57 protein-coding genes, 1 tRNA gene and 2 pseudogenes (2 of these 60 cut by a window edge) are annotated in these 57,671 nt (G+C 32.2%); 48 read left to right on the forward strand and 12 right to left on the reverse strand.

The window, feature by feature from the left end; genetic code table 11:
• From sdhA to ecb, 7 genes are all read left to right on the forward strand, one after another.
• Window positions 1-1,476, forward strand: the 3' portion of a protein-coding gene (gene sdhA, locus JG553_RS02830; RefSeq protein WP_000818278.1) for a succinate dehydrogenase flavoprotein subunit. It extends 291 nt beyond the left edge of the window; the window shows 1,476 of its 1,767 coding nt (coding positions 292-1,767); its start codon lies beyond the left edge, outside the window; its stop codon occupies window positions 1,474-1,476.
• Complete coding sequence (gene sdhB / locus JG553_RS02835; RefSeq protein WP_000139712.1) at window positions 1,476-2,291, forward strand: succinate dehydrogenase iron-sulfur subunit; 816 nt, start codon at window positions 1,476-1,478, stop codon at window positions 2,289-2,291. The genes sdhA and sdhB overlap by 1 nt, the downstream gene beginning before the upstream one ends.
• A 235-nt stretch (window positions 2,292-2,526) precedes the next feature.
• On the forward strand, window positions 2,527-3,327 hold the full coding sequence (gene racE / locus JG553_RS02840; RefSeq protein WP_001039659.1) for a glutamate racemase: 801 nt from the start codon (window positions 2,527-2,529) through the stop codon (window positions 3,325-3,327).
• 11 nt (window positions 3,328-3,338) lie between these two features.
• Entirely contained in the window at window positions 3,339-3,926 is a 588-nt protein-coding gene (locus tag JG553_RS02845) for an XTP/dITP diphosphatase (RefSeq protein ID WP_000659317.1), read from the forward strand.
• The gene (locus JG553_RS02850; protein WP_000049484.1) at window positions 3,919-4,422 is read left to right on the forward strand and encodes a YfcE family phosphodiesterase; all 504 of its coding nucleotides are present in this window, start codon (window positions 3,919-3,921) and stop codon (window positions 4,420-4,422) included. The genes JG553_RS02845 and JG553_RS02850 overlap by 8 nt, the downstream gene beginning before the upstream one ends.
• Window positions 4,423-4,549: 127 nt before the next feature.
• Complete coding sequence (locus tag JG553_RS02855; RefSeq protein ID WP_001791787.1) at window positions 4,550-4,717, forward strand: hypothetical protein; 168 nt, start codon at window positions 4,550-4,552, stop codon at window positions 4,715-4,717.
• Window positions 4,718-4,910: 193 nt separating this feature from the next.
• Window positions 4,911-5,240 carry a complement convertase inhibitor Ecb gene (gene ecb, locus JG553_RS02860; protein WP_000739209.1) on the forward strand — a complete coding sequence of 110 codons (330 nt, stop codon included), beginning with the start codon at window positions 4,911-4,913 and terminating at the stop codon, window positions 5,238-5,240.
• 316 nt (window positions 5,241-5,556) lie between these two features.
• On the opposite strand, the gene JG553_RS02865 is transcribed toward ecb, so the two are convergent.
• Both JG553_RS02865 and JG553_RS02870 read right to left on the reverse strand, forming a co-directional pair.
• Entirely contained in the window at window positions 5,557-5,649 is a 93-nt protein-coding gene (locus tag JG553_RS02865; RefSeq protein ID WP_001791789.1) for a hypothetical protein, read from the reverse strand.
• Window positions 5,609-6,010, reverse strand: a complete 402-nt coding sequence (locus tag JG553_RS02870; RefSeq protein ID WP_000739563.1) for an FPRL1 inhibitory protein FLIPr — start codon at window positions 6,008-6,010, stop codon at window positions 5,609-5,611. Before JG553_RS02870 ends, JG553_RS02865 begins: the two co-directional genes overlap by 41 nt.
• A gap of 671 nt (window positions 6,011-6,681) precedes the next feature.
• Here JG553_RS02870 and JG553_RS02875 point away from each other — a divergent pair.
• The 3 genes from JG553_RS02875 (at window position 6,682) to scb (ending at window position 8,448) form a co-directional block, all read left to right on the forward strand.
• Window positions 6,682-7,188: an SA1002 family membrane protein gene (locus JG553_RS02875; RefSeq protein WP_000584398.1), complete on the forward strand. Its 507-nt coding sequence runs from the start codon at window positions 6,682-6,684 to the stop codon at window positions 7,186-7,188.
• 258 nt (window positions 7,189-7,446) lie between these two features.
• Window positions 7,447-7,944 (forward strand): complement convertase inhibitor Efb, encoded by a 498-nt coding sequence (efb, locus tag JG553_RS02880; RefSeq protein ID WP_000791587.1) that lies wholly within the window; start codon window positions 7,447-7,449, stop codon window positions 7,942-7,944.
• Between the two features lie 153 nt (window positions 7,945-8,097).
• Window positions 8,098-8,448: a complement inhibitor SCIN-B gene (gene scb / locus JG553_RS02885; RefSeq protein ID WP_000669537.1), complete on the forward strand. Its 351-nt coding sequence runs from the start codon at window positions 8,098-8,100 to the stop codon at window positions 8,446-8,448.
• Window positions 8,449-9,269: 821 nt separating this feature from the next.
• On the opposite strand, the gene JG553_RS02890 is transcribed toward scb, so the two are convergent.
• From JG553_RS02890 to hyl, 3 genes are all read right to left on the reverse strand, one after another.
• Entirely contained in the window at window positions 9,270-9,455 is a 186-nt protein-coding gene (locus tag JG553_RS02890) for a hypothetical protein (protein ID WP_001032814.1), read from the reverse strand.
• 621 nt (window positions 9,456-10,076) lie between these two features.
• Entirely contained in the window at window positions 10,077-10,310 is a 234-nt protein-coding gene (locus JG553_RS02895) for a hypothetical protein (protein WP_000231632.1), read from the reverse strand.
• 476 nt (window positions 10,311-10,786) lie between these two features.
• A complete protein-coding gene (gene hyl / locus JG553_RS02900; protein ID WP_000857483.1) occupies window positions 10,787-11,746 on the reverse strand; it encodes an alpha-hemolysin in 960 nt (319 codons plus the stop codon).
• Between the two features lie 672 nt (window positions 11,747-12,418).
• On the opposite strand from hyl, the gene JG553_RS02905 reads away from it, so the two are divergent.
• Both JG553_RS02905 and JG553_RS02910 read left to right on the forward strand, forming a co-directional pair.
• Window positions 12,419-12,565, forward strand: coding sequence for a hypothetical protein (locus tag JG553_RS02905; RefSeq protein WP_000765708.1), 147 nt, complete (start codon window positions 12,419-12,421; stop codon window positions 12,563-12,565).
• On the forward strand, window positions 12,522-12,746 hold the full coding sequence (locus JG553_RS02910) for a hypothetical protein (RefSeq protein ID WP_001802045.1): 225 nt from the start codon (window positions 12,522-12,524) through the stop codon (window positions 12,744-12,746). The genes JG553_RS02905 and JG553_RS02910 overlap by 44 nt, the downstream gene beginning before the upstream one ends.
• 443 nt (window positions 12,747-13,189) lie before the next feature.
• Here JG553_RS02910 and JG553_RS02915 read toward each other — a convergent pair whose 3' ends face one another.
• From JG553_RS02915 to JG553_RS02925, 3 genes are all read right to left on the reverse strand, one after another.
• Window positions 13,190-13,906, reverse strand: coding sequence for a superantigen-like protein SSL12 (locus tag JG553_RS02915; protein WP_000041896.1), 717 nt, complete (start codon window positions 13,904-13,906; stop codon window positions 13,190-13,192).
• A 107-nt stretch (window positions 13,907-14,013) separates the two neighbouring features.
• Window positions 14,014-14,739, reverse strand: coding sequence for a superantigen-like protein SSL13 (locus tag JG553_RS02920; RefSeq protein ID WP_001063559.1), 726 nt, complete (start codon window positions 14,737-14,739; stop codon window positions 14,014-14,016).
• Between the two features lie 94 nt (window positions 14,740-14,833).
• Window positions 14,834-15,559 (reverse strand): superantigen-like protein SSL14, encoded by a 726-nt coding sequence (locus JG553_RS02925; protein WP_000739523.1) that lies wholly within the window; start codon window positions 15,557-15,559, stop codon window positions 14,834-14,836.
• A 437-nt stretch (window positions 15,560-15,996) separates the two neighbouring features.
• On the opposite strand from JG553_RS02925, the gene argF reads away from it, so the two are divergent.
• From argF to elxI1, 4 genes are all read left to right on the forward strand, one after another.
• Window positions 15,997-16,998 carry an ornithine carbamoyltransferase gene (gene argF / locus JG553_RS02930; protein WP_000793605.1) on the forward strand — a complete coding sequence of 334 codons (1,002 nt, stop codon included), beginning with the start codon at window positions 15,997-15,999 and terminating at the stop codon, window positions 16,996-16,998.
• 22 nt (window positions 16,999-17,020) lie between these two features.
• Window positions 17,021-17,953 (forward strand): carbamate kinase, encoded by a 933-nt coding sequence (arcC, locus tag JG553_RS02935; protein ID WP_001074342.1) that lies wholly within the window; start codon window positions 17,021-17,023, stop codon window positions 17,951-17,953.
• 171 nt (window positions 17,954-18,124) lie between these two features.
• A complete protein-coding gene (locus JG553_RS02940; protein WP_000432077.1) occupies window positions 18,125-19,681 on the forward strand; it encodes a YfcC family protein in 1,557 nt (518 codons plus the stop codon).
• Between the two features lie 307 nt (window positions 19,682-19,988).
• Window positions 19,989-20,216: an epilancin biosynthesis-related protein ElxI1 gene (gene elxI1 / locus JG553_RS02945; protein WP_000149423.1), complete on the forward strand. Its 228-nt coding sequence runs from the start codon at window positions 19,989-19,991 to the stop codon at window positions 20,214-20,216.
• A gap of 304 nt (window positions 20,217-20,520) precedes the next feature.
• Here elxI1 and JG553_RS02950 read toward each other — a convergent pair whose 3' ends face one another.
• Window positions 20,521-21,468 carry a TDT family transporter gene (locus JG553_RS02950; RefSeq protein ID WP_001239285.1) on the reverse strand — a complete coding sequence of 316 codons (948 nt, stop codon included), beginning with the start codon at window positions 21,466-21,468 and terminating at the stop codon, window positions 20,521-20,523.
• Window positions 21,469-21,716: 248 nt separating this feature from the next.
• On the opposite strand from JG553_RS02950, the gene JG553_RS02955 reads away from it, so the two are divergent.
• Entirely contained in the window at window positions 21,717-21,905 is a 189-nt protein-coding gene (locus tag JG553_RS02955; protein ID WP_001245802.1) for a hypothetical protein, read from the forward strand.
• 474 nt (window positions 21,906-22,379) lie between these two features.
• Here the strand turns inward: JG553_RS02955 and JG553_RS02960 are convergent.
• Window positions 22,380-22,453: transfer RNA gene (locus JG553_RS02960), tRNA-Arg, on the reverse strand.
• Window positions 22,454-22,816: 363 nt separating this feature from the next.
• Here JG553_RS02960 and JG553_RS02965 point away from each other — a divergent pair.
• From JG553_RS02965 to JG553_RS02975, 3 genes are all read left to right on the forward strand, one after another.
• Window positions 22,817-22,951, forward strand: coding sequence for a beta-class phenol-soluble modulin (locus JG553_RS02965; protein ID WP_000398672.1), 135 nt, complete (start codon window positions 22,817-22,819; stop codon window positions 22,949-22,951).
• Window positions 22,952-23,007: 56 nt separating this feature from the next.
• Window positions 23,008-23,142: a beta-class phenol-soluble modulin gene (locus JG553_RS02970; RefSeq protein WP_000147103.1), complete on the forward strand. Its 135-nt coding sequence runs from the start codon at window positions 23,008-23,010 to the stop codon at window positions 23,140-23,142.
• Window positions 23,143-23,265: 123 nt separating this feature from the next.
• Window positions 23,266-23,961, forward strand: coding sequence for a YjjG family noncanonical pyrimidine nucleotidase (locus tag JG553_RS02975; protein WP_001788648.1), 696 nt, complete (start codon window positions 23,266-23,268; stop codon window positions 23,959-23,961).
• Between the two features lie 108 nt (window positions 23,962-24,069).
• On the opposite strand, the gene JG553_RS02980 is transcribed toward JG553_RS02975, so the two are convergent.
• Complete coding sequence (locus tag JG553_RS02980) at window positions 24,070-24,510, reverse strand: N-acetyltransferase (protein ID WP_001289711.1); 441 nt, start codon at window positions 24,508-24,510, stop codon at window positions 24,070-24,072.
• A 194-nt stretch (window positions 24,511-24,704) separates the two neighbouring features.
• Here JG553_RS02980 and bshC point away from each other — a divergent pair.
• The 18 genes and pseudogenes from bshC (at window position 24,705) to JG553_RS03070 (ending at window position 45,344) form a co-directional block, all read left to right on the forward strand.
• Window positions 24,705-26,326 (forward strand): annotated as a pseudogene (gene bshC, locus JG553_RS02985) (bacillithiol biosynthesis cysteine-adding enzyme BshC).
• A 143-nt stretch (window positions 26,327-26,469) separates the two neighbouring features.
• A complete protein-coding gene (mraZ, locus tag JG553_RS02990) occupies window positions 26,470-26,901 on the forward strand; it encodes a division/cell wall cluster transcriptional repressor MraZ (RefSeq protein ID WP_000480800.1) in 432 nt (143 codons plus the stop codon).
• A 15-nt stretch (window positions 26,902-26,916) separates the two neighbouring features.
• Window positions 26,917-27,852: a 16S rRNA (cytosine(1402)-N(4))-methyltransferase RsmH gene (rsmH, locus tag JG553_RS02995; RefSeq protein ID WP_000468384.1), complete on the forward strand. Its 936-nt coding sequence runs from the start codon at window positions 26,917-26,919 to the stop codon at window positions 27,850-27,852.
• 13 nt (window positions 27,853-27,865) lie between these two features.
• Complete coding sequence (gene ftsL, locus JG553_RS03000; RefSeq protein ID WP_000257598.1) at window positions 27,866-28,267, forward strand: cell division protein FtsL; 402 nt, start codon at window positions 27,866-27,868, stop codon at window positions 28,265-28,267.
• Window positions 28,248-30,482, forward strand: a complete 2,235-nt coding sequence (locus JG553_RS03005; RefSeq protein ID WP_001118663.1) for a penicillin-binding protein — start codon at window positions 28,248-28,250, stop codon at window positions 30,480-30,482. Before ftsL ends, JG553_RS03005 begins: the two co-directional genes overlap by 20 nt.
• Before the next feature lie 291 nt (window positions 30,483-30,773).
• The gene (gene mraY / locus JG553_RS03010) at window positions 30,774-31,739 is read left to right on the forward strand and encodes a phospho-N-acetylmuramoyl-pentapeptide-transferase (RefSeq protein WP_000578458.1); all 966 of its coding nucleotides are present in this window, start codon (window positions 30,774-30,776) and stop codon (window positions 31,737-31,739) included.
• A gap of 1 nt (window position 31,740) precedes the next feature.
• Window positions 31,741-33,090 carry a UDP-N-acetylmuramoyl-L-alanine--D-glutamate ligase gene (murD, locus tag JG553_RS03015; RefSeq protein ID WP_000935991.1) on the forward strand — a complete coding sequence of 450 codons (1,350 nt, stop codon included), beginning with the start codon at window positions 31,741-31,743 and terminating at the stop codon, window positions 33,088-33,090.
• Between the two features lie 15 nt (window positions 33,091-33,105).
• A complete protein-coding gene (locus JG553_RS03020; RefSeq protein WP_000342185.1) occupies window positions 33,106-34,425 on the forward strand; it encodes a cell division protein FtsQ/DivIB in 1,320 nt (439 codons plus the stop codon).
• 105 nt (window positions 34,426-34,530) lie between these two features.
• Window positions 34,531-35,943 carry a cell division protein FtsA gene (ftsA, locus tag JG553_RS03025; RefSeq protein ID WP_000391031.1) on the forward strand — a complete coding sequence of 471 codons (1,413 nt, stop codon included), beginning with the start codon at window positions 34,531-34,533 and terminating at the stop codon, window positions 35,941-35,943.
• A 32-nt stretch (window positions 35,944-35,975) separates the two neighbouring features.
• Complete coding sequence (gene ftsZ, locus JG553_RS03030) at window positions 35,976-37,148, forward strand: cell division protein FtsZ (RefSeq protein ID WP_000888997.1); 1,173 nt, start codon at window positions 35,976-35,978, stop codon at window positions 37,146-37,148.
• Between the two features lie 259 nt (window positions 37,149-37,407).
• Window positions 37,408-38,199 (forward strand): peptidoglycan editing factor PgeF, encoded by a 792-nt coding sequence (gene pgeF / locus JG553_RS03035; RefSeq protein ID WP_000999338.1) that lies wholly within the window; start codon window positions 37,408-37,410, stop codon window positions 38,197-38,199.
• Window positions 38,200-38,222: 23 nt separating this feature from the next.
• Window positions 38,223-38,891 carry a YggS family pyridoxal phosphate-dependent enzyme gene (locus tag JG553_RS03040; protein WP_001548498.1) on the forward strand — a complete coding sequence of 223 codons (669 nt, stop codon included), beginning with the start codon at window positions 38,223-38,225 and terminating at the stop codon, window positions 38,889-38,891.
• Complete coding sequence (locus tag JG553_RS03045) at window positions 38,888-39,451, forward strand: cell division protein SepF (protein ID WP_000018608.1); 564 nt, start codon at window positions 38,888-38,890, stop codon at window positions 39,449-39,451. The genes JG553_RS03040 and JG553_RS03045 overlap by 4 nt, the downstream gene beginning before the upstream one ends.
• 11 nt (window positions 39,452-39,462) lie before the next feature.
• On the forward strand, window positions 39,463-39,753 hold the full coding sequence (locus tag JG553_RS03050) for a YggT family protein (RefSeq protein ID WP_000354114.1): 291 nt from the start codon (window positions 39,463-39,465) through the stop codon (window positions 39,751-39,753).
• A gap of 109 nt (window positions 39,754-39,862) precedes the next feature.
• Window positions 39,863-40,642, forward strand: coding sequence for a YlmH family RNA-binding protein (locus JG553_RS03055; protein WP_001805409.1), 780 nt, complete (start codon window positions 39,863-39,865; stop codon window positions 40,640-40,642).
• A gap of 23 nt (window positions 40,643-40,665) precedes the next feature.
• The gene (locus JG553_RS03060; protein ID WP_001117064.1) at window positions 40,666-41,283 is read left to right on the forward strand and encodes a DivIVA domain-containing protein; all 618 of its coding nucleotides are present in this window, start codon (window positions 40,666-40,668) and stop codon (window positions 41,281-41,283) included.
• A 220-nt stretch (window positions 41,284-41,503) separates the two neighbouring features.
• Window positions 41,504-44,257: an isoleucine--tRNA ligase gene (gene ileS / locus JG553_RS03065; protein ID WP_000384691.1), complete on the forward strand. Its 2,754-nt coding sequence runs from the start codon at window positions 41,504-41,506 to the stop codon at window positions 44,255-44,257.
• 289 nt (window positions 44,258-44,546) lie between these two features.
• Window positions 44,547-45,344, forward strand: coding sequence for a VOC family protein (locus JG553_RS03070; protein WP_000274844.1), 798 nt, complete (start codon window positions 44,547-44,549; stop codon window positions 45,342-45,344).
• A 60-nt stretch (window positions 45,345-45,404) separates the two neighbouring features.
• Here the strand turns inward: JG553_RS03070 and JG553_RS03075 are convergent.
• A pseudogene (locus JG553_RS03075) lies at window positions 45,405-45,620 on the reverse strand (IS5/IS1182 family transposase); the annotation flags it as partial.
• A 547-nt stretch (window positions 45,621-46,167) separates the two neighbouring features.
• Between JG553_RS03075 and lspA the strand changes: the two are divergent.
• The 10 genes from lspA to pyrE form a co-directional block, all read left to right on the forward strand.
• A complete protein-coding gene (gene lspA, locus JG553_RS03080) occupies window positions 46,168-46,659 on the forward strand; it encodes a signal peptidase II (RefSeq protein ID WP_000549207.1) in 492 nt (163 codons plus the stop codon).
• Window positions 46,659-47,576: an RluA family pseudouridine synthase gene (locus JG553_RS03085; protein WP_000451294.1), complete on the forward strand. Its 918-nt coding sequence runs from the start codon at window positions 46,659-46,661 to the stop codon at window positions 47,574-47,576. Before lspA ends, JG553_RS03085 begins: the two co-directional genes overlap by 1 nt.
• A 399-nt stretch (window positions 47,577-47,975) precedes the next feature.
• Window positions 47,976-48,503, forward strand: coding sequence for a bifunctional pyr operon transcriptional regulator/uracil phosphoribosyltransferase PyrR (gene pyrR, locus JG553_RS03090; RefSeq protein WP_000003870.1), 528 nt, complete (start codon window positions 47,976-47,978; stop codon window positions 48,501-48,503).
• A gap of 217 nt (window positions 48,504-48,720) precedes the next feature.
• Window positions 48,721-50,028, forward strand: a complete 1,308-nt coding sequence (locus JG553_RS03095; protein WP_001178619.1) for a uracil-xanthine permease family protein — start codon at window positions 48,721-48,723, stop codon at window positions 50,026-50,028.
• 27 nt (window positions 50,029-50,055) lie between these two features.
• Complete coding sequence (locus tag JG553_RS03100; RefSeq protein ID WP_001016166.1) at window positions 50,056-50,937, forward strand: aspartate carbamoyltransferase catalytic subunit; 882 nt, start codon at window positions 50,056-50,058, stop codon at window positions 50,935-50,937.
• A gap of 17 nt (window positions 50,938-50,954) precedes the next feature.
• Window positions 50,955-52,229, forward strand: a complete 1,275-nt coding sequence (locus JG553_RS03105) for a dihydroorotase (RefSeq protein WP_000767028.1) — start codon at window positions 50,955-50,957, stop codon at window positions 52,227-52,229.
• 1 nt (window position 52,230) lies between these two features.
• On the forward strand, window positions 52,231-53,331 hold the full coding sequence (locus JG553_RS03110; RefSeq protein ID WP_001190913.1) for a carbamoyl phosphate synthase small subunit: 1,101 nt from the start codon (window positions 52,231-52,233) through the stop codon (window positions 53,329-53,331).
• Window positions 53,324-56,497: a carbamoyl-phosphate synthase large subunit gene (carB, locus tag JG553_RS03115; protein ID WP_001126264.1), complete on the forward strand. Its 3,174-nt coding sequence runs from the start codon at window positions 53,324-53,326 to the stop codon at window positions 56,495-56,497. Before JG553_RS03110 ends, carB begins: the two co-directional genes overlap by 8 nt.
• A 109-nt stretch (window positions 56,498-56,606) precedes the next feature.
• On the forward strand, window positions 56,607-57,299 hold the full coding sequence (gene pyrF / locus JG553_RS03120; protein WP_000654061.1) for an orotidine-5'-phosphate decarboxylase: 693 nt from the start codon (window positions 56,607-56,609) through the stop codon (window positions 57,297-57,299).
• Window positions 57,299-57,671: the 5' portion of an orotate phosphoribosyltransferase gene (gene pyrE, locus JG553_RS03125; protein WP_001040251.1), read on the forward strand. It continues 239 nt past the right edge of the window; 373 of the gene's 612 nt are visible here — the first part of the coding sequence; it begins with the start codon at window positions 57,299-57,301; the stop codon falls past the right edge of the window. The genes pyrF and pyrE overlap by 1 nt, the downstream gene beginning before the upstream one ends.

Here is a 57,671-nt window from a genome sequence, read left to right on the forward strand (position 1 = left end):
CGTATGGGCGTAATGTTCAATAGAACAAATGAAGGTCTATTAGATTTTAGACGTTTCGGTGGTACATTACATCACAGAACAGCATATGCAGGGGCAACAACTGGACAACAATTATTATATGCATTGGATGAACAAGTTCGTGCATATGAAGTAGATGGATTAGTTACGAAGTATGAAGGATGGGAATTCCTTGGCATAGTTAAAGGTGACGATGATAGTGCAAGAGGTATCGTTGCACAAAATATGACAACTGCTGAGATTGAAACATTTGGTTCAGATGCAGTTATTATGGCAACGGGTGGCCCTGGTATTATTTTCGGTAAAACAACAAACTCAATGATTAATACAGGATCAGCGGCTTCCATTGTTTACCAACAAGGCGCTATTTATGCTAATGGTGAGTTCATTCAAATTCATCCTACTGCAATCCCTGGTGATGATAAACTGCGACTAATGAGTGAATCAGCACGTGGTGAAGGTGGACGAATTTGGACATATAAAGATGGTAAGCCTTGGTACTTCTTAGAAGAGAAATATCCTGATTATGGTAACTTAGTACCTCGTGATATCGCAACGCGTGAAATTTTCGATGTATGTATTAACCAAAAATTAGGTATAAATGGCGAAAACATGGTATATCTTGATTTGTCACATAAAGATCCACATGAGTTAGATGTAAAACTAGGTGGTATCATTGAGATTTATGAAAAATTCACTGGTGATGACCCACGCAAAGTACCAATGAAGATTTTCCCAGCTGTTCACTATTCAATGGGTGGTCTATATGTAGATTATGATCAAATGACAAATATTAAAGGGTTATTTGCAGCTGGAGAATGTGACTTCTCTCAACATGGTGGTAACCGCTTAGGTGCCAATTCATTGTTATCAGCGATTTATGGTGGTACAGTAGCAGGTCCAAACGCGATTGATTATATTTCAAATATTGATCGATCATATACTGATATGGACGAAAGTATTTTTGAAAAGCGTAAAGCTGAAGAGCAAGAACGTTTTGATAAATTATTAGCTATGCGCGGTACAGAAAATGCATATAAATTACACCGTGAACTTGGTGAAATTATGACAGCAAATGTAACTGTTGTTCGTGAAAATGAAAAACTGTTAGAAACAGATAAAAAGATTGTTGAATTGATGAAACGTTATGAAGATATTGATATGGAAGATACTCAAACTTGGAGTAACCAAGCGGTATTCTTTACCCGTCAACTATGGAACATGTTAGTACTTGCACGTGTTATTACGATTGGTGCATATAACCGTAACGAATCACGCGGTGCCCATTATAAACCAGAATTCCCAGAGCGTAATGATGAAGAGTGGTTAAAAACGACAATGGCCTCATTCCAAGGCGCATTTGAAAAACCGCAGTTTACTTATGATGACGTCGATGTGAGTTTAATACCACCTCGTAAACGTGATTACACAAGTAAGTCTAAAGGGGGTAAAAAATAATGACTGAACAATCAGTGAAAAACACTCCACAACATGAAACACAATCTAAACCGAAACAAAAAACAGTAAAATTAATTATTAAACGACAAGATACAAGTGATTCTAAGCCTTATGAAGAAACATTTGAAATTCCATATCGTGAAAATTTAAACGTCATTGCTTGTTTAATGGAAATTAGACGTAACCCAGTTAATATTAAAGGTGAAAAAACAACACCTGTTGTCTGGGATATGAACTGCTTAGAAGAAGTATGTGGAGCATGTTCTATGGTTATCAATGGTCGTGCAAGACAATCTTGTTCTGCGATTGTTGATCAATTAGAACAACCTATTCGTTTAGAGCCAATGAATACTTTCCCAGTTATCCGTGACTTACAAGTTGATCGTTCTAGAATGTTCGATAACTTAAAACGTATGAAAGCATGGATCCCAATTGATGGAACGTATGATTTAGGTCCGGGACCACGTATGCCAGAGAAAAAACGTCAAACAGCTTATGAATTATCTAAATGTATGACATGTGGTGTATGTTTAGAGGTTTGTCCTAATGTTACTGAAAATAATAAATTCGTTGGTGCACAAGCAATCTCGCAAGTTCGTTTGTTTAATTTGCACCCAACAGGATCTATGACTAAAGATGAACGTTTAAATGCATTAATGGGTACTGGTGGCTTACAGCAGTGTGGTAATTCACAAAACTGTGTTAATGCTTGCCCTAAAGGTATTCCATTAACAACATCCATTGCAGCAATGAACAGAGAAACAACATTCCACATGTTTAAATCATTCTTTGGTTCAGACCATGAAGTAGAATAAAAATTAATCCCTTTTGAGTTAAAATGTTATGTTCCTTTCAAAATTAAATTGAATGGAGATACACAATAACTTGGAAGGGATTTTTTTAATAAGCAGATTACATGACAATATGATAGTGGGCTGATTTAAAATAAATATTATAATGACAAAAATGGTAAACACAGTGCATAATACTAAAATCCAATGCTTAGTTATGATAAACTAAAAATTAAATTAAAAGTAAGGATGACCGAATATGAATAAACCAATAGGTGTAATAGACTCTGGTGTCGGAGGTTTGACAGTAGCTAAAGAAATTATGCGTCAGTTGCCAAATGAGACGATTTATTACTTAGGTGATATTGGACGATGTCCATATGGGCCAAGACCAGGAGAACAAGTAAAACAATATACAGTTGAAATCGCTCGTAAATTAATGGAATTTGATATAAAAATGCTCGTGATTGCTTGTAATACAGCAACTGCTGTAGCTTTAGAATATTTACAAAAGACCTTATCAATCCCAGTGATTGGCGTAATTGAACCAGGTGCTAGAACAGCAATAATGACTACTAGAAATCAAAATGTATTAGTACTAGGAACGGAAGGCACAATTAAATCTGAAGCATATCGTACGCATATTAAACGTATCAATCCACATGTAGAGGTACATGGCGTTGCCTGTCCAGGTTTTGTGCCACTTGTAGAACAAATGAGATATAGTGATCCAACAATTACAAGCATTGTCATTCATCAAACACTGAAACGTTGGCGTAATAGTGAGTCTGATACTGTCATTTTAGGATGTACCCACTATCCATTGCTCTATAAACCTATCTATGATTATTTTGGTGGTAAAAAGACAGTGATTTCGTCTGGATTAGAAACGGCTCGTGAAGTTAGTGCATTGCTAACATTTAGTAATGAACATGCAAGTTATACTGAACATCCAGATCATCGATTTTTTGCAACAGGTGATCCTACTCACATTACTAACATTATCAAAGAGTGGTTAAATTTATCTGTCAATGTGGAACGTATATCAGTGAATGACTAGGAGGATTTTTAATGAAAGAGATTGTTATTGCATCGAATAATCAAGGGAAAATAAATGACTTTAAAGTAATATTTCCAGATTACCACGTAATAGGTATTTCAGAACTAATACCAGATTTTGATGTGGAAGAAACAGGATCAACATTTGAAGAAAATGCTATATTAAAATCAGAAGCTGCTGCAAAAGCATTGAATAAAACGGTCATAGCTGATGACAGTGGACTAGAAGTTTTTGCATTAAATGGTGAGCCAGGTATATACTCTGCACGTTATGCTGGTGAAAATAAAAGCGATGAAGCAAATATTGAAAAATTATTAAATAAGCTTGGTAATACAACTGATCGTCGTGCGCAATTTGTTTGTGTCATAAGTATGAGTGGCCCTGATATGGAAACAAAAGTATTTAAAGGTACTGTTTCAGGTGAAATTGCAGATGGAAAATATGGCGAAAATGGTTTCGGATATGATCCGATATTTTATGTACCGAAATTAGATAAAACCATGGCTCAACTTTCAAAAGAACAAAAAGGGCAAATTAGTCATAGACGAAATGCGATTAATTTACTTCAAGCTTTTCTTGAAGGTGATAAAAATGTCTAAATGGATTATTGTGAGTGATAACCATACTGAATCAGGCGTTTTATATCAAATTTATGAAATGCACCCAGATGCAGATGTATATTTACATTTAGGAGATTCAGAATTCGCGTATGATGATACGGAACTTAGCTTATTTAATAGAGTAAAAGGCAATTGTGATTTTTACCCAGAATTTGAAAATGAAGCGGTCGCAAAATATAATGACGTGAAAGCATTTTATACTCATGGACATTTATATCAAGTCAATCGAACAAGAGATTTATTAGCTGAAAAAGGACTTGAATTAGGTTGTTTGTTTGCATTTTATGGACATACACATGTGGCAAAATATGAGTATATTAATGGTGTTCATGTTATTAATCCTGGAAGTATATCTCAATCTAGAAGTTCAATGGAAGAAACATATGCTGAAGTTATTATTGATGATCAAACTTTACATGGCACCATCAATTTCAAAAATCGACATCACGAAACAATCAGTCATACTACTTTTTAAATAGAAGTAGCTATGGCTTTTTTTAGTTTATAGACTGATTTAACTAGGAGGTCGTGTCATCAATGTTTGTTTAAAAGTATTTCTGACAATTTTATAAGATAATTGGAATGAATAACACATTTATGTTATGAAAAGAATTGTAATTTTGGAGAATGTGATTGTTGATAACCCTATATGGTTGAATCATGTTGATTATTTGGTTAAAAGTGTATTATTAAAAAGTATAAAATTAAGATTCCAAGAAGTCAGGAAATTTGAAATTTTAGTTAAAATCATGAATCGTATACATATTTAAAAGGATTTCTAAAGTCATAAATTATATCAATAATTTGATGGTTAAAATATGGAGTAGCAAAATTCTTGAAATTCAGAAATGTAGTGACACAAATATTAATGTTTAGTTAATAAATAGTTAATGTAGTTTTTTGTATCTGTCTATTATTATAAATATATACAAAATAAATATTTGAGGATAGGTGTTATTAATTATGAAAAAGAATTTTATTGGGAAATCAATTTTAAGCATAGCTGCTATTAGTTTAACGGTATCAACGTTTGCCGGTGAATCTCATGCACAAACTAAAAACGTTGAAGCTGCTAAAAAATATGATCAGTATCAAACAAACTTTAAAAAACAAGTAAATAAAAAAGTTGTGGATGCACAAAAAGCTGTAAACTTTTTCAAACGTACAAGAACTGTTGCAACACACCGTAAAGCACAAAGAGCTGTTAATTTAATTCATTTCCAACACAGTTATGAAAAGAAAAAATTACAAAGACAAATCGATCTAGTTTTAAAATATAATACTTTAAAATAATTGATAGAAGCCATGCTATAGAGTGTGGCTTTTTGCTATATCCAAAGGTATAATTATTTTATAATATTGTGTTTATTTGAATGGTGAGCTTATTGGGATAAATAATATAAATAATTACTTAAAAGTGAATGCAATAGTTGTTTATGTTTTGAACAAGCGAGGTGGCTATTGTGAAAAGGAAATCGAATGTATTAACAATCATAAAAATTGTAACGGATATAGTGGCAACCGTGTTAATCATACGTGCTTTATTAAACAGTCGTAAAGATGCTAAATAAATTGGAAGTTACTTAAAATAAAAAAGCACGCCAATACGTTAGCATTGTTTTCTAACGTTTGGCGTACAACTATTTAATTCAGTATGTTTTTTAATACCAAGTAATCGAGTCGATTTCACCGTTTTTAACAACTTTAATATTTTTTCTGTTCTCTTCTAAAGGACGAGTTAAGTCAAAAGTATAGTAATCTCTAGGACCACCATCTTTAATTCTGACAACTGCTTTCTTCACATCACCTTGGCTTAATTTTTTAACAATAAGGTACAGATCATTAACAGTTTCAGCTTTGTAAGGAGTTAGATTTTTATCAGACTCTTTCATTAACTTATCAATACGTTCATCGTCCTTTTTAGCTTGATCTGCTAAATTTTTTGCGATTTCTAAACCTTTCCATTCATAACTAAAGAAAGCTTTAGCATCATTAGTTTGAGTTAAAAGACCTGCAGCGATTACTGTAGATGCGATAATAGTTTTTGTGATATTTTTTTTCATAATAAGTTCTCCCTGTAAAATAAATTTGTACTTACTAATGCGAGTACACTGCTATTTTACAAACGGTTTCATACATTTACCAGTTAACACTTCATTAATTAAAATTAAGTGCAAATTAATAAGGTTTAATGCAATCGAAAAAGAATAATGATGAATTTGATGGTATTATTTTTATTTGAGGTATTATTGAATTTGTTGATAGTATAATAATAGTAGTAAACGTCACTCAACTATGATTGAATAATTTTTATTGCTAAAACGATATTTACATTTCTCTACATTTTGTTTGCTAAGTTGGATAGACAAACACTCCAAATTGTTATACATATAGCTGTTTTGATATATATTTTTTATAAAACAAAGAAATGATTCATAGTAGAGAAGTAATTAATATGTATAATTTTACTTATAAAGAAATAAGAGATATATTCTAATTATGGTTGATATGTTATGATTAATATATAAGTTAAAAATTATACTATTTAATTGAATTATGCATTTTCGAAGTAAACATAATTCAACACTTACATTTTTAAATAGATAAAATAGTGTAAAATCACGTGCCAAGATTACTATAGAGTAGGCATTGAGTATTATTGGCAATCACTTAAGTGATTGTTATTTTTCGTGGTCAATAATAAAGATATAAATAAATATATTGAGGTCAAACGATGATAATTAAAATTTTAACAATTCTATTACTACTTTGTATATTGAGCTATTTGGTTACAAATAGAAAGAAGCCTTTTCTGTTCTTAAAGACACTCTTTATGGGTGTGGTATTTATCTTTATAGGATATATTTCACTGGCAATATCTGCCGTAATTATTTATGGTATTATTCAATTTATCACAATTGATTTTGGTAGTTTTTTCTTAATGGGTATTATATTGATCTTGATTTCAAGTATATTCCAATTATTTATAGTTAGATTACTTTTTAGAAAAAAGAATGTCGATTTGACAGAGGTTGTCGTTTTAGAGCATTTAATTCAATGGTTCTTAGTTTACTTTGCGATCTATCAAGCAGTAAATGAAAAAATGGACATTAATGATATTAATATCGACAATTTCCAATCTGTCTTTTTTGACGTGTCTAATTTGAATTTAGTAATTCTACCAACGTTAATCATTAGCTGGGTCACAATATTTAACTATAGAATGAGAAGTTACAAATAAAATCTATGAGATTATACCTTCAGACACCAACATTCAAATGGTGTCTTTTTTGTTGTGTGGTTTTATTTTTGAAATTCGAAAAAGTAGAGGCATGAATTTTTTGACTAGTGTATAAGTGCTGATGAGTCACAAGATAGATAGCTATATTTTGTCTATATTATAAAGTGTTTATAGTTAATTAATAATTAGTTAATTTCAAAAGTTGTATAAATAGGATAACTTAATAAATGTAAGATAATAATTTGGAGGATAATTAACATGAAAAATAAATTGATAGCAAAATCTTTATTAACATTAGCGGCAATAGGTATTACTACAACTACAATTGCGTCAACAGCAGATGCGAGCGAAGGATACGGTCCAAGAGAAAAGAAACCAGTGAGTATTAATCACAATATCGTAGAGTACAATGATGGTACTTTTAAATATCAATCTAGACCAAAATTTAACTCAACACCTAAATATATTAAATTCAAACATGACTATAATATTTTAGAATTTAACGATGGTACATTCGAATATGGTGCACGTCCACAATTTAATAAACCAGCAGCGAAAACTGATGCAACTATTAAAAAAGAACAAAAATTGATTCAAGCTCAAAATCTTGTGAGAGAATTTGAAAAAACACATACTGTCAGTGCACACAGAAAAGCACAAAAGGCAGTCAACTTAGTTTCGTTTGAATACAAAGTGAAGAAAATGGTCTTACAAGAGCGAATTGATAATGTATTAAAACAAGGATTAGTTAAATAAAACTTCAATCGTTGCTGTTATCTGGAAATAATTAATTAAATGTTATGTTAATTTTTGTTAATGAAAAAAGTAATCTATTTAATGACAGGTTAATGTAATTGTCCTGAAATTGACTATATACTCAGTAAGTATCAATTTTAAGGAGAGCTTATAATGAAATTTAAAAAATATATATTAACAGGAACATTAGCATTACTTTTATCATCAACTGGGATAGCAACTATAGAAGGGAATAAAGCAGATGCAAGTAGTCTGGACAAATATTTAACTGAAAGTCAGTTTCATGATAAACGCATAGCAGAAGAATTAAGAACTTTACTTAACAAATCGAATGTATATGCATTAGCTGCAGGAAGCTTAAATCCATATTATAAACGTACGATTATGATGAATGAATATAGAGCTAAAGCGGCACTTAAGAAAAATGATTTCGTATCAATGGCTGATGCTAAAGTTGCATTAGAAAAAATATACAAAGAAATTGATGAAATTATAAATAGATAATAAATAAAACAGGTTGAGACAAAAAATGGTCTTAACCTGTTTTCAATTTGCATATGTGATAAATTCTATATCAAAATGCTTATGTATAATGAATGACATTTAAAAGTAGGGGAGACAAATATAAATACAATAGTTCCTAGGATTACTCTCAAAATAACTATATCAATTATTTACTTTGCTCTCCTATTTTTTAAAATATGTACATGTTTAAACAATCAAAAGTGTACAATATTAAATTATCATTTCCAGTTCTAGTGCTATATTGGTAGTAGTTGACTAAATGAAAATAAGCTTATAACAAGTTTTTTCAATACTCGTGGGGCCACAACAGAGAGAAATAGGATCACCAATTCCAACAGACAATGCAAGTTGGCGGGGCCCCAACATAGAGAAATTGGATCACCAATTTCAACAGACAATGCAAGTTGGGGTGGGGCCCAACACAGAAGCTGGCGAAAAGTCAGCATACAAAAATGTGCAAGTTGGCGGGGCCACAACAGAGAGAAATAGGATCACCAATTCCAACAAACAATGCAAGTTGGCGGGGGCCCCAACATAGAAGCTGGCGAAAAGTCAGCTTACAAAAATGTGCAAGTTGGCGGGGCCCCAACATAGAGAAATTGGAACCCCAATTTCTACAGACAATGCAAGTTGGGGTAGGACATCGATAAAGAAATACTTTTTCTTTAGCAATTAGTATTTCTTATGCATGAGCTTTACTCATGTATTCATTTTTTAAGTACACATTAGCTACAGCTAATGATAAAGAACCACTACATAATAAATCATTAGTGGTTCTTTATCATTTCTATCTCACTCTTTTACTGGAAGAAAAAGTTTACGTTTGTAGAACATGCCACAATACCAAAAATAATTAAGAAAAATAAGACGATAAGCATGATGACACTTTTCAAACAACCTCTATCAGTTTCTTTCGATTTTCTTTGTTGAACCTTTTTATAATCTTCAAGTAGTTTTGCGGCTTTTTTATTTATATGTTTATTCATGATGTTGACTCCTTATAATATATGTTTAATTCATTAAAATAGTTGAAAACATGACTTGAAATAAAGATATAAAGCTAAAGTAAGGATGTTCAATTGTTTCAAATTTTATGAAAGTATAACGTTAAATATGTTAATTTGATGATGATATTTGCTTTTTATTTTCCAAATGGAATTTACTTAAACTGATGCATTAAAATATTAATGAAGCACTAGAATACATAAATGAATAGTAATGGTGCACAGTATAGAATAATTAAGGCTATATTAAGTATAAATATCGTTAACTGTAAGCTATCTTTAGTTTTAATATAAACTATTAGGATAATCGACGTAAGAAGAATCATATATATTAATGATGAAGAAGTCCATACAAAATCCGCATCATTTGTTGTTAATAATGGGACTATAATTAATCCGAAATTAATCATGCATGCTATATATACTATAATGTTATACACAATGTTAATTTTTGTTCACCACCTTATACTTCTATTTTAAAAACTTCTTTATAATGATATATTGTTTAATGTTGAAATAATTAGATTATCTAATTTTCATTTGCTTTACATGTAAAAGGCTATATATAGTATGCTCTTTATGATTCTAAATGCTTTTTAATATTTAATGCTCATCAACATTTGGATTTTGAATATTCAATTCAAAAACTTTATTAGCTACGTCAATTGTAAAATCAGAACCATAGTTGACATGAGCTACTTTTAATTTTCCATCTAAATAATAGATTGCGATTGCAACATCGTAAAATTCGTCAATGACAAATAAACTCTTTTCGTTTGTTACAACCTCATGCTCTCCTGAGTATACAACGTTAATTTCCCAATCATTAAAAACCATTTGTTAACCTCCTTGAACATTTAAATTGATTCAACTTAAGTTTAACTTATTCATACAACTTCGTACAATATCTAGATGAACATTAATTGTATTTCTAGAAATCTTTTTCAATTATATGTACTAATTATACTTTTAAATTTCTTATTTCAGTATAGTTTTAAAACGATTTTAAAATAATTCTGCAAATATATTAACACATAATGTGTTCAAAAAGTTTTGAACAATTTCAAAACTTTTATATAAAGGGTTTGACAACATGGAATTCAAATTTCTTATTTTAAAAATTACCTCATATAGTGTCATGTTTAGTCTAATTTTTAAGTCAGGAAAGCAAATCAAGTAGATAGTTTAAATTAAAAATATCATAAGTTAATTAAACTAAATTCAGTATAAAAATTAGCCGAAAAACATCATTTCTGAAGTTATCGGCTAAAGTTATAAATTATATTTATTTGTACATGAACAAATAATTTACATTAATTTGTCATTTCTTCTTTTTCCCAATCGATTTTATATCTTTCTGAAGAACGATCTATCCATTTATCTTTAGTATTGGTACCTTTCCAATTTGTTGAAGTCCAGTGCAATTGGTAGTCATCACGAACTCGTTCGTATATTACATCTATATTTGTTTGTTGTTTGGATGCTTTTCTATCCATAGTAATAACTGTAGCGAAGTCTGGTGAAAACCCTGAAGATAATAGAGAACTTGCTTTGTTAGGATCAAGGAAGTTATCTGCTGCTTTCATAGAGCCATTTCTAGTTTTCATGAAAAGTTGATTGCCATATACCGGGTTCCAAGAATCTCTATCATATGGTCCCCAATTTTGATTCACCATATTGTTAAATATCACTTTCCAGCCTACTTTTTTATCAGTTGGGCTCTCTAAAATTGTTTTGAAATCAGGTTGAACATATTTCAGTGTATGACCAATCGAAACATTTGCACCAATAAGGCCGCCAATTTTTCCTGTATCATCACCAGTAACATTACCGTTGAATCCATAAGTTAAAGTACTCATATACTCTTTTGTATCAATCGAATTTCTTGGATAGTAATCAGATATTTGAGCTACTTCATTATCAGGTAGTTGCAACTGTACCTTAAAGGCTGAAGGCCAGGCTAAACCACTTTTGTTAGCACCTTCTTCGCTATAAACTCTATATTGACCAGCAATGGTACCTTTCGTTCTAATAACTAGCAGTTTTTTATTATGATTTTTATCATCGATAAAACTATAAAATACTTTTTTGTGCATGCCATTTTCTTTATCATAAGTGACTAAATCACCTGTTTTTACTGTAGTATTGCTTCCAATATCTGTAGTACCGGTTTTAATATTAATATCAGAATCTGCGGCATTAGCGACAGGATTCATTAATATGGAACCTAGCAATAGTGTTGTTGTTACTGAGCTGACTATACGTGTTTTCATTTTCATCATCCTTCTATTTTTTAAAACGATTTGAGGAAACAATAATCAATATGTCAATTTAGAATATTGCAGTTGAGACATATCAAATATTTATAATCGTTTATATTAGTATATTTAATGTAGCAACTGATAAATTACTGAGTGATGATGAGTGATTATTTTAAGAATATGTTTTTAACTTTTATTTAAAATTTGAAAGGAAGCATTTCAATTTCGAGGGTTAGTCAAAGTTGAATAAATTCTTTATGAAACAAGGAAAAGACATAGCTAATTTTATTGATTAATTTCTTTAAAACTAATGATTTGTTTGATTTAAAAATGTAATCGATTACAATATAAAAATACAAATATCTTAGAATTAAATCAATTAATTAACTATTAAATAAAAATTAACTATATATTAACTAGTGTAAATTAATAAATAGAAATAGAGAAAAAGGGTATTAATTATGTTTGGAATTTCGTCGGGAATAAATTTTGCCATTACATAGAAATATCTAATAGATAACGAAAAAGTATCGTATGTATTTTTAATATAGTGTAAAATATTATATGTAAAATAAAATGTAGGTTTTTAGTTAGAGGCATTATAAGAAAATTTTGAGTATAGGTTAGCTTTTAATTATGAATCTTATTGAAATTTGATTAATAAAAATATGATAGGGGATTAAAATGAAACTATTTTATATCGTATTTCTTATTATTATATGGCTGAATATATTTTTAGGAAATGAAATCATCCATACACTGACTGTTTTAATAACAACATTGTATATTGTTAATTCAAGAAAGGGGATTAAAAATGACAGAGTTGAATAATATTATAAACTCTCTTCAATCTTTGTTTGAGTCTGAATCAGGCTATAAAATTTCGAAAAATTCAGGAGTTCCATATCAAACAGTACAAGATTTAAGAAATGGGAAAACCAAACTAGAAGATGCTAGATTTAGAACGATTATTAAACTTTATAGTTACTATGTCTCATTAAAAGAACACTAATCATGGGACAATAAAGTATTGCTATAATAATTTAATCATTAAATGAAGGAATAGAGCCTAAGACATAATAAATCAATGTCTTAGGCTCTACAATATTATATTGGTAGTAGTTGACCGAATGAAAATGCCCATGTAACAAGCATTTTTCAATTATAGGCGGGGCCCCAACATAGAGAATTTCAAAAAGAAATTCTACAGACAATGCAAGTTGGCGGGGCCCCAACATAGAAGCTGGCGGAAAGTCAGCTTACAATAATGTGCAAGTTGGGGAGTGACAACGAAATAAATTTTATAAAATACTATTTCTGTCACATTCCTACTCCCAATTCCATTTAAATATATAGAAAATTTTACCTATTATATACATCATACACTTTAAAAATTATCATTTAAATAATCTGATTTGGAATTAAAGTGCATGAAGTATAAGTCACCTTCATATACTAATCAAAGAGGACGTCAACAGTTATTTTATTAGGATTTTTAACATAAACATTTGCTAGATCTGAATGTAATCTTTTGCTTAAATCAATAGTGTAGTTATTACCGCCACCGGTGATCTTAAGCTTACCTTTATTACGATTTTCGTTATATAATATTTTATTTTTTATTAACGCTTCTCGTGCACGGAAATCGATTTCTTTCAATGTTAATACTGGTTTATTGCCTTGGTATATTTTATGCGCACCAATAATCGTTTGTAGTTTATCTTTGTATTGCACAAAAAGATTATAAGTTTTATCAGAAGGTTTTGCGGCTGGTGTAACGCCACCTGTAAATGTCTCTCTATAAGACCACCATAACTGATCAGTATCTTTGTCTTTTAGTCCAAACACATCTACGTAACGATCTTTTAACTGATTAATATTTCCCCAACTTTCAGCGCCCCATAAAGATATATGTGCTGACCATGAATATCTCTTAAGTTCAACATAAATGTTTCCATTATCATATTGATATAGCCATTTATTTGAAAATGAAAAATGAGGCTGTGTGTAATATTTAATTAATTCATTGATGTTAGTTTCATCTTGACCAATGCTATAAGCTTTAGCTTCAGAGTAAAAACTAAATACTGGTTTTTGATTTTGAGGTAATACAGTACCTAATAGTAATAATGTTGTCGTTAAAATTATATTTTTCGTGATGTTCTTACTCATTAGAACATCTCCTTTCAGAGGAATCATGATACGAGGAATAAGAAATTTAAATGTGAGCGAAGTCAATATAGTATTTGCGATTATTTTTATTAACTCCATTATTATTGTTAGTTTGATTTTTCGAGGATAACTTCAATTTTTGCATTTTGAGGTTTTTTAACATATCTATTTGCATCAGTTGATGGCAACCTTTTACTTAAATCTATTGTGTAGTTATTGTCTGCACCTGTTATTTTAATTTGTCCTTTATTATAAGAATTATTATATAATTTTTTACTTTTAATTAATGTTTGACGAATACGAAAATCTAATTCTTTTAAAGTTAAAACAGGCTTATTGCCTTCATAAACTGGAAATCCGCCAGTAAACGTTTCTGCTTTATCTTTATATGTTACATTCAGTTTATAGTGTTTATCGTTAGATGTTGCTGCAGGAGTAACACCACCAGTAAACGTTTCTTGAGATAATGCAAAAGAATCAATGGTTTCTTGGTCTTTTATGCCAAAAATATCAACGCTTTTATTTCTTAATTGGTTGATATTGCCCCAACTTTCAGGTCCATAAACTTGAATATGACTATACCAAGAAAACTGTAACAACGTTGCATGAATCGTACCGTTATCTTTTTGCCATAACGTACTGTTAGAGAAGGTTAAATATTTTTGCGAGTAATATTTAGTTAACTCATTAACGTTAGTTTCGTTTTGATTTATATAATAAGCTTTCGCTTCAGATGAAGAATTGATAGGTGTATTAGGAAATTGTGTAGATGCTGTACCTAATAGTAACAATGTTGTTGATAAAATAATTTTTTTCGTGATGTTATTGTTCATTCGAATTTCTCCTTTGAGTATTGTTGGAATGTTTAATTATAAAAAGGGGTTAATTAGATAATTGAAATTATCCGCATTTACAAAAGGTAATAGGTTAGTTAGATTTTTCGAGTATGACTTCAATTTCTGCATTACGAGGATTTTTAACATAACGGTTTGTGTCAGTTAATTTTAACTTTTTACTTAAATCAATCGTGTAATTATTTCCATCAGCAGTTATCTTAATTTGACCTTTATTAAATTCTCCGTTATATAACTTTTTATTTTTTATTAATGTTTGACGAATACGGAAATCTAATTCTTTTAAAGTTAATACTGGTTTATTTCCTTTGTAAAATTCATGTCCACCGATGATAGTTTGTTGTTTATCACTATATTTTAAAAATAGTCTATAAGGCTTATCAGATGAAGTAGCTGCTGGCGTAACACCACCAGTAAATGTTTCATCATAAGTCCAGTAACCTTCAACTGTGTCCTCATCTTTAGTTCCAAATATATCAACGTATTTATTTCTTAACTGATTAATGTTTCCCCAACTCTCGGATCCAAACACTTGAATATGACTATACCAAACCCACGTTTGCAATGTTGCATGAATGCTACCATTGGGCTTTTGCCATAACCATTTTCCAGATAATGAAAAATGCGGCTGAGTGTAATATTTGATTAGTTCATTGATATTAGTCTCGTTTTCACTGATATTATAGGCTTTTGCTTCAGATGAAAAACTGATTGGTGTTTTAGGAAGTTGTGTTGATGTAGTTTCTAAAAGTAACAATGCTGTTGATAAAACTAATTTATTCATGATGTTCTTTTTCATATGAAAATCTCCTTTGCGTGAATTACCCAAAGTATATAAGCTATTACACCGATTCGGAATTAAATAAAAGCTAAAACTATGTTAAATAAACTTAAACAGTTAGTAGTGTTATTTAAGCAAAACTTATCATTTTTAAGTTTTGGACAGAAACAGTATCTAATAAAGTAGGCGGGAGTTATATATTAAAAACGATACGTTAGAATTATTCTCTAATCAATTGTATTAAATTGTTTGATAATTGAATTTTCTAACTACTTGAAAAATAGTTATACTTTAAATGTAGTACTTATTTTAATTATTTCCTACTACTTAAATTTAATATTAATAAAATGTTCATTTAATTATTGATAAAATATTACAAATTTTAATAGTAGGTTGTGTTTATTTTGTATGCGCTTACAATTTAGGTGTAACTAAAATAAAAGGAGTTGTTATTAATGAAAAATTTACGAAACAGAAGTTTTTTAACTTTATTAGACTTTTCACGACAAGAGGTAGAATTCTTATTAACACTCTCCGAGGATTTAAAACGTGCTAAATATATTGGCACTGAAAAGCCTATGTTAAAAAATAAAAATATTGCACTGTTATTTGAAAAAGATTCTACAAGAACGCGATGTGCATTTGAAGTTGCAGCGCATGATCAAGGTGCAAATGTAACTTATTTAGGCCCAACTGGATCACAAATGGGTAAAAAAGAAACAACTAAAGATACTGCACGTGTGCTTGGTGGAATGTATGATGGCATTGAATACCGTGGTTTTTCACAAAGAACAGTAGAAACTTTAGCTGAGTATTCAGGCGTACCAGTGTGGAATGGTTTAACTGATGAAGATCATCCTACTCAAGTTCTTGCTGATTTCTTAACAGCAAAAGAAGTCTTAAAAAAAGATTATGCAGATATTAACTTTACATATGTTGGAGATGGTCGTAATAACGTTGCAAATGCATTAATGCAAGGTGCTGCCATTATGGGTATGAACTTCCATTTAGTTTGTCCAAAAGAATTAAATCCAACAGATGAATTATTAAATCGCTGTAAAAATATTGCCGCTGAAAATGGTGGCAACATATTAATCACAGATGATATTGACCAAGGTGTAAAAGGTTCGGATGTAATTTACACTGATGTTTGGGTATCAATGGGTGAACCTGATGAAGTATGGAAAGAACGACTTGAATTATTGAAACCATATCAAGTAAATAAAGAAATAATGGATAAAACTGGTAATCCAAATGTTATTTTTGAGCATTGCTTACCATCTTTCCATAATGCTGATACGAAAATAGGTCAACAAATTTTTGAAAAATATGGTATTCGAGAAATGGAAGTTACAGATGAAGTATTCGAAAGTAAAGCTTCAGTTGTATTCCAAGAAGCTGAGAACAGAATGCATACAATCAAAGCAGTCATGGTTGCTACATTGGGTGAATTTTAAATGATATAAGGAAGTGAATATGATGGCGAAAATAGTAGTAGCATTAGGTGGTAATGCTTTAGGAAAATCACCTCAAGAACAACTCGAGCTTGTTAAAAATACTGCGAAATCATTAGTAGGATTAATAACAAAAGGACATGAGATTGTTATTAGTCATGGTAATGGACCACAGGTTGGAAGCATTAATTTGGGACTTAACTATGCTGCAGAACATAACCAAGGTCCGGCATTTCCATTTGCTGAATGTGGCGCAATGAGTCAAGCTTACATCGGCTATCAATTACAAGAAAGCTTACAAAATGAATTGCATTCTATTGGAATGGATAAACAAGTGGTAACACTAGTGACACAAGTTGAAGTTGATGAAAATGATCCGGCATTTAACAATCCTTCAAAACCAATTGGGTTATTTTACAACAAAGAAGAAGCTGAACAAATTCAAAAAGAAAAAGGATTTATATTTGTTGAAGATGCTGGAAGAGGATATAGACGCGTTGTTCCTTCACCACAACCCATCTCTATTATTGAATTAGAGAGTATTAAAACACTTATTAAAAATGATACACTCGTTATTGCTGCTGGTGGTGGAGGTATACCAGTAATTAGAGAGCAACATGATGGTTTTAAAGGTATTGATGCAGTTATAGACAAAGATAAAACAAGTGCGTTGTTGGGTGCTAATATTCAATGCGATCAATTGATTATTTTAACAGCAATTGATTATGTATATATTAATTTTAACACTGAAAACCAACAGCCTTTGAAAACAACAAATGTTGATGAATTAAAACGATATATAGACGAAAATCAATTTGCAAAAGGAAGTATGTTACCAAAAATTGAAGCAGCCATATCATTTATTGAAAACAATCCAAAAGGAAGTGTGCTTATAACATCATTAAATGAATTAGATGCTGCCTTAGAGGGTAAAGTAGGTACTGTGATTAAAAAGTAATTGAATTGAAACGCTTTTCAATTACTATATGTCAAATGCATGATTTTTATTATTTATGTGCACCCCCTGAAAATAATGCCTCTATTTTGATGCGGGGTGCACTTTCTTAATTTATATTTATAAAATCTTTAAGGTAGAAATGCTAGGTTAAATGTCGAAGGAGATGAAACCGTGGAAAATACAATTAATGAAAGTGAAAAGAAAAAACGATTTAAATTAAAAATGCCAGGTGCATTTATGATTTTATTCATTTTAACGGTTGTTGCAGTTATAGCAACATGGGTTATTCCTGCTGGTGCATATTCTAAACTTTCTTACGAACCTTCATCCCAAGAACTAAAGATAGTTAACCCTCATAACCAAGTGAAAAAGGTTCCGGGTACGCAACAGGAACTAGACAAAATGGGGGTTAAAATTAAGATTGAACAATTTAAATCAGGTGCAATTAATAAGCCGGTATCAATTCCGAATACTTATGAAAGATTAAAGCAACATCCAGCTGGACCAGAACAAATAACAAGTAGCATGGTTGAAGGTACGATAGAAGCGGTCGATATCATGGTATTCATTCTTGTACTAGGGGGACTTATTGGCGTAGTTCAAGCCAGTGGTTCTTTTGAATCGGGATTGTTAGCTTTAACGAAGAAAACAAAAGGGCATGAATTTATGCTAATTGTGTTTGTATCAATACTAATGATTATCGGCGGGACATTATGTGGTATTGAAGAAGAAGCTGTAGCATTTTATCCGATTTTAGTCCCTATATTTATAGCGTTAGGATACGATTCTATCGTTTCAGTTGGTGCCATATTCCTTGCCAGCTCTGTCGGTAGTACATTTTCAACTATTAACCCGTTCTCGGTTGTAATTGCCTCTAATGCCGCTGGTACAACTTTTACGGATGGCTTGTATTGGAGAATAGGTGCTTGTATTGTCGGTGCGATTTTTGTTATTAGTTATTTATATTGGTACTGTAAAAAAATTAAAAACGATCCTAAAGCGTCATATTCTTATGAAGACAAAGATGCTTTTGAACAGCAATGGTCTGTATTAAAAGATGACGATAGTGCCCATTTTACTTTGCGTAAGAAGATAATCCTTACATTATTTGTACTACCATTTCCAATTATGGTATGGGGAGTTATGACGCAAGGTTGGTGGTTCCCAGTTATGGCTTCAGCATTTTTAATATTTACAATTATAATAATGTTTATTGCTGGGACAGGTAAATCTGGATTGGGAGAAAAAGGAACTGTAGATGCATTTGTCAATGGTGCATCAAGTTTAGTAGGTGTATCTTTAATTATTGGTTTAGCTCGAGGTATTAATTTAGTGTTGAATGAAGGTATGATTTCAGATACAATCTTACACTTTTCATCATCTTTAGTTCAACATATGAGTGGACCATTATTTATCATCGTATTACTATTTATTTTCTTCTGTTTAGGTTTTATCGTGCCATCATCTTCTGGCTTAGCGGTATTATCAATGCCTATCTTTGCACCACTAGCTGATACAGTAGGTATACCAAGATTCGTCATCGTTACGACATATCAATTTGGTCAATATGCGATGTTATTCTTAGCGCCGACTGGACTTGTTATGGCCACACTACAAATGTTAAACATGCGATATTCACATTGGTTCCGATTTGTATGGCCGGTAGTTGCTTTTGTATTGATTTTCGGTGGCGGAGTACTAATTACGCAAGTACTAATTTATTCATAATTTGAAATGCTATATTATAAAAAATACTAATGGGGTTTTATGCATCTCGTAGGTTTGTAGAAATACTAAACTAAGCGAGGTGCATTATTATTTTTGATTAAGAAAATAATGACGGTAATGATAACACTAGTAAGTAATTGATACAATGCTCTATTTAATAATGATATTTTTAAAATTTGTTTTTAATGTAATGTTAGATCTATGGTATATTATATTTATCGTGGTAAATATGTATTTGCTGTAAACAGTTTTTGTAACACATGATACATATGGTTGTGAAAATAGCATATATAAAGGATGGCTATAAATGACACATTTGACAAAGGTTTTAGATACACTAACTGGAATATGCGTAGTATTATTATTTAGTAAATATTTTGTGGCGTATGCAAATATGGTGTTTGATTGGAATTTAAGATGGTATTTGCTAGAAAACATACCACATTTGCCAATTATATTATTTATTCTGATGTTTATTTTCGGAGTACCTTCTGAAATGATAAAAGATAGGCAAAGGAAAAATAACGGTGTTTAATTTATCGATATTTAGAGGTGATAAAATTTGTCAACTATTACAAAGACTAAAATAAAAATCTTTATTAATTATTTTATTGGTATATTAGCCTTGGCGTTTGCTGCTTATATATTATTTAAATAAAGGTTAGAGTGAAACGTGTTTATGAACTAGACGTTCTAGTATAGTTACTACAGCTTTAGTCAGAAGGTATCATTGATAAGATCATATTAAATCAAAGAGGCATTGATATACACTAAAAAGAGGCAAGATTACCTGCCTCTTTTTAGTTATTAAATATACGTGTTAATTCTTGGTAATAGTGTTACTGAGACGCATTACGAAGAAATTTATCTTGTTTTTCCTTTTTTAAAAAGAAGTGAAGATATCCTATAAAGACTCTAAGTACTATTACAGTGGCTAATAACACTTCGATAAACAAAAGACCTTTCCAAATGTCTGGAAACATAAGTACAGGCAAACTGTTCTTTAAAGCAGTTGCTGAGATTACTAAAGGGAATGTGAAAGCTGAAAATACGGGCGAAAAAGGTTCTTTTAGTAATTTAGGCAATTGTATAATGATATAAAAATAAAATATTTGAGCTAATAGTAAAAATATAATTACGATAAAAGCATTCGCCTTAGGAAAAGCTATAACATATGCTGCAGCGACTAAAGAAAATGGTGCACAAATTGTCGATGTGTTCGGTTTGATTGACGTCTGCAATGGAAATGCTTTTAATCGCTTGAAAACTATAGGTAAGACAATACAAGTAGCTACAAAGCCATATATTACTGTTAATTGACCTATGAAAAAATATCCGCTAACGGGTGCCGTCAATCCTGCGATAGCAATACCAATAAAAAGTACAGTCCACGAAGGATAAACATTTTCAAGTGAAAAATCTTTTAAATATTTTATTGAAAAAATAATCATATGCGTCATAATTCCCACAAGGCATAAAATCCAAATAGGCGTTATTAAGCTATTGATAAAAGTTATGTTACTAAAAAATGTATTTAAATAAGTAGTACCTAAAAAGCCAGACATGAAAAATGTTGTGAACACTGATGAAACTAGAGGACTGTTTAATTGTTCTTTCACATTATTAAAATATTTGATCATAGTACATAAAAGGTGAATCCAAATCAAGAAAGCAAAGATTCCGCAAACAGCGTTTAAAGTAAGAGATAAGTCTTTTAATAGATTACCCAGGCCTAATAATCCTAAGACTAGTCCTGACGTTACTAGAGGTGCTTTTTGAAGTCTCATGATTTACAACCTTTCTTATGTGATTTTCTTCACTAATTATATCATGATAGCTATGGCCAATTAATAAGAAGAGTGTGTACTATTACGTTATTAGAGTATGTATATTGGATTGATAGACACATAATTGACATTTAAATCTCAAAATTAATGATATTTGAGGTATGCTTTGCAACCTAAATATTGGAATATGTGGAAAAGTAATTATTTAATTTAAATGATGATTGAAGATTTACAAGGGGGTGTACAAAATGAGAAATCAAATTCAAAAACTATTAGACAGTGATTTGAGCAGTTTACATATATCGAAACAAACAGGAGTTCCACAAAGCACAATACACAGAATGAGAAAAAATGAAAGATCATTAGACAATATGTCATTGAAAAACGCTGAACTACTTTATAAATTTGCCAATAGTATATTTAGCAATGAAAATTAAGAAGAATAATTAGTGAGTTAAATAATTAAAAAACCACGTCTCGATGGACGTGGTTATTTTTTTTAGATGTATATAATTATAATTATAGGATTTCGGGCCCCTGAAAAGTCCCTAAAATTTTGAATAGTATCAAAATCTATAGGAATAATATAATAATAAAAATCTCTACGCATGCAAATGGTGAGTGTTAAAAATCTTGGTGTAGTGTTGGTGTAGTTCAGGTGCAGTATAGATGAAATTTGAGCACAAAATTACTTAATTAAAAATGTATAAACAAGTGTCAGACGCGTGTCAATTGTGTGTCAAAAAATTCTATAACGAATAAGCATGCTTGTTTTAATTACTGTATTTTCGGGGCTTATGCGGGGGACGTTTTGGTGACGCATCATACTATATTACTGAAATTCAAAACAAAAAGAGCCCCGTAATCACGGAACTCTTTTGTTTGGTAATGCGTATAAAAATACCTATAAACGTCCTGGGAGGGATTCGAACCCCCGACCGATGGCTTAGAAGGCCATTGCTCTATCCAGCTGAGCTACCAGGACACGTTTAACAACACAAGAATTATTATATCTAAATGAACTTAAATTAGCAATACCTTGTAAATAAAAAATGTTTATATTTTTCACTATTATAGAGCTATTTATCTAAAAAGGTTCAATAAGACTTAAATACGAATTCAGGCAACTTAATTGTGTTAAATACAGTTTTGAATGCCTAACTGTATTTCTTTTCTCTTTAAAATACAGTTAAGTACATTATAAGATGTTGTGCGGATAAACAAACTAATTGCATCAAATTTATTTTAAAATAACAACAACAAAACGTTAAGCGAATAACATTTCGGTGATTTAAAAGCTACGCACGTTTTTGTTATCTTCAAATTTAAATTTTAAGGAGTGTTTTCAATGGAAGGTTTATTTAACGCAATTAAAGATACCGTAACTGCAGCAATTAATAATGATGGCGCAAAATTAGGCACAAGCATTGTGAGCATCGTTGAAAATGGCGTAGGTTTATTAGGTAAATTATTCGGATTCTAATTTCAATATGTTATGTAAGTAATCAGTATTATTTCAAAGGTGAGGGAGAGATTTAAATGACTGGACTAGCAGAAGCAATCGCAAATACTGTGCAAGCTGCACAACAACATGATAGTGTGAAATTAGGCACAAGTATCGTAGACATCGTTGCTAACGGTGTGGGTTTACTAGGTAAATTATTTGGATTCTAATATAATAACTAATATTCTTTAAAATAAACTGGGTGAGCATACTTTAATGTTATGCACTCAGTTTATTTTATTTGCAGAAATTTGAGCCTCTGTTAAGATTTAGATACATAGACAATATAGGAGATGGGGAAATTGGGATATAAAAATATTTTGATAGACTTTGATGATACAATTGTTGATTTTTATGATGCAGAAGAATGGGCGTTTCACTATATGGCGAATGTTTTTAATCATAAAGCAACAAAGGATGATTTTTTAACATTTAAAAAAATCAATCACCAACATTGGGAAGCTTTTCAACAAAATAAATTAACGAAGTCTGAAGTATTATCAGAACGATTTGTGAATTACTTCAAACATCATCAAATGGAAGTTGATGGGCATCGTGCAGATGTGTTATTTAGAAATGGATTAGCAGAAGCTAAAGTTAAATACTTTGATCAAACATTAGAAACAATTGTCGAATTATCGAAAAGACATGATTTATATATTGTTACTAATGGTGTAACCGAAACGCAAAAGAGAAGGTTAAATCAGACGCCGTTGCATAAATATATTAAAAAGATATTTATATCTGAAGAAACAGGATATCAAAAACCTAATCCGGAATTTTTTAATTATGTTTTTAATGATATTGGTGAGGATGAAAGACAGCACTCGATTATAGTTGGAGATTCTTTAACATCTGACATTCTAGGTGGAATCAATGCGGGTATAGCTACTTGCTGGTTTAATTTTAGAGGATTTGATCATAATCCAGGAATTATACCTGATTATGAAATTAATTCATGGAAACAACTAAATGATATTGTACGTTAAGACAAATAATTTGAAAATGATTTACTTATATTAGCTTAAGAAAGTAATTGTAAAAAAGACACTACGAAAAGATGCATTTTCATGCTCGTAGTGTCGAATATTATTATCTTATGGTTTCCACAATAAGACATCATGTCCCTCTATATTTTTAGCTTCCACATCTGTAAATCCATGATGTAAAAAGAAATCCTTAGAATCATTTCTGCCAATGGCTTTAATTGGCATATTGAAACTCTTTGCAAAATCAATCAATTCTGAAGCGTACCCTCTGTTTTGATATTTTGGTAATACTTCTAACTTCCATAATAATATATAATCTTCAAAATCTGGGAAGTAGATTTCTTCGACATCACCTTTTTTTAGTAATGCCATTCTAGCTCCTAATTGATCTCCGACAAATATGCCATAAAATGGTGAATCTGAACTTGCATCAATCATTTGACCGTTTAACTCATTGACCATGTATAAGTCTTTGTTGCCAAACGCTCTAAAGTTTTCGAATAATTCGTCAGTTTTGTAATTAATTTCAAGACGTTTGATTTCACTCATATTTATCTACCCCTTATTTGTTTACTACTATTATTATACATTAAACCACTTGTGTTTTTCATTGATTTGAAAATGTAAAACAATGAATATTATAAATTTTCCATGATTAAATTGATTTTCAAGCCGTAAAATTGTCAATCACCGGTATAGACTTTATACTATAGTTTGTAATCGCGTACTTAAGGAGAAAAAACATGGACTGTAAAGTAGTTAGTTTAAATGAAAAAGATCAGTTTATACCAAAAATAAAGAGCAGTGACCCTGTAATAACAGGATTATTTCAATATGATGCAGCTCAACAAACTAGTTTTGAAAAAAGGATGTCTAAAGAAAATAATGGAAGAGAAGCGGCATTAGCGAATGTTATTCGTGAATATATGAGTGATTTAAAGCTTTCAAGCTTTCAAGTGAACAAGAATTAAACATACAACATTTAGCTAATGGTTCAAAAGTTGTGATTGGTGGACAACAAGCAGGGCTTTTCGGGGGACCATTGTATACATTCCATAAAATATTTTCAATCATTACTTTATCTAAGGAATTAACGGATACACATAAGCAACAAGTAGTACCAGTTTTTTGGATTGCAGGAGAAGATCATGATTTCGATGAAGTGAATCATACATTTGTTTATAACGAAAATCATGGGTCGCTGCATAAGGTTAAATATCATACAATGGAGATGCCAGAGACGACTGTCTCTAGATATTATCCTGATAAGGCTGAGTTGAAACAAACTTTAAAAACGATGTTCATTCATATGAAAGAAACTGTTCATACACAAGGTCTACTGGAGATTTGTGACAGAATTATTGACCAATATGACTCGTGGACTGATATGTTTAAAGCACTACTGCATGAAACATTTAAAGCATATGGCGTTCTATTTATAGATGCGCAGTTTGAGCCGTTAAGAAAAATGGAAGCGCCTATGTTTAAAAAGATTTTGAAAAAACATCAGTTGCTTGATGATGCTTTTAGAGCAACACAACAACGTACTCAAAATCAAGGCTTGAATGCGATGATACAAACAGATACAAATGTTCATTTATTCTTACATGATGAAAATATGCGTCAATTAGTTTCGTATGATGGTAAGCATTTTAAATTAAATAAAACAGATAAGACATATATAAAGGAAGAAATTATAAATATTGCGGAAAATCAACCTGAATTATTTTCTAATAATGTAGTGACAAGACCATTAATGGAAGAATGGTTATTTAACACGGTGGCATTTGTTGGAGGACCGAGTGAAATTAAGTACTGGGCTGAACTAAAAGATGTATTTGAACTATTTGATGTTGAAATGCCTATCGTGATGCCAAGGCTTAGAATTACTTATTTAAATGACCGTATAGAAAAATTACTTTCGAAATACAATATTCCATTAGAAAAAGTGTTAGTCGATGGTGTTGAAGGAGAAAGAAGTAAGTTTATTAGAGAACAAGCATCACATCAATTTATTGAAAAGGTAGAAGGTATGATTGAACAACAGCGTCGTCTAAACAAAGACTTATTAGATGAAGTGGCGGGGAATCAAAATAATATTAACCTTGTGAATAAAAATAATGAAATTCATATACAACAGTATGATTATTTGTTAAAACGTTATCTTTTAAACATTGAAAGAGAAAACGACATCAGTATGAAGCAATTTAGAGAAATTCAAGAAACACTCCATCCAATGGGAGGATTACAAGAAAGAATATGGAATCCACTTCAAATTTTGAATGATTTTGGGACAGATGTGTTCAAGCCCTCCACCTATCCACCACTTTCTTACACTTTTGATCATATTATTATAAAACCTTAATATACCAAGGGTTTAGCCCGATTTATCTTAATGATAAATCGGGCATTTTTTTGTTTTTTAAAATAAATTTCACAAATTTTGTATAAATAGTGGTGGATAGTGGGGAGATGTGGTAAATTATATATAAGGTGAGGTGATAAAAAATGTTCATGGGAGAATACGATCATCAATTAGATACAAAAGGACGTATGATTATACCGTCCAAGTTTCGTTATGACTTAAATGAGCGTTTTATTATCACAAGAGGCCTTGATAAATGTTTATTCGGTTACACTCTAGACGAATGGCAACAGATTGAAGAGAAAATGAAAACCTTACCTATGACAAAAAAAGACGCACGTAAGTTTATGCGTATGTTCTTCTCTGGTGCTGTTGAAGTAGAACTTGATAAGCAAGGGCGTATTAACATCCCTCAAAACTTGAGGAAATACGCTAATTTAACTAAAGAATGTACAGTAATCGGTGTTTCAAATCGTATTGAGATTTGGGATAGAGAAACTTGGAATGATTTCTATGAAGAATCTGAAGAAAGTTTCGAAGATATTGCTGAAGATTTAATAGATTTTGATTTTTAAAATGGAGGAATTGAAGTGTTTCATCATATCAGCGTTATGTTAAACGAAACCATTGATTATTTAAATGTAAAAGAAAATGGTGTGTACATTGACTGTACGCTAGGTGGAGCGGGACATGCCCTTTATTTACTAAATCAATTAAATGACGACGGAAGATTAATAGCAATCGATCAAGACCAAACTGCAATTGATAATGCTAAAGAGGTATTAAAGGATCATTTGCATAAGGTGACTTTTGTTCATAGCAACTTCCGTGAATTAACTCAAATATTAAAAGACTTAAACATTGAAAAAGTAGATGGAATTTATTACGACTTGGGTGTTTCAAGCCCACAACTCGACATTCCAGAACGAGGATTCAGTTATCACCATGACGCAACATTAGACATGCGTATGGACCAAACACAAGAACTAACAGCATATGAAATTGTTAACAATTGGTCATATGAAGCGTTAGTGAAGATTTTTTATCGCTATGGCGAGGAGAAATTTTCAAAACAGATAGCTCGAAGAATCGAAGCACATCGCGAACAACAACCAATAACAACAACATTAGAATTAGTTGACATTATAAAAGAAGGTATTCCTGCAAAAGCAAGAAGAAAAGGCGGACATCCTGCAAAACGAGTATTTCAAGCACTACGAATTGCAGTAAACGATGAATTGTCAGCTTTTGAAGATTCAATAGAACAAGCGATTGAATTAGTGAAAGTAGATGGCAGGATTTCGGTAATCACTTTCCATTCTTTAGAAGATCGTTTATGTAAACAGGTGTTCCAAGAATATGAAAAAGGTCCAGAGGTACCAAGAGGATTACCAGTTATACCAGAAGCATATACACCTAAGTTAAAGCGTGTTAATCGTAAACCGATTACCGCTACAGAAGAAGATTTAGATGACAATAACAGAGCACGAAGCGCGAAATTACGTGTAGCTGAAATACTTAAATAAGGAGCAATTTATAATGGCTGTAGAAAAAGTGTACCAACCATATGACGAACAAGTTTATAATAGTATACCGAAGCAACAACCACAAACTAAGCCCGAAAAGAAGACTGTTTCGAGAAAAGTGGTTGTACAATTAACTAAATTTGAAAAAGTTTTATACATAACTTTGATTACTGTAATTGCTATGTTAAGTATTTATATGCTATCTTTAAAAATGGATGCGTATGATACGCGAGGAAAGATTGCAGATTTAGATTATAAAATAGATAAACAATCAAGTGAAAACAGTGCTTTACAATCTGAAATCAAAAAGAATTCTTCTTATGAACGCATATACGAAAAGGCTAAGAAACAGGGGATGAGCCTTGAGAACGATAATGTAAAGGTAGTGCGTAGTAATGGCGAAGCAAAAAATTAAAATTAAAAAAAATAAAATAGGGGCAGTCCTACTTGTTGGTTTATTCGGACTGCTCTTTTTTATATTGGTTTTAAGAATTTCATATATCATGATTACTGGACATTCTAATGGTCAAGATTTAGTCATGAAGGCAAATGAAAAGTATTTAGTTAAGAATGCACAACAACCAGAACGAGGAAAGATATATGATCGTAATGGTAAAGTGCTAGCAGAAGATGTAGAAAGATATAAACTTGTTGCAGTAATAGATAAAAAGGCGAGTGCCAATTCTAAAAAACCTAGGCATGTAGTTGATAAAAAAGAGACTGCAAAGAAATTATCTACAGTCATTAATATGAAGCCAGAGGAAATTGAAAAGAGACTTAGTCAAAAGAAAGCTTTCCAAATTGAATTTGGACGCAAAGGAACAAATTTAACGTATCAGGACAAATTGAAAATAGAGAAAATGAATTTGCCTGGTATTTCTTTATTGCCTGAAACAGAACGCTTTTATCCAAATGGCAATTTTGCATCACACTTAATTGGTAGAGCTCAGAAAAATCCGGATACTGGTGAACTTAAAGGTGCACTTGGAGTTGAAAAGATTTTTGATAGTTATTTAAGTGGATCTAAAGGATCATTGAGATATATTCATGATATTTGGGGATATATCGCACCAAATACTAAAAAAGAGAAGCAGCCTAAACGTGGTGATGATGTCCATTTAACAATCGATTCAAATATTCAAGTATTTGTTGAAGAAGCTTTAGATGGCATGGTTGAAAGATACCAGCCGAAAGATTTATTTGCGGTTGTCATGGATGCCAAAACTGGAGAAATTTTAGCATACAGTCAGCGACCAACATTTAATCCTGAAACTGGTAAAGACTTTGGTAAAAAGTGGGCAAATGACCTTTATCAAAACACATACGAGCCTGGATCAACATTTAAATCATATGGGTTAGCAGCTGCTATTCAAGAAGGTGCTTTTGATCCTGATAAGAAATATAAATCTGGACATAGAGATATTATGGGTTCACGTATTTCAGACTGGAATAGAGTCGGTTGGGGTGAAATCCCAATGTCACTCGGATTTACTTATTCATCTAATACATTGATGATGCATTTACAAGATTTAGTTGGTGCAGACAAAATGAAATCTTGGTATGAACGATTTGGATTTGGAAAATCAACTAAAGGTATGTTTGATGGAGAAGCACCTGGTCAAATTGGATGGAGTAATGAGTTGCAACAAAAAACGTCATCATTTGGTCAATCGACAACAGTAACACCTGTTCAAATGTTACAAGCGCAATCAGCGTTCTTTAATGATGGTAATATGTTAAAACCATGGTTTGTGAATAGCGTTGAAAATCCTGTTAGTAAAAGACAATTTTATAAAGGGCAAAAACAAATCGCAGGCAAACCAATAACAAAAGATACTGCTGAAAAAGTTGAAAAGCAATTGGATTTAGTTGTGAATAGTAAGAAGAGTCACGCTGCAAACTATCGTATTGATGGTTATGAGGTCGAAGGTAAGACTGGTACAGCACAAGTCGCTGCACCTAATGGTGGTGGATACGTTAAAGGTCCAAACCCATATTTTGTAAGTTTTATGGGTGACGCGCCGAAGAAAAATCCTAAAGTTATTGTATACGCTGGTATGAGCTTGGCACAAAAAAATGACCAAGAAGCTTATGAATTAGGTGTTAGTAAAGCGTTTAAACCAATAATGGAAAATACTTTGAAATATTTAAATGTAGGTAAATCAAAAGATGACACATCTAATGCAGAGTATAGTAAAGTGCCAGATGTTGAAGGTCAAGACAAACAAAAAGCTATTGATAATGTGAGTGCAAAATCATTAGAACCAGTTACTATTGGTTCTGGCACACAAATAAAAGCACAATCTATAAAAGCAGGGAATAAAGTCTTACCTCATAGTAAAGTACTGTTATTAACAGATGGAGACTTAACTATGCCTGACATGTCAGGATGGACGAAAGAAGATGTCATTGCTTTTGAAAACCTAACAAATATTAAAGTAAATTTAAAAGGTAGCGGTTTTGTGTCCCACCAATCAATTAGTAAGGGACAAAAACTTACTGAAAAAGATAAAATAGACGTAGAATTTTCATCAGAGAATGTAGACAGCAATTCGACGAATAATTCTGATTCAAATTCAGATGATAAGAAGAAATCTGACAGTAAAACTGACAAGGATAAGTCGGACTAACAAGAATGGCTACATTAAATTAGGATGTATTGTCACTATTTGTTTTTACTAAAGTAATGCTGTGATAGAAAACAACATCTTCATTTAATCTTTATAAATAAGTGTTGATAGAGAATTTTAAGGTAGACGAGGTCAGATTAACTTGTTTGTTATAGGCAAACTTTTTATACTGGCCTCTTATGCCGTAAAAAAGAAAAATTATAAATTTTGATTACAACTTTGTTTATTTAATTGAAAAATTGATAATATATTAGTGGTTAAAAAAGTCTGGATTAAGAAGAGGAGATAGTTATGATTTTTGTATATGCGTTATTAGCGCTAGTGATTACATTTGTTTTGGTACCTGTTTTAATACCTACATTAAAAAGGATGAAATTTGGTCAAAGTATTCGAGAAGAAGGTCCACAAAGCCATATGAAGAAGACTGGTACACCAACGATGGGTGGACTAACATTTCTATTAAGTATTGTGATAACGTCTTTGGTGGCTATTATATTTGTAGATCAAGCTAATCCAATCATACTGTTATTATTTGTGACGATTGGTTTTGGGTTAATTGGTTTTATAGATGATTATATTATTGTTGTTAAAAAGAATAACCAAGGTTTAACAAGTAAACAGAAGTTTTTGGCGCAAATTGGTATTGCGATTATATTCTTTGTTTTAAGTAATGTGTTTCATTTGGTGAATTTTTCTACGAGCATACATATTCCATTTACGAATGTAGCAATCCCACTATCATTTGCATATGTTATTTTCATTGTTTTTTGGCAAGTAGGTTTTTCTAATGCAGTAAATTTAACAGATGGTTTAGATGGATTAGCAACTGGACTGTCAATTATCGGATTTACAATGTATGCCATCATGAGCTTTGTGTTAGGAGAAACGGCAATTGGTATTTTCTGTATCATTATGTTGTTTGCACTTTTAGGATTTTTACCATATAACATTAACCCTGCTAAAGTGTTTATGGGAGATACAGGTAGCTTAGCTTTAGGTGGTATATTTGCTACCATTTCAATCATGCTTAATCAGGAATTATCATTAATTTTTATAGGTTTAGTATTCGTAATTGAAACATTATCTGTTATGTTACAAGTCGCTAGCTTTAAATTGACTGGAAAGCGTATATTTAAAATGAGTCCGATTCATCATCATTTTGAATTGATAGGATGGAGCGAATGGAAAGTAGTTACAGTATTTTGGGCTGTTGGTCTGATTTCAGGTTTAATCGGTTTATGGATTGGAGTGCATTAAGATGCTTAATTATACAGGGTTAGAAAATAAAAATGTATTAGTTGTCGGTTTGGCAAAAAGTGGTTATGAAGCAGCTAAATTATTAAGTAAATTAGGTGCGAATGTAACTGTCAATGATGGAAAAGACTTATCACAAGATGCTCATGCAAAAGATTTAGAATCTATGGGCATTTCTGTTGTAAGTGGAAGTCATCCATTAACGTTGCTTGATAATAATCCAATAATTGTTAAAAATCCTGGAATACCTTATACAGTATCTATTATTGATGAAGCAGTGAAACGAGGTTTGAAAATTTTAACAGAAGTTGAGTTAAGTTATCTAATCTCTGAAGCACCAATCATAGCTGTAACGGGTACAAATGGTAAAACGACAGTTACTTCTCTAATTGGAGATATGTTTAAAAAAAGTCGCTTAACTGGAAGATTATCCGGCAATATTGGTTATGTTGCATCTAAAGTAGCACAAGAAGTAAAGCCTACAGATTATTTAGTTACAGAGTTGTCGTCATTCCAGTTACTTGGAATCGAAAAGTATAAACCACACATTGCTATAATTACTAACATTTATTCGGCGCATCTAGATTACCATGAAAATTTAGAAAACTATCAAAATGCTAAAAAGCAAATATATAAAAATCAAACGGAAGAGGATTATTTGATTTGTAATTATCATCAAAGACAAGTGATAGAGTCGGAAGAATTAAAAGCTAAGACATTGTATTTCTCAACTCAACAAGAAGTTGATGGTATTTATATTAAAGATGGTTTTATCGTTTATAAAGGTGTTCGTATTATTAACACTGAAGATCTAGTATTGCCTGGTGAACATAATTTAGAAAATATATTAGCAGCTGTGCTTGCTTGTATTTTAGCTGGTGTACCTATTAAAGCAATTATTGATAGTTTAACTACATTTTCAGGAATAGAGCATAGATTGCAATATGTTGGTACTAATAGAACTAATAAATATTATAATGATTCCAAAGCAACAAACACGCTAGCAACACAGTTTGCCTTAAATTCATTTAATCAACCAATCATTTGGTTATGTGGTGGTTTGGATCGAGGGAATGAATTTGACGAACTCATTCCTTATATGGAAAATGTTCGCGCGATGGTTGTATTCGGACAAACGAAAGCTAAGTTTGCTAAACTAGGTAATAGTCAAGGGAAATCGGTCATTGAAGCGAACAATGTCGAAGACGCTGTTGATAAAGTACAAGATATTATAGAACCAAATGATGTTGTATTATTGTCACCTGCTTGTGCGAGTTGGGATCAATATAGTACTTTTGAAGAGCGTGGAGAGAAATTTATTGAAAGATTCCGTGCCCATTTACCATCTTATTAAAGGGTGTGAGTATTGATGGATGATAAAACGAAGAACGATCAACAAGAATCAAATGAAGATAAAGATGAATTAGAATTATTTACGAGGAATACATCTAAGAAAAGACGGCAAAGAAAAAGATCAAAGGCTACACATTTTTCTAATCAAAATAAAGATGATACATCTCAACAAGCTGATTTTGATGAAGAAATTTACTTGATAAATAAAGACTTCAAAAAAGAAGAAAGCAATGATAAAAATAATGATTCTGCTTCTAGTCATGCGAATGATAATAATATCGATGATTCTACAGACTCTAATATTGAAAATGAGGATTATAGATATAATCAAGAAATTGACGACCAAAATGAATCGAATGTAATTTCAGTCGACAACGAACAACCTCAATCAGCTCCTAAAGAACAAAATAGCGACTCGATTGATGAGGAAACAGTAACGAAAAAAGAACGAAAAAGTAAAGTAACACAATTAAAGCCATTAACACTTGAAGAAAAGCGGAAGTTAAGACGTAAGCGACAAAAGCGAATCCAATACAGTGTTATTACAATATTGGTATTGTTGATTGCTGTTATATTAATTTACATGTTTTCACCACTTAGTAAAATTGCGCATGTAAATATAAATGGAAATAATCACGTTAGTACTTCAAAGATAAACAAAGTTTTAGGTGTTAAAAATGATTCAAGGATGTATACGTTTAGTAAAAAAAATGCTATTAATGATCTCGAAGAGAATCCATTAATCAAAAGTGTTGAGATACACAAGCAATTACCAAACACATTAAACGTAGATATCACAGAAAATGAAATTATTGCTTTAGTGAAATATAAAGGTAAATATTTACCTTTATTAGAAAATGGTAAATTGCTTAAAGGTTCAAATGATGTCAAAATTAATGATGCACCTGTCATGGATGGTTTCAAAGGTACAAAAGAAGATGATATGATTAAGGCGTTATCTGAAATGACACCTGAAGTTAGACGATATATTGCCGAAGTGACATACGCCCCAAGTAAAAACAAACAAAGCAGAATTGAATTGTTTACGACAGATGGACTTCAAGTAATCGGTGATATTTCGACGATATCTAAGAAAATGAAATATTATCCGCAGATGTCACAATCATTATCAAGGGATAGTTCGGGTAAACTAAAAACACGAGGCTATATTGATTTATCAGTCGGTGCTTCATTTATCCCATACCGTGGAAACACGTCTAGTCAATCAGAAAGCGATAAAAATGTGACTAAATCATCTCAAGAGGAAAATCAAGCAAAAGAAGAATTACAAAGCGTTTTAAACAAAATTAACAAACAATCAAGTAAGAATAATTAAAAAATTTTGATATTGTCTATGTTTATAGTTCACAAGCCATTCAACGTATTGTAAACTAAGGATAGTGTATTTTTTTAATAGTAATTTGTCAGGAGGTGCCTATCTATGGAAGAACATTACTACGTAAGTATTGATATTGGATCATCAAGCGTAAAAACAATAGTAGGCGAGAAATTTCACAATGGTATAAATGTGATAGGTACAGGACAAACCTACACGAGCGGTATAAAAAATGGTTTAATTGATGATTTTGATATTGCGCGACAAGCAATCAAAGACACAATTAAAAAGGCATCAATCGCTTCGGGTGTTGATATTAAAGAAGTTTTCCTGAAATTACCTATCATTGGAACGGAAGTTTATGATGAATCAAATGAAATCGACTTTTATGAGGATACAGAAATCAACGGTTCACATATCGAAAAAGTATTAGAAGGTATTAGAGAAAAAAATGATGTGCAAGAAACAGAAGTAATTAATGTGTTCCCGATTCGTTTTATAGTCGATAAAGAAAATGAGGTTTCAGACCCTAAAGAATTAATTGCCAGACATTCATTAAAGGTTGAAGCAGGCGTAATTGCTATTCAAAAATCGATTTTAATTAATATGATTAAATGCGTAGAAGCATGTGGTGTTGATGTATTAGATGTTTACTCTGATGCATATAACTATGGTTCAATCCTAACAGCTACTGAAAAAGAGTTAGGTGCATGTGTCATTGATATTGGTGAAGACGTTACGCAAGTTGCTTTTTATGAACGCGGTGAATTAGTAGATGCTGATTCTATCGAAATGGCAGGGCGTGATATTACAGACGATATTGCACAAGGATTAAACACTTCTTATGAAACTGCTGAAAAAGTTAAACACCAATATGGTCATGCATTCTATGATTCTGCTTCAGATCAAGATATCTTCACTGTTGAACAGGTTGATAGTGATGAAACAGTACAGTATACTCAAAAAGATTTGAGTGACTTTATTGAAGCGCGTGTAGAAGAAATATTCTTCGAAGTATTTGATGTTTTACAAGATTTAGGATTAACAAAAGTAAATGGTGGGTTTATTGTAACTGGTGGATCTGCAAACTTACTTGGCGTAAAAGAATTATTATCAGATATGGTAAGTGAAAAAGTTAGAATTCACACGCCATCACAAATGGGAATTAGAAAACCTGAATTTTCTTCAGCAATTTCTACAATTTCTAGTAGTATCGCTTTTGATGAGTTATTAGATTATGTTACAATTAATTATCATGATAATGAAGAAACTGAAGAAGATGTTATTGATGTGAAAGACAAAGATAACGAATCTAAATTAGGCGGATTTGATTGGTTTAAACGTAAAACAAACAAAAAAGATACTCATGAAAATGAAGTAGAGTCAACAGATGAAGAAATTTATCAATCAGAAGATAATCATCAGGAACATAAACAGAATCATGAACATGTTCAAGACAAAGATAAAGATAAAGAAGAAAGTAAATTCAAAAAACTAATGAAATCTCTATTTGAATGATTATTGGCCAATAAAACTAGGAGGAAATTTAAATGTTAGAATTTGAACAAGGATTTAATCATTTAGCGACTTTAAAGGTCATTGGTGTAGGTGGTGGCGGTAACAACGCCGTAAACCGAATGATTGACCACGGAATGAATAATGTTGAATTTATCGCTATCAACACAGACGGTCAAGCTTTAAACTTATCTAAAGCTGAATCTAAAATCCAAATCGGTGAAAAATTAACACGTGGTTTAGGAGCAGGAGCTAATCCTGAAATCGGTAAAAAAGCTGCAGAGGAATCTCGTGAACAAATTGAAGATGCAATCCAAGGTGCAGACATGGTATTTGTTACTTCTGGTATGGGTGGCGGAACTGGTACTGGTGCAGCACCAGTCGTTGCTAAAATTGCAAAAGAAATGGGCGCATTAACTGTTGGTGTTGTAACTCGTCCATTTAGTTTTGAAGGACGTAAACGTCAAACTCAAGCTGCTGCTGGAGTAGAAGCTATGAAAGCTGCAGTAGATACATTAATCGTTATACCAAATGACCGTTTATTAGATATCGTTGACAAATCTACGCCAATGATGGAAGCATTTAAAGAAGCTGACAACGTGTTACGCCAAGGTGTACAAGGTATCTCAGACTTAATCGCTGTTTCTGGTGAAGTAAACTTAGACTTTGCAGACGTTAAGACAATTATGTCTAACCAAGGTTCTGCATTAATGGGTATTGGTGTTTCTTCTGGTGAAAATAGAGCGGTAGAAGCTGCTAAAAAAGCAATCTCTTCTCCATTACTTGAAACATCTATCGTTGGTGCACAAGGTGTGCTTATGAATATTACTGGTGGCGAGTCATTGTCATTATTTGAAGCACAAGAGGCTGCTGATATTGTCCAAGATGCTGCAGATGAAGACGTTAATATGATTTTCGGTACAGTTATTAATCCTGAATTACAAGATGAGATTGTTGTAACAGTTATTGCAACTGGTTTTGATGACAAACCAACATCACATGGTCGTAAATCTGGTAGCACTGGATTCGGAACAAGCGTAAATACTTCTAGCAATGCAACTTCTAAAGATGAATCATTCACTTCAAATTCATCAAATGCACAAGCAACTGATAGTGTAAGTGAAAGAACACATACAACTAAAGAAGATGATATTCCTAGCTTCATTAGAAATAGAGAAGAAAGACGTTCAAGAAGAACAAGACGTTAATCGGTTAATATATATACACAAATAATTCAACACAAATCATCAGATAACATATCTGATGATTTTTTTACTAATTTTTAGAACATGTAGAAGGACATTTAAGTTTTTCAAAGTTATTAAAAGTGTTTAAGTATCGTGTGAAAATTAAGTCAAAAATTATTTGCGCAACATTTTAACTTTAAACATAAATGTTATATTATATAATTATTAACTTTGTACAGTTAGACGAAGATAATTTAAATGAAATGATGGTGACGATCGAGTGAATGATAATTTTAAAAAGCAACCGCATCATTTAATATATGAAGAGTTATTACAACAAGGTATTACTCTAGGTATTACAACTAGAGGAGATGGTTTAAGTGACTATCCTAAAAATGCTTTTAATATGGCGAGATATATTGATGATCGCCCATATAATATTACTCAACATCAATTGCAATTAGCTGAAGAAATTGCGTTTGATAGAAAAAATTGGGTGTTTCCCATTCAAACACATGAAAATAAAGTCGCTTGTATTACAAAGGATGATATAGGCACAAATATAGACACTTTAACTGATGCGCTTCATGGTATTGATGCGATGTACACATATGATAGTAATGTCTTATTAACGATGTGTTATGCAGACTGTGTACCAGTATATTTTTATAGTACAAAACATCATTTTATTGCATTGGCGCATGCAGGTTGGCGTGGTACCTATACTGAAATTGTAAAAGAAGTGCTAAAACATGTGAACTTTGATTTGAAAGACTTACATGTCGTTATTGGACCATCTACATCATCAAGTTATGAAATTAATGATGATATTAAAAATAAATTTGAAACATTGCCAATTGATAGTGCCAACTATATTGAAACTAGAGGACGAGATCGTCATGGTATTGATTTGAAAAAAGCCAATGCTGCATTATTAATTTATTATGGTGTTCCTAAAGAAAATATTTATACGACAGCGTATGCTACATCTGAACATTTAGAATTATTTTTCTCTTATCGATTAGAAAAAGGTCAAACAGGACGCATGTTAGCATTCATTGGTCAACAGTAAACAAGGAGGAGATATGTTTGCGTGTGAAAGATAATTTACAACAAATCTCAACACAAATTAATGACAAAAGTGAAAAAAATAATTTTTCAACAAAACCAAACGTGATTGCAGTTACAAAATATGTTACAATAGAGCGAGCTAAAGAAGCGTATGAGGCTGGAATAAGACATTTTGGTGAGAATAGATTGGAAGGCTTTTTTCAAAAGAAAGAAGCATTACCATCAGATGCGGTGATCCATTTTATAGGATCATTACAATCTCGAAAAGTTAAGGACGTTATAAACGACGTAGATTATTTCCATGCTTTAGATCGATTGAGCTTAGCCAAAGAAATTAACAAACGTGCAGAACATAAAATTAAATGTTTCTTGCAAGTGAACGTTTCGGGAGAAGCTTCTAAACATGGTATTGCTTTAGAAGATGTTGATCAGTTTATAGATGATCTTAAAAAATATGACAAAATCGAAATTGTAGGTTTAATGACGATGGCACCATTGACAGATGATGAAGCATATATTAGATCGTTATTTAAACAGTTACGTTTGAAAAAAGAAGAAATACAACGACTCAATTTAGAATATGCGCCTTGTGATGAATTATCAATGGGAATGAGTAATGACTATCTTATTGCAGTTGAAGAAGGTGCGACGTTTGTTAGAATTGGGACTAAACTTGTAGGAGAAGAGGAGTGAGCCACTTGGCTTTAAAAGATTTATTTAGTGGATTTTTTGTAATAGATGATGAAGAGGAAGTAGAAGTACCTGACAAACAACAACAGGTAAATGAAGCGCCAGCAAAAGAGCAGTCACAACAAACAACAAAACAAAACGCAATCAAATCAGTCCCTCAAAAATCTGCATCAAGATATACAACAACGTCAGAAGAAAGGAATAACCGTATGTCTAATTATTCAAAAAATAATTCACGTAATGTTGTAACTATGAACAATGCTACACCAAACAATGCATCACAAGAAAGTTCAAAAATGTGTTTATTCGAACCACGTGTTTTTTCAGATACACAAGATATTGCTGATGAGCTTAAAAACCGCCGTGCGACACTTGTCAATTTACAACGTATTGATAAAGTATCAGCGAAAAGAATTATTGATTTTTTAAGCGGTACTGTTTATGCAATCGGTGGAGATATCCAACGTGTAGGTACTGATATTTTCTTATGTACGCCTGATAATGTGGAAGTAGCTGGAAGCATTACAGACCATATTGAAAATATGGAACATTCATTCGACTAAGGAGTTAACATATGGATATAAATGTGCTAGCTACAATATTTAAATTCATCCTTTTTGTTGTTGAAATTTATTATTTCGGCATGATTATATATTTCTTTACATCTTGGGTACCAAGTATTAGAGAAACTAAGGTAGGTTATTTTTTAGCGAAAATATATGAACCTTTCTTACAACCATTTAGAAAAGTAATTCCACCTATTGGAATTATCGACATATCATCAATCGCTGCAATTATCGTTTTAGTATTATTCCAAAAAGGGTTACTCCAAATCTTTAATTGGATTTTAATTCAATTACAATAAATTAAGCGACATAACGAGGCAAGGGTACATGATACTTTAGCCTCGTTTTTGATATGTATTTTTCTGAATATAAGGGCAATAGATGGTATTTTATAATTTTTTTAAGGTAGTGATTAACATAGATATTTATCAACACTTTAGACAGGAAGAATACGAATTAATTGATCAGCTAACGGATAAATGTGATCAAGCGGAACAGCATTATGCACCAGTATTAACGCATTTTTTAGATCCAAGAGGGCAATATATATTGGAAGTGATTTGTGGCAGTTATGAAGATTTAAACGTATCTTTTTATGGTGGACCTAATGCTGAAAGAAAAAGAGCAATCATTTCGCCGAACTATTATGAACCTAAAGAAAGCGACTTTGAATTAACTTTAATGGAAATAGATTATCCTGAAAAATTCGTCACTTTAAAACATCAACATATTTTAGGGACATTAATGTCTTTAGGTATCGAACGCGAACAAGTTGGAGATATAATTGTGAATGAACGAATTCAATTTGTTTTGACAAGTAGATTGGAATCATTTATTATGTTAGAATTACAACGTATTAAAGGCGCATCAGTTAAACTTTATACTATTCCAGTAACAGATATGATACAATCTAATGAGAATTGGAAAAATGAAAGTGCAACAGTTAGTTCTTTAAGGTTAGATGTTGTTATTAAAGAAATGATACGTAAATCACGTACGATTGCGAAACAACTAATCGAAAAAAAACGTGTTAAAGTGAATCACACTATTGTTGATTCAGCAGATTTTCAATTACAAGCAAATGATTTAATATCCATCCAAGGTTTTGGTAGAGCACACATTACTGACTTAGGTGGTAAAACTAAAAAAGATAAAACGCACATTACCTATAGAACATTATTCAAATAGTAATGATTTAAGGAGGATAACAAATGCCTTTTACACCAAATGAAATTAAGAATAAAGAGTTTTCACGTGTAAAGAATGGTTTAGAACCTACTGAAGTTGCTAATTTTTTGGAGCAACTAAGCACTGAAATTGAACGTCTTAAAGAAGATAAAAAACAACTTGAAAAAGTAATCGAAGAGAGAGATACTAATATTAAGTCTTATCAAGACGTGCATCAATCTGTAAGTGATGCTTTGATACAAGCTCAAAAAGCTGGTGAAGAAACTAAGCAAGCTGCAGAGAAACAAGCTGAAGCGATTATAGCTAAGGCAGAAGCGCAAGCTAATCAAATGGTTGGTGACGCGGTAGAAAAAGCACGCCGTTTAGCATTCCAGACTGAAGATATGAAACGTCAATCAAAAGTATTTAGATCGCGTTTCCGTATGTTAGTTGAAGCGCAATTAGACTTATTAAAAAACGAAGATTGGGATTACTTGTTGAATTATGATTTAGACGCTGAACAAGTGACGCTTGAAAATATTCATCATTTGCATGAAAATGATTTAAAGCCAGATGAAGTTGCAGCAAATGCACAAAATAATGCATCAAATACACCAGACAATAATCAACAATCCAATGATTCAGAAACAACTAAGAAGTAAGAATTAAATAAAGACAGACGCGTAATATACATTTAACTTTTCACAGCGAATTAGGTAATGGTGAGAGCCTAGTAAAAGCATGTATGTTATATCACTGGCTTTTTAATATTTAAATAATGTAATGAGAGAACTCTAAGTTGAGTTAATAAGGGTGGTACCGCGAGCAATCGTCCCTTTTAATTTAACTTAGAGTTTTTTAAATTTTTAAGGAGTGAAAAAAATGGATTACAAAGAAACGTTATTAATGCCTAAAACAGATTTCCCAATGCGAGGTGGTTTACCAAACAAGGAACCGCAAATTCAAGAAAAATGGGATGCAGAAGATCAATACCATAAAGCGTTAGAAAAAAATAAAGGTAACGAAACATTCATTTTACATGATGGCCCACCATACGCGAATGGTAACTTACATATGGGACATGCCTTGAACAAAATTTTAAAAGACTTTATTGTACGTTATAAAACTATGCAAGGGTTCTATGCACCATACGTACCAGGTTGGGATACACATGGTTTACCAATTGAACAAGCATTAACGAAAAAAGGTGTTGACCGAAAGAAAATGTCAACAGCTGAATTCCGTGAGAAATGTAAAGAATTTGCTTTAGAACAAATTGAATTACAGAAAAAAGATTTTAGACGTTTAGGTGTTCGTGGTGACTTTAATGATCCATATATTACATTAAAACCTGAATACGAAGCTGCACAAATTCGTATTTTTGGAGAAATGGCAGATAAAGGTTTAATTTATAAAGGTAAAAAGCCAGTTTATTGGTCTCCTTCAAGTGAGTCTTCATTAGCAGAAGCAGAAATTGAATATCACGATAAACGTTCAGCATCAATTTACGTTGCATTTGACGTTAAAGATGACAAAGGTGTCGTTGATGCAGATGCTAAATTTATTATCTGGACAACAACGCCATGGACAATTCCATCAAATGTTGCGATTACCGTTCATCCTGAATTAAAATATGGTCAATACAATGTAAATGGCGAAAAATATATTATTGCAGAAGCCTTGTCTGACGCTGTAGCAGAAGCACTGGATTGGGATAAAGCATCAATCAAATTAGAAAAAGAATACACAGGTAAAGAATTAGAGTATGTTGTAGCACAACATCCATTCTTAGACAGAGAATCGTTAGTGATTAATGGTGATCATGTTACTACAGATGCTGGTACAGGTTGTGTACATACAGCACCAGGTCACGGGGAAGATGACTATATTGTTGGTCAAAAATATGAATTGCCAGTAATTAGTCCAATCGATGATAAAGGTGTATTTACTGAAGAAGGCGGCCAATTTGAAGGGATGTTCTATGATAAAGCTAATAAAGCCGTTACTGATTTATTAACAGAAAAAGGTGCACTATTAAAATTAGACTTTATTACACATAGCTATCCACACGACTGGAGAACAAAAAAACCTGTAATCTTCCGTGCTACACCACAATGGTTTGCCTCAATCAGTAAAGTAAGACAAGATATTTTAGATGCAATCGAAAATACAAACTTCAAAGTAAATTGGGGTAAAACACGTATTTACAATATGGTTCGTGACCGTGGCGAATGGGTTATTTCTCGTCAACGTGTGTGGGGTGTACCGTTACCAGTATTTTATGCTGAAAATGGCGAAATTATCATGACGAAAGAAACAGTGAATCATGTTGCTGATTTATTTGCAGAACACGGTTCAAATATTTGGTTTGAAAGAGAAGCGAAAGACTTACTACCAGAAGGATTTACACATCCAGGCAGCCCTAACGGTACATTTACTAAAGAAACAGACATTATGGACGTTTGGTTTGATTCTGGTTCATCACACCGTGGCGTGTTGGAAACAAGACCGGAATTAAGTTTCCCAGCGGATATGTATTTAGAAGGTAGTGACCAATATCGTGGTTGGTTCAACTCTTCTATCACAACTTCAGTTGCTACAAGAGGAGTATCACCTTATAAATTCTTACTTTCTCATGGTTTTGTTATGGACGGTGAAGGTAAGAAAATGAGTAAATCTTTAGGTAATGTGATTGTACCTGACCAAGTGGTTAAACAAAAAGGTGCTGATATTGCGAGACTTTGGGTAAGTAGTACGGACTATTTAGCTGATGTTAGAATTTCTGATGAAATTTTAAAACAAACATCTGATGTTTATCGTAAAATCAGAAATACATTAAGATTTATGTTAGGTAACATTAACGATTTCAATCCTGACACAGATAGCATTCCTGAATCAGAGTTATTAGAAGTGGATCGTTACTTGCTAAATCGTTTACGTGAATTTACTGCAAGTACGATTAACAACTATGAAAACTTTGACTACTTAAATATTTATCAAGAAGTTCAAAACTTTATCAATGTTGAGTTAAGTAATTTCTATTTGGATTACGGTAAAGATATTTTATATATTGAACAACGTGATTCTCATATCCGTCGTAGTATGCAAACAGTGTTATATCAAATTTTAGTTGATATGACGAAGTTGTTAGCACCAATCTTAGTGCATACAGCTGAAGAAGTTTGGTCTCATACACCACATGTTAAAGAAGAAAGTGTTCACTTAGCAGACATGCCTAAAGTTGTAGAAGTAGATCAAGCTTTATTGGATAAATGGCGTACATTTATGAATTTACGTGATGATGTGAACCGTGCATTAGAAACTGCTCGTAATGAAAAAGTTATTGGTAAATCATTAGAAGCTAAAGTTACGATTGCTAGTAACGATAAATTTAATGCATCTGAATTCTTAACTTCATTTGATGCATTACATCAATTATTTATCGTGTCACAAGTTAAAGTTGTAGATAAGTTAGACGATCAGGCAACAGCTTATGAACATGGTGATATTGTCATCGAACATGCAGATGGTGAAAAATGTGAAAGATGTTGGAACTATTCAGAGGATCTTGGTGCTGTTGATGAATTGACGCATCTATGTCCACGATGCCAACAAGTTGTAAAATCACTTGTATAATTGAAATTGTATAAAGTACTCATACAGATGATATAAATTAAAGCTCTCTTCATAATCATGTTGTAGTTTTTGTTGACATGATGAAGAGAGTTTTTTTGTGAATAAAAAAATGACCAAGTTACCGGTCATATATGTAAAAAATGTGCGATTTACTAAAATAAAAATTATTCAGGAATGGTACAAATTCTCTGAGGCATATAAATGCGTTATAGTTGCTATTCTCAATTATGTTCGCGATAATTTTAAGTAAAAGTAAGCACAGATATTGAATTTGATAGGAGTTAATTGAATGTATCATAACAGTAACGCAAACTTTGTCAATGGTATCACTTTAAATGTGAGAGATAAGAATGAATTAAAGCCATTTTATGAGGACATATTAGGATTAAATATTATAAATGAGACATTAACATCGATACAATATGAAGTAGGTCAAAATAATCATGTCATTACACTTGTTGAATTACAAAATGGACGTGAACCTTTAATGTCCGAAGCGGGACTGTTTCATATCGCAATTAAACTACCTCAAATTAGTGATTTAGCTAATTTACTAATTCATTTAAGCGAATATGATATTCCAGTTAACGGAGGTATACAGCCTGCTTCGTTATCATTATTTTTTGAAGACCCGGAAGGAAACGGTTTTAAATTTTATGTTGATAAAGACGAAGCGCAATGGACGAGGCAAAATAATTTAGTAAAAATTGATATTAGACCATTAAATGTACCGAGATTAGTGAGTCATGCAACAAAATTGTTATGGTTAGGTATTCCAGATGACGCTATTATAGGTGCATTGCATATTAAGACAATTCATTTATCAGAGGTAAAAGAGTACTACCTCGATTATTTTGGATTAGAGCAATCGGCATATATGGATGATTATTCAATATTTTTAGCATCGAATGGCTATTATCAACATTTGGCCATGAATGATTGGGTATCAGCAACGAAACGTGTAGAAAATTTTGATACGTATGGATTAGCAATTGTTGACTTTCATTATCCTGAAACAACACATTTAAATTTACAAGGTCCGGATGGTATCTATTATCGCTTTAATCATATCGAAGTTGAAGATTAGTATATACTTTGAATGGACGAACCATATAATGAATCGTTTTTAATGATCTTTTTATACAAGTTATGAAGGAGGCTGGGACATTAAGTTCTTAGGCAATGTAAAAAGCTGATTTCTATTAATTATTTGATAGAAATCAGCTTTTTTGATATGTATTTTATAATGTACAGCTCGTTGAGCTGCTATTTTCCTTATATTAATTGCCATTAATACAAAACCTAGCTCTCGTTTAACTTTATTTATTCCTCGAACTGACATTCGAGTGAAACTCAAAATAGCCTACTTTCTTAAATTAACAATATCTATTCTCATAGAATTTGTCCAATTAAGTGTAGACGATTCATGTCTTATTTTTTTAAAGTATTTAAAAGTAAAATTACATGTTAATACGTAGTATTAATGGCGAGACTCCTGAGGGAGCAGTGCCAGTCGAAGACCGAGGCTGAGACGGCACCCTAGGAAGGGACCCATCATCAAAAATTCTATTTATAGAATTTTACAGTAATGTGCCAGATGGGCATAGCGAAGCCATTCAATACGAAGTATTGTATAAATAGAGAACAGCAGTAAGATAATTTTTAATTAGAAAATATCTTACTACTGTCTTTTTAGGGATTTATGTTCCAGCCTGCTTTCCTAATTTTTAATGTCATCTTAAATATGATAAATGAATAATTAAGTTCATATTTAATGTCAAAACATAGTAGTTTATCAAGTATTGAGTTAGTAACATTAGATTTAATGTAATATGCTTACTTTTTTTATTAGCAGGTGTAAGCTATAATATAAAGAGTTGTCTCATGGACGATTGATTGGAGGAACGAAAATGCACAAAAAATATTTTATTGGCACTTCCATTTTAATAGCAGTATTTGTCGTTATATTTGACCAAGTTACTAAATATATTATAGCTACTACAATGAAAATTGGAGATTCATTTGAAGTGATACCGCACTTTTTAAACATAACATCACATCGAAATAATGGTGCTGCATGGGGAATATTGAGTGGAAAAATGACATTTTTCTTTATTATTACCATTATTATATTAATAGCCTTAGTATATTTCTTTATTAAAGATGCTCAATATAATTTGTTTATGCAAGTTGCTATTAGTTTACTTTTTGCAGGTGCACTTGGAAACTTTATTGATAGAATTTTAACAGGAGAAGTTGTTGACTTTATTGATACAAATATTTTTGGTTATGATTTTCCAATATTTAATATCGCAGATTCAAGTTTAACAATTGGTGTAATATTAATTATTATTGCCTTATTAAAGGATACTTCCAATAAAAAGGAGAAGGAGGTTAAGTAATGGAGACTTATGAATTTAACATTACAGATAAAGAACAAACAGGTATGCGTGTAGATAAGTTGCTGCCTGAATTAAATAATGATTGGTCTCGTAACCAGATACAAGATTGGATTAAAGCAGGTTTAGTCGTTGCAAACGATAAAGTTGTTAAATCTAATTATAAAGTGAAACTTAATGATCATATAGTTGTCACTGAAAAAGAAGTGGTTGAAGCTGATATTCTACCTGAAAATTTAAATTTAGATATTTATTATGAAGATGACGATGTTGCAGTTGTATATAAACCGAAAGGCATGGTAGTTCATCCATCACCAGGGCATTATACCAATACATTAGTTAATGGTTTAATGTATCAAATTAAAAATTTGTCAGGTATTAATGGAGAAATTCGTCCAGGTATTGTTCACCGTATAGATATGGATACTTCTGGTTTATTAATGGTTGCTAAAAATGATATTGCTCATCGTGGGCTTGTAGAACAATTAATGGATAAATCTGTTAAAAGAAAATATATCGCTTTAGTTCACGGGAATATTCCTCATGATTACGGTACAATCGATGCGCCAATTGGTAGAAACAAAAATGATCGTCAATCTATGGCTGTTGTTGATGATGGTAAGGAAGCAGTGACACATTTTAACGTACTAGAACATTTTAAAGATTATACGCTTGTTGAATGTCAACTTGAAACAGGACGTACGCATCAAATCCGTGTTCACATGAAATATATTGGCTTCCCATTAGTTGGTGATCCAAAGTATGGACCGAAAAAGACATTGGATATTGGTGGTCAAGCTCTACATGCTGGACTTATTGGATTCGAACATCCAGTAACAGGTGAATATATTGAAAGACATGCTGAATTACCACAAGACTTTGAAGATTTATTAGATACAATTCGAAAAAGAGATGCATAATTGTGTCGTGCTATAATTACGATAACATTATTATGTAAACTATAAGTGTTTATCGTTTTCGTTTTTTTTAAATGAAAACACATTATAAAATAGATTAAGGTTAACATTTTTACTGAGTATGGTTAATTTTTCAATATAGATTGACAAAGCGCCTGATTAGTATTATCCTTATAACAGTTTAAGTACAACATAAAGAGTCTTTAATTGAGCGTCCAGAGAGACGTCAAAGACATGAAAATATAGATATATACTAAAATGATCATAACACTTTCACATATGCAAGAATAAGTAGTAATACTACGATTCTTCTATGTAAATAGGCTGATTGTATATACTAAACCTCATGTCGATATTAAAGACATGAGGTTTTTTGTTTCTAAATTTTGAAAGGGTGAGAATATGTCTGAACGTATCATAATGGATGATGCCGCAATACAACGTACAGTGACGAGAATCGCTCACGAAATTTTGGAGTATAACAAAGGTACTGATAATTTAATTCTTTTAGGTATCAAAACAAGAGGTGAATATTTAGCGAATCGTATACAAGATAAAATTCATCAAATTGAGCAACAACGTATACCTACTGGAACAATTGATATTACATACTTTAGAGATGATATAGAGCACATGTCATCACTTACGACAAAAGACGCAATAGACATCGACACAGATATTACAGATAAAGTAGTCATCATTATTGACGATGTGCTGTATACTGGTCGAACGGTTCGTGCTTCACTTGATGCTATTTTGCTAAATGCTAGACCTATTAAAATTGGTTTAGCTGCTTTGGTTGATCGAGGACATCGTGAGTTACCAATTCGAGCAGATTTTGTTGGTAAAAATATACCTACTTCTAAAGAGGAAACGGTAAGTGTCTATTTAGAAGAAATGGATCAAAGAAATGCAGTTATAATTAAATAATACCCCTTTTAATTCAGTACGAGAGACTGAAAAAGGTGGGGGAGTTGAATGATAAATAAGTTTTCATATGCTTGTTTATCTAATAATACCCTCATGTTCGACAACTATAAGTCAATTTCTATGGACGAAAATGACTTGTAGCAACTTGTCACACTTTTTGTCTCTTTACATATACTGATGTAAAGAGATTTTTTTATTATCGGAGGAAATGAATATTATGCAAAATGATGAAATGTTTGAACGAACAGTAAAACCCGTACTAGATGTAAATGAAAAACCACAACCAGCGCAATGGGCATTTTTAAGCTTACAACATTTATTTGCGATGTTTGGCGCAACAGTACTAGTACCATTCTTAACAGGACTACCAATATCAGCAGCGTTACTAGCTTCGGGAATCGGTACATTACTTTATATCTTAATAACGAAGGCGCAAATACCAGCATACTTGGGATCTAGCTTTGCATTTATCACGCCAATTATCACGGGATTAAGTACGCATAGCTTAGGAGACATGCTTGTAGCATTATTCATGAGTGGTGTTATGTACGTCATCATCGGGATTCTAATCAAATTAAGTGGGACAGCATGGTTAATGAAATTATTACCACCAGTTGTTGTTGGACCAGTCATCATGGTAATTGGTTTAAGCTTAGCGCCTACTGCAGTCAATATGGCAATGTATGAAAATCCTGGAGATATGAAAGGTTACAATATCAGTTTCTTAATTGTTGCAATGATAACCTTGCTTGTAACAATAGTCGTTCAAGGATTTTTTAAAGGATTCCTATCTTTAATTCCAGTTCTTGTAGGTATTATCGTAGGTTATGTGGTAGCGATTTTTATGGGGATTGTGAAATTTGATGCAATTATGTCAGCAAAATGGATAGATTTCCCTCATATTTATCTGCCATTTAAAGATTATGTACCTTCATTTCACTTAGGACTTGTACTTGTAATGATTCCGATTGTGTTCGTAACAGTAAGTGAACATATTGGGCACCAAATGGTATTGAATAAAATCGTAGGTAGAAACTTCTTTGAAAAGCCAGGACTTGATAAATCAATCATTGGTGATGGTGTTTCTACAATGTTTGCCAGTATTATTGGTGGACCACCAAGTACAACATACGGTGAAAATATCGGTGTATTAGCGATTACCAGAATATACAGTATTTACGTCATTGGTGGTGCAGCAGTTATAGCAATTGTTTTAGCATTCATTGGTAAGTTCACTGCATTAATTTCTTCTATACCTACACCAGTTATGGGAGGAGTATCTATATTACTTTTCGGTATTATTGCAGCAAGTGGCTTAAGAATGTTAGTTGAAAGCAAAGTAGATTTTGCGAACAATCGAAATTTAGTTATAGCTTCTGTAATTTTAGTTGTAGGTATCGGTAATTTAGTATTTAACTTAAAAGAAATTGGTATCAACCTTCAAATTGAGGGGATGGCATTAGCTGCACTTTCAGGAATTATTTTGAACTTAATCTTACCTAAAGAGAAAAAACAAAACAATTAAGATTTACAAATTAAGGAGGGCGCTTTTATGAATCATTTATTATCAATGGAACATTTATCTACAGATCAAATATACAAACTTATCCAAAAGGCAAGTCAATTTAAATCTGGTGAACGTCAACTACCAAACTTTGAAGGGAAATATGTCGCAAATTTATTCTTTGAAAATTCTACTCGAACAAAATGTAGTTTTGAAATGGCAGAACTTAAGCTAGGGTTAAAAACGATTAGCTTTGAAACATCAACATCATCTGTTTCAAAAGGTGAATCTTTATATGACACATGTAAAACTTTAGAAAGTATTGGCTGTGATTTATTAGTCATTAGACATCCGTTTAATAACTACTATGAAAAATTAGCGAATATTAACATCCCAATTGCGAATGCTGGTGATGGTAGTGGACAACATCCAACACAAAGTTTACTTGATTTAATGACGATATATGAAGAATATGGATATTTTGAAGGCTTGAATGTATTGATTTGTGGAGACATTAAAAATTCACGTGTCGCACGTAGTAATTACCATAGTTTAAAAGCATTAGGTGCAAACGTAATGTTTAATAGCCCAAATGCTTGGATTGATGATTCTTTAGAAGCACCTTATGTAAATATAGATGATGTTATAGAAACAGTAGATATAGTTATGTTATTAAGAATTCAACATGAAAGGCATGGGCTTGCAGAAGAAACTAGATTTGCAGCAGATGATTATCATCAAAAGCATGGCTTAAATGAAGTACGCTATAACAAATTACAAGAACATGCTATTGTTATGCATCCGGCACCTGTGAATAGAGGAGTAGAAATACAAAGCGATTTAGTAGAAGCTTCAAAATCAAGAATTTTTAAGCAAATGGAAAATGGCGTTTACTTAAGAATGGCAGTCATTGATGAATTATTAAAATAGGTAAGGGGACGAAAATGATGAAATTAATTAAAAACGGTAAAGTATTACAAAATGGCGAATTACAACAAGCAGATATTTTAATTGATGGTAAGGTAATTAAACAAATTGCACCTGCAATTGAACCAAGCAATGGTGTTGACATCATAGATGCGAAAGGTCACTTTGTGTCACCTGGATTTGTCGATGTTCATGTTCATTTACGTGAACCTGGTGGTGAATATAAAGAGACAATTGAAACTGGTACTAAAGCTGCTGCTAGAGGCGGATTTACAACTGTATGTCCAATGCCTAACACAAGACCGGTACCAGATTCTGTAGAACATTTTGAAGCTTTACAAAAATTAATCGATGACAATGCTCAAGTACGTGTATTACCTTATGCTTCAATTACAACACGTCAATTAGGTAAAGAATTGGTTGATTTCCCAGCACTAGTAAAAGAAGGTGCCTTTGCGTTTACAGATGACGGTGTAGGAGTACAAACTGCAAGCATGATGTATGAAGGCATGATTGAAGCTGCAAAAGTAAACAAAGCCATCGTAGCACACTGTGAAGATAATTCATTAATCTATGGTGGTGCAATGCATGAAGGGAAACGCAGTAAAGAGTTAGGTATACCAGGTATTCCAAACATTTGTGAATCTGTTCAAATCGCAAGAGATGTACTATTAGCTGAAGCAGCAGGTTGTCATTATCATGTATGTCATGTTTCTACTAAAGAAAGTGTTAGAGTCATTCGTGACGCTAAACGCGCAGGCATTCATGTTACAGCTGAAGTTACACCACACCATTTATTGTTAACAGAAGATGATATTCCTGGTAATAATGCCATTTATAAAATGAATCCACCATTGAGAAGTACTGAAGATAGAGAGGCTTTGTTAGAAGGGTTACTAGACGGTACAATTGACTGTATCGCAACAGACCATGCACCACATGCACGTGATGAAAAAGCACAACCAATGGAAAAAGCACCATTCGGAATTGTTGGTAGTGAAACAGCATTCCCATTATTATATACGCATTTTGTAAAAAATGGTGATTGGACATTACAACAATTAGTAGATTACTTAACAATTAAACCATGTGAGACATTTAATTTAGAATACGGCACATTAAAAGAAAATGGTTATGCAGATTTAACAATCATTGATTTAGATAGTGAACAAGAAATTAAAGGAGAAGATTTCTTATCAAAAGCAGATAATACACCATTTATCGGCTATAAAGTTTATGGAAATCCGATCTTAACAATGGTTGAAGGCGAAGTTAAATTTGAGGGGGATAAATAATATGCAAAGCAAACGTTATCTAGTGTTAGAAGACGGTTCTTTTTACGAAGGCTACCGTTTAGGATCTGATAACTTAACTGTAGGAGAAATTGTATTTAATACAGCGATGACAGGTTATCAAGAAACTATTTCAGATCCATCATATACAGGTCAGATCATTACTTTTACGTATCCATTAATCGGTAATTATGGTATCAATAGAGACGATTTTGAATCATTAGTACCTACATTAAACGGTATTGTAGTGAAAGAAGCGAGTGCGCATCCAAGTAATTTTAGACAGCAAAAGACACTTCATGACGTTTTAGAATTGCATCAAATTCCAGGGATTGCAGGTGTTGATACAAGAAGTATTACGCGTAAAATTCGACAACACGGTGTGTTAAAAGCTGGTTTTACTGATCGAAAAGAAGATATTGATCAACTTGTCAAACATTTACAACAAGTAGAATTACCTAAAAACGAAGTAGAAATCGTTTCGACTAAAACACCGTATGTTTCGACAGGTAAGGATCTAAGTGTCGTACTTGTAGACTTTGGTAAGAAGCAAAATATTGTTCGAGAATTAAACGTCAGAGGTTGTAACGTCACAGTTGTACCATATACAACTACTGCCGAAGAAATTTTAGCAATGGCTCCAGATGGCGTTATGCTATCAAACGGACCAGGTAATCCTGAAGTTGTAGAATGTGCGATTCCAATGATTCAAGGAATTTTAGGGAAAATTCCGTTCTTTGGTATCTGTCTAGGACATCAACTTTTTGCATTATCTCAAGGAGCAAGCTCATTTAAAATGAAGTTTGGTCATCGTGGTGCGAACCATCCAGTTAAAAATTTAGAGACTGGAAAAGTTGATATTACGAGTCAAAACCATGGATATGCAATAGATATAGATTCGTTAAAAAGTACTGATTTAGAAGTTACTCATCTTGCATTAAATGATGGTACTGTAGAAGGTTTAAAACATAAAACATTACCAGCATTTTCTGTTCAATACCATCCTGAAGCAAATCCAGGACCGTCAGATTCAAACTATCTATTTGATGATTTTGTAGCAATGATGACTAATTTTAAGGAAAAGGAGCGTCATATCAATGCCTAAACGTAATGATATCAAAACAATTTTAGTAATAGGGTCTGGGCCAATTATCATAGGTCAAGCAGCTGAATTTGATTATGCTGGAACACAAGCATGTCTAGCTTTAAAAGAAGAGGGATATCGAGTTATTCTTGTAAATTCAAATCCAGCGACAATCATGACTGATAAGGAAATTGCGGATAAAGTATATATCGAACCGTTAACTCATGATTTTATAGCGCGAATTATACGTAAAGAGCAACCTGACGCTTTACTTCCAACTTTAGGTGGTCAAACAGGTTTAAACATGGCGATTCAACTACACGAAAGTGGTGTGCTTCAAGATAATAACGTCCAATTATTAGGAACTGAGCTAACATCAATTCAACAAGCAGAAGACCGTGAAATGTTTAGAACATTAATGAATGATTTAAACGTTCCTGTACCAGAGAGTGACATTGTAAATACAGTAGAGCAAGCCTTTAAATTCAAAGAGCAAGTGGGATACCCGCTAATTGTTAGACCGGCATTTACGATGGGTGGTACCGGAGGCGGTATTTGTCATAATGATGAAGAATTACATGAAATCGTCTCAAATGGTCTTCATTATAGTCCAGCAACGCAATGTTTATTAGAAAAATCTATCGCAGGTTTTAAAGAAATCGAATACGAAGTAATGCGTGATAAAAACGATAATGCCATCGTTGTATGTAACATGGAAAATATTGATCCAGTTGGTATTCATACAGGCGATTCAATTGTTGTGGCTCCTAGTCAAACATTATCAGATGTTGAGTATCAAATGTTACGTGATGTTTCATTAAAAGTTATTCGAGCTTTAGGTATCGAAGGTGGTTGTAATGTTCAATTAGCATTAGATCCCCATTCATTCGATTATTATATTATAGAAGTAAATCCGCGTGTATCACGTTCATCAGCGTTAGCTTCAAAAGCAACAGGATATCCTATTGCAAAATTAGCTGCTAAAATCGCGGTTGGTCTAACATTAGATGAAATGTTAAATCCAATTACAGGAACATCTTATGCAGCGTTTGAACCAACTTTAGACTATGTGATTTCAAAAATACCAAGATTTCCTTTTGATAAATTTGAAAAAGGAGAACGAGAGCTTGGCACACAAATGAAAGCAACAGGTGAAGTTATGGCCATTGGTCGAACTTACGAAGAATCATTGTTAAAAGCAATTCGATCACTTGAGTATGGTGTGCATCACTTAGGATTACCAAATGGTGAAAGCTTCGATCTTGATTATATTAAAGAACGTATTTCACACCAAGATGATGAACGATTATTTTTCATCGGCGAAGCAATTAGAAGAGGCACAACATTAGAAGAAATTCATAATATGACTCAGATTGATTACTTCTTCTTACACAAGTTCCAAAACATTATTGATATTGAGCATCAATTAAAAGAGCATCAAGGTGATTTAGAATATCTTAAATATGCAAAAGATTATGGATTTAGTGATAAAACAATAGCGCATCGCTTTAATATGACGGAAGAAGAAGTATATCAATTGCGTATGGAAAATGATATTAAACCTGTTTACAAGATGGTTGATACTTGCGCAGCTGAATTTGAATCTTCAACACCATATTATTATGGTACATACGAAACTGAAAATGAATCCATAGTTACTGACAAAGAAAAAATCTTAGTATTAGGCTCTGGACCAATTCGAATCGGCCAAGGTGTAGAATTTGACTATGCGACAGTTCACGCCGTTTGGGCAATTCAAAAAGCAGGGTACGAAGCGATAATTGTGAATAACAATCCAGAAACAGTTTCAACAGACTTCTCAATTTCTGACAAATTATACTTTGAACCTTTAACTGAAGAAGATGTGATGAATATCATTAATTTAGAAAAACCTAAAGGTGTCGTTGTACAATTTGGAGGACAAACAGCGATTAATTTAGCAGACAAATTGGCTAAACATGGTGTTAAAATACTTGGTACTTCACTAGAAAATCTAAATCGTGCTGAAGATAGAAAAGAATTTGAAGCACTATTAAGAAAAATTAACGTGCCACAGCCACAAGGGAAAACAGCTACATCACCTGAGGAAGCATTAGCGAATGCTGCAGAAATCGGATATCCGGTTGTAGTAAGACCTTCTTATGTATTAGGTGGTCGCGCAATGGAAATTGTAGACAATGACAAAGAGTTAGAAAACTATATGACCCAGGCTGTAAAAGCGAGTCCGGAACATCCGGTACTAGTCGATAGATATTTAACTGGTAAAGAAATTGAAGTTGATGCGATTTGTGATGGAGAAACGGTCATTATTCCAGGAATCATGGAACATATTGAACGTGCTGGTGTGCATAGTGGTGACTCAATCGCTGTATATCCACCACAAACTTTGACAGAAGACGAGTTAGCAACACTTGAGGACTATACTATAAAATTAGCTAAAGGTTTAAACATCATTGGCTTAATCAACATTCAATTCGTTATAGCTCACGATGGTGTGTATGTTTTAGAAGTAAATCCACGTTCTAGTAGAACGGTACCATTCTTAAGTAAAATTACTGATATTCCAATGGCACAATTAGCTATGCGAGCAATCATTGGGGAAAAACTAACAGATATGGGTTATCAAGAAGGGGTTCAACCATATGCTGAGGGTGTCTTTGTGAAAGCACCAGTATTTAGTTTTAATAAATTGAAAAATGTTGATATTACTTTAGGACCTGAAATGAAGTCAACAGGTGAAGTGATGGGGAAAGATACTACATTAGAAAAGGCGTTATTCAAAGGGTTAACAGGTAGTGGCGTTGAAGTTAAAGATCACGGTACAGTATTAATGACCGTCAGTGACAAAGATAAAGAGGAAGTTGTTAAATTGGCACAACGCTTAAATGAAGTTGGCTATAAAATTTTAGCAACGTCTGGAACAGCTAATAAATTAGCTGAGTATGACATACCTGCAGAAGTAGTAGGCAAAATTGGTGGCGAAAATGATTTATTAACACGTATTCAAAATGGTGATGTTCAAATCGTTATAAATACAATGACTAAAGGTAAAGAAGTAGAAAGGGATGGCTTCCAAATTAGACGTACTACAGTTGAAAATGGTATTCCATGTTTGACATCTTTAGATACAGCTAATGCCTTAACGAATGTAATTGAAAGTATGACATTTACAATGCGTCAAATGTAAATCAATCAAACTGTATCGGTGGGGCTGTAATTAACCATTTACTTAAAGAAGTTTATATTACAGCCTCATTATTTTAATGAATTTCTTAATATAAAGGGAGACATATATGATGAAAGATTTACCAATTATTGCATTAGATTTTGAATCAAAAGAAAAAGTAAATCAATTTTTAGATTTATTTGATGAATCATTATTCGTAAAAGTAGGTATGGAACTTTTTTATCAAGAAGGTCCTCAATTAATTAATGAGATAAAAGAAAGAGGCCATGATGTATTTTTAGATTTAAAACTGCATGATATTCCTAATACAGTTGGTAAGGCGATGGAAGGACTAGCTAAATTGAATGTTGATCTGGTAAATGTTCATGCTGCTGGTGGCGTAAAAATGATGTCTGAGGCCATTAAAGGATTAAGAAAACATAATCAAGATACAAAAATTATTGCAGTAACACAGCTTACGTCAACAACAGAAGACATGTTACGACACGAACAAAATATACAAACATCGATTGAAGAGGCCGTTTTAAATTATGCCAAGTTAGCAAATGCAGCTGGTTTAGATGGCGTTGTTTGTTCACCTCTTGAAAGTCGTATGTTGACTGAAAAGTTAGGTACATCATTTTTAAAAGTAACACCAGGTATTAGACCTAAAGGTGCATCTCAAAATGACCAACACCGTATTACGACACCGGAAGAAGCAAGACAGCTTGGTTCGACGCATATTGTAGTCGGTAGACCGATTACACAAAGTGACAATCCAGTCGAAAGTTATCATAAAATTAAAGAAAGTTGGTTAGTATAATGGCTAAAGAAATTGCAAAATCATTATTAGATATTGAAGCTGTAACATTATCACCAAATGATTTATATACATGGAGTTCAGGTATTAAATCACCGATTTACTGTGATAACCGTGTTACGTTAAGTTATCCTTTAGTTCGAGGCGCAATCCGCGATGGTTTAATTAACTTAATTAAAGAACACTTTCCTGAAGTAGAAGTTATTTCTGGTACTGCAACAGCTGGTATTCCACATGCAGCTTTTATTGCTGAAAAATTAAAATTACCAATGAATTATGTTCGTTCATCAAATAAGAGTCATGGTAAGCAAAATCAAATCGAAGGTGCTAAAAGTGAAGGTAAAAAAGTAGTTGTGATAGAAGATTTAATTTCGA

Origin of the sequence: Staphylococcus sp. T93, assembly GCF_016743875.1 — a bacterium.
Classification (GTDB): Bacteria; Bacillota; Bacilli; order Staphylococcales; family Staphylococcaceae; genus Staphylococcus; species Staphylococcus aureus.

Bases quoted from the DNA above. Each gene is read 5' to 3' on its own strand.
- sdhB (WP_000139712.1), top strand. From the start codon at position 1,476: ATGACTGAACAATCAGTGAAAAACACTCCACAACATGAAACACAATCT.
- JG553_RS03005 (WP_001118663.1), top strand. From the start codon at position 28,248: ATGGCGAAGCAAAAAATTAAAATTAAAAAAAATAAAATAGGGGCAGTC.
- JG553_RS02950 (WP_001239285.1), bottom strand. From the start codon at position 21,468: ATGAGACTTCAAAAAGCACCTCTAGTAACGTCAGGACTAGTCTTAGGA.
- JG553_RS02875 (WP_000584398.1), top strand. From the start codon at position 6,682: ATGATAATTAAAATTTTAACAATTCTATTACTACTTTGTATATTGAGC.
- mraZ (WP_000480800.1), top strand. From the start codon at position 26,470: ATGTTCATGGGAGAATACGATCATCAATTAGATACAAAAGGACGTATG.
- JG553_RS02845 (WP_000659317.1), top strand. From the start codon at position 3,339: ATGAAAGAGATTGTTATTGCATCGAATAATCAAGGGAAAATAAATGAC.
- JG553_RS03020 (WP_000342185.1), top strand. From the start codon at position 33,106: ATGGATGATAAAACGAAGAACGATCAACAAGAATCAAATGAAGATAAA.
- JG553_RS03050 (WP_000354114.1), top strand. From the start codon at position 39,463: ATGGATATAAATGTGCTAGCTACAATATTTAAATTCATCCTTTTTGTT.
- JG553_RS03110 (WP_001190913.1), top strand. From the start codon at position 52,231: ATGCAAAGCAAACGTTATCTAGTGTTAGAAGACGGTTCTTTTTACGAA.
- JG553_RS03085 (WP_000451294.1), top strand. From the start codon at position 46,659: ATGGAGACTTATGAATTTAACATTACAGATAAAGAACAAACAGGTATG.
- scb (WP_000669537.1), top strand. From the start codon at position 8,098: ATGAAATTTAAAAAATATATATTAACAGGAACATTAGCATTACTTTTA.
- JG553_RS03060 (WP_001117064.1), top strand. From the start codon at position 40,666: ATGCCTTTTACACCAAATGAAATTAAGAATAAAGAGTTTTCACGTGTA.
- JG553_RS02895 (WP_000231632.1), bottom strand. From the start codon at position 10,310: ATGGTTTTTAATGATTGGGAAATTAACGTTGTATACTCAGGAGAGCAT.
- racE (WP_001039659.1), top strand. From the start codon at position 2,527: ATGAATAAACCAATAGGTGTAATAGACTCTGGTGTCGGAGGTTTGACA.
- ileS (WP_000384691.1), top strand. From the start codon at position 41,504: ATGGATTACAAAGAAACGTTATTAATGCCTAAAACAGATTTCCCAATG.
- JG553_RS02925 (WP_000739523.1), bottom strand. From the start codon at position 15,559: ATGAAAAAGAACATCATGAATAAATTAGTTTTATCAACAGCATTGTTA.
- JG553_RS02975 (WP_001788648.1), top strand. From the start codon at position 23,266: ATGGGGAAATTGGGATATAAAAATATTTTGATAGACTTTGATGATACA.
- JG553_RS03070 (WP_000274844.1), top strand. From the start codon at position 44,547: ATGTATCATAACAGTAACGCAAACTTTGTCAATGGTATCACTTTAAAT.
- JG553_RS02970 (WP_000147103.1), top strand. From the start codon at position 23,008: ATGACTGGACTAGCAGAAGCAATCGCAAATACTGTGCAAGCTGCACAA.
- pyrR (WP_000003870.1), top strand. From the start codon at position 47,976: ATGTCTGAACGTATCATAATGGATGATGCCGCAATACAACGTACAGTG.
- murD (WP_000935991.1), top strand. From the start codon at position 31,741: ATGCTTAATTATACAGGGTTAGAAAATAAAAATGTATTAGTTGTCGGT.
- JG553_RS03105 (WP_000767028.1), top strand. From the start codon at position 50,955: ATGAAATTAATTAAAAACGGTAAAGTATTACAAAATGGCGAATTACAA.
- carB (WP_001126264.1), top strand. From the start codon at position 53,324: ATGCCTAAACGTAATGATATCAAAACAATTTTAGTAATAGGGTCTGGG.
- mraY (WP_000578458.1), top strand. From the start codon at position 30,774: ATGATTTTTGTATATGCGTTATTAGCGCTAGTGATTACATTTGTTTTG.
- JG553_RS02965 (WP_000398672.1), top strand. From the start codon at position 22,817: ATGGAAGGTTTATTTAACGCAATTAAAGATACCGTAACTGCAGCAATT.
- JG553_RS03100 (WP_001016166.1), top strand. From the start codon at position 50,056: ATGAATCATTTATTATCAATGGAACATTTATCTACAGATCAAATATAC.
- hyl (WP_000857483.1), bottom strand. From the start codon at position 11,746: ATGAAAACACGTATAGTCAGCTCAGTAACAACAACACTATTGCTAGGT.
- ecb (WP_000739209.1), top strand. From the start codon at position 4,911: ATGAAAAAGAATTTTATTGGGAAATCAATTTTAAGCATAGCTGCTATT.
- arcC (WP_001074342.1), top strand. From the start codon at position 17,021: ATGGCGAAAATAGTAGTAGCATTAGGTGGTAATGCTTTAGGAAAATCA.
- pyrF (WP_000654061.1), top strand. From the start codon at position 56,607: ATGAAAGATTTACCAATTATTGCATTAGATTTTGAATCAAAAGAAAAA.
- JG553_RS02915 (WP_000041896.1), bottom strand. From the start codon at position 13,906: ATGAGTAAGAACATCACGAAAAATATAATTTTAACGACAACATTATTA.
- argF (WP_000793605.1), top strand. From the start codon at position 15,997: ATGAAAAATTTACGAAACAGAAGTTTTTTAACTTTATTAGACTTTTCA.
- ftsZ (WP_000888997.1), top strand. From the start codon at position 35,976: ATGTTAGAATTTGAACAAGGATTTAATCATTTAGCGACTTTAAAGGTC.
- elxI1 (WP_000149423.1), top strand. From the start codon at position 19,989: ATGACACATTTGACAAAGGTTTTAGATACACTAACTGGAATATGCGTA.
- ftsL (WP_000257598.1), top strand. From the start codon at position 27,866: ATGGCTGTAGAAAAAGTGTACCAACCATATGACGAACAAGTTTATAAT.
- JG553_RS03095 (WP_001178619.1), top strand. From the start codon at position 48,721: ATGCAAAATGATGAAATGTTTGAACGAACAGTAAAACCCGTACTAGAT.
- JG553_RS02905 (WP_000765708.1), top strand. From the start codon at position 12,419: ATGAAACTATTTTATATCGTATTTCTTATTATTATATGGCTGAATATA.
- JG553_RS02850 (WP_000049484.1), top strand. From the start codon at position 3,919: ATGTCTAAATGGATTATTGTGAGTGATAACCATACTGAATCAGGCGTT.
- ftsA (WP_000391031.1), top strand. From the start codon at position 34,531: ATGGAAGAACATTACTACGTAAGTATTGATATTGGATCATCAAGCGTA.
- JG553_RS02855 (WP_001791787.1), top strand. From the start codon at position 4,550: ATGAAAAGAATTGTAATTTTGGAGAATGTGATTGTTGATAACCCTATA.
- JG553_RS02890 (WP_001032814.1), bottom strand. From the start codon at position 9,455: ATGAATAAACATATAAATAAAAAAGCCGCAAAACTACTTGAAGATTAT.
- JG553_RS02870 (WP_000739563.1), bottom strand. From the start codon at position 6,010: ATGAAAAAAAATATCACAAAAACTATTATCGCATCTACAGTAATCGCT.
- JG553_RS02955 (WP_001245802.1), top strand. From the start codon at position 21,717: ATGAGAAATCAAATTCAAAAACTATTAGACAGTGATTTGAGCAGTTTA.
- efb (WP_000791587.1), top strand. From the start codon at position 7,447: ATGAAAAATAAATTGATAGCAAAATCTTTATTAACATTAGCGGCAATA.
- JG553_RS02920 (WP_001063559.1), bottom strand. From the start codon at position 14,739: ATGAACAATAACATCACGAAAAAAATTATTTTATCAACAACATTGTTA.
- JG553_RS02980 (WP_001289711.1), bottom strand. From the start codon at position 24,510: ATGAGTGAAATCAAACGTCTTGAAATTAATTACAAAACTGACGAATTA.
- lspA (WP_000549207.1), top strand. From the start codon at position 46,168: ATGCACAAAAAATATTTTATTGGCACTTCCATTTTAATAGCAGTATTT.